Consider the following 56,101-nt stretch of genomic DNA (forward strand, 5'->3'; position numbering starts at 1 on the left):
TGGCCTCGGCGATCAGCTCGCCGCCCGCCGCGGCGTCCGGAACGATGACAACTTCCACGCTGGGCCTGCCGTTCTGAAAAGGGTGGGTCGGGACATCTGCGGGCGGGGTCGGGCGGGGGTGCCGGGCGCCGTCGCCCCGCACCCCGTACGGCTGGCTCCGCCCGCCCCCGAACACGGCCGCGACCTCCGTCCGGGATGCGCTGGATGTACCCGTCCGGCAGCCGGCGGCCGACCGTGACCGAATCGACGAGGGATGGAAGGCGAACCCCTTGAGCGCATCGGCGCGGTCGCCGGTGACGGCCGCGCTGATCGTGAGCCGCTCGACCGCCGTGACCTGCTGCATCAGCCCGGCCTGACGCAGCTCGGGCCGGGTGATGGTGAGCGGGTGCACATCATGGGCATCGACGGTGACCGGGACTTCCACCACGGCGTCCTCGGGGCCTCGCCGTTGTGGAGGACCCGGCGCGTCCAGCCGAGGTGGTTGAGGCCGACGCAGTCGAACTGGGCCCGGGACGGATCGAGGCCGAGCGTCGTGGCGATCCGGCGGCCGAGGCCGGAGGGGGTGTCGCAGATGCCGAGGACACGGTCGCCCAGGACGCTCTGCATCGCTTCCGTGATCATCCCGGCGAGGCCGGTGAAGGTGATGACGTACGCGCCGGGCGCGAGTCTGCGCACGCGGTGCGCGATGTCGAGCATCACGGGGATCGTGCGCAGGCCGCAGGCGAGACCGACCGGCCCGGCCGTCTCCTGGCCGAGGACGTTCCGGTCGAGGGCGACCCGCTCGTCGCAGGTGCGGCCTGCGAGCCCGCCCACCCGGACGGCGCCGAACACGAAGCCGCTGCCCTCCAGGGCGTCGTCGAGGGCCGTGGTGGCGGTCGCCGCCGTGGGGGCGCCGGGGCGGCCGTCCGCGAACCGGGCGAGCACCTCGGCCATCGCCGTGAGGCGGGCGGGATCGGTGTCGTACAGCCGGACGTCGTCGATGCGCGGGGCGCCCTGGTCGCTGAGCAGGGCCTGGTAAACGTACGGGACGCGGGATCCGCCGCGGCCGAGGACGGTCGACTTCATGTGACCATCACCTTTCCCCCCGCTGCTCGGCAGAGCTGGAGTGTGCCGGGATCGGCACCGCTGGTGGTGATCAGGATGTCGATGTCCGACAGCGAGCACACGCGCAGCGAGCCGCTGCCCGGGAACTTGCTCTCGGCCGCGACCAGGACGACCCGTCCCGCCGTTTCGATCATGGCCTGCTTCAGGGGTGCCTCGACCGCCATGTTGTCCACCACGTGACCGCTCGGGCGGACCCCGGTGCAGCTGAGGAAGAGCAGGTCGGCGCTGACCTGACGCAGTGCCTGTTCGGTCAGGGAGCCGACCAGGGACTGGTAGTTGCGGCGCAGTACGCCGCCCAGCATCACCAGCCGTACGGCGTCGTCGTGACGGAGTTCGTCGAGCACGGCCAGGCTGCTGGTGATGACCGTGACGGGGCGCCCGCGCAGCCGCCGGGCGATCGCCCGGGGTGTGGTTCCGATGTCCAGGACGACCACGCTGTTGTCCTCGACGAGCTTCACGGCCTCCTCCGCCATGGCCTCCTTCAACGCCTGGTCGCGCGTCGCGACGACGTCGAAGGGGGCCTCTTCCTCCGGCTCGTGCGCCGTGGCGTCCACGGTGGCGCGCGGGGCCAGCGCGGCACCGCCGTAGGTGCGCACGAGTTCGCCGTTGCGGTCCAGCTCGATCAGGTCCCGGCGGATGGTGGACTCGCTGACCTGGAGCCGCTCGGCGAGTTCTCGCACCGAGGCGACCCCCGTCGTGCGGAGGGATTCCACGATCTGCGCGTGGCGCGTGCGTGAAGTCACGCAGAGAACATAGCACCGGATGACTGACTTCAGTCATCCGGTGCTGGGAACCTGGTCGCTACTGACCGACTCTCGTCATCGCTCTGAGGTGGTGCTCATAGTTGAGCACTTCACCTGACGCCACCAGTCGGAAGCAACGTCCCGGCCCCAGCCCACGGCCCGGGGAGATGATCGAGCCACGCCGCCCGTCCGGACGGGCGGAACGTCCGTGAACCACCCGTGAGCCGGGCGTCACCGCGTCCCGATGTCGTACGTCGTGCCACCGGTGACCGCCTGGAGCTTGTCCGGGTTGGCCACGTTGTGGATGGCGGTGATACGGCCGTCGGCGCCGAAGTCGAAGGTGACGGTGGCGATCACGTGGTCCGGGCCGCGGAAGACCATGCCCGGACCGCCGTTGATCTCCAGGAGGTCGGCCTTCATGTCGGCGGGCTTTACGCCCTGGTAGGTCACGGTGGTGATGGCCGCGAACCAGCCCGCCACCGTGGCCGCGCCCACCACGGGACGCAGGGCCTGGCGGACCTTGCCGCCGCCGTCGGTCCACAGGGTGACGTCGGGGGACAGCAGTTCCATCAGGGCGTTGACGTCCCCGCCGGTCGAGGCGGCGAGGAACCGCTCGGTGGCCGCGCGCTGCTGCGTCCGGTCCGCGGCGAAGCGCGGCCGCCGGGCCCGCACATGCTCCCGTGCGCGATGCGCCGCCTGCCGCACCGCGGCCTCGGAACGCTCCACCGCCTCGGCGATCTCGGCGTGGCTGAAGTCGAAGACCTCCTTCAGCACGAACACCGCGCGCTCCAGCGGACTGAGCGTCTCCAGCACCACCAGCATGGCCGTCGACACCGACTCGGCGTCCGTGACGGCCTCGGACGCGTCCCCGCCGGTCAGGATGGGCTCCGGCAGCCACGGCCCCACATAGGTCTCCCGTTTGTGCCGGGTGGACCGCAGCCGCTCCAGCGCCAGGTTCGAGACGATGCGCGTCAGATACGCCTTGGGGTCGGCCACCTGCGAGCGGTCGGCGGCCGACCACTTGATCCAGGCGTCCTGGACCGCGTCCTCGGCGTCGGCGGCGCTGCCGAGGACCCGGTAGGCCACGGAGAACAGCAGCCGCCGGTGCTCATGGAAGACCTGCTGGCCGGGCCGGGCGGACAGGTCGGTCACTTGGCCCTCCGGACCCGGGTGAAGCGGCCCCCGCGGGGCCAGAACGCGCCCGAGGCAGGCATCTTCTTCATACGGCCGTACGTCGGCCAAGGGGAAGCGGTCACCGTCTCCTTGTACCTGACCGCCATGGCGCCGGTCAGGCAGATCCGGCGGGGGCTGTCGTCGGGGTGTGTGAACTGCACCACGGCGTCGCCGCGTCCCAGGCTCACCGGCGTGTGGTAATAGCCGAAGCGGAACGGCTTGGGCCGCCTGCCCCTGAGCGCCCGGTCGATCGACAGCGCGGCGTGCACCCCGGTCGGCATGCCGCCCTGGCAGGTGCCGTGCATGACGCCGTAGCCCTGGCTGATCGCGGCCGCGTCGCCGACGGCGTACACCTCGGGGTGGGACACCGACCGCAGGCTCGCGTCGGTGACGATGCGCCCGCGCTCGTCGACGGTCAGCCCCGCGGCGGCCGCCAGCGGCGACACGCGCGTGCCGCTCGTCCACAGCACGGCGTCGGCGGCGATGCTCTGCCCGTCCGCCAGTTCGACCGTGTCGGGCAGCACCTTCACCACCTCGGCCCCGGAGCGCACCTGGACGCCCAGCCGGTCGAGCGCGGACCGCAGATACGCCCTGGCCCTGGCGTTCATCGTCGCGCCGGGCTCGGTGCGGCCCAGCAGCACGACGTTCAGCTCCGGGCGCCGCTCGGCGATCTCCGCGGCCGACTCGATGCCGGTCAGCCCGCTGCCGACGATCACCACCGTGCCGCTGTCGAGCCGGGCCAGCCGGCCGGCGAGCAGTTCGGCGTCCGGTGCGCCGCTCAGGGTGAAGGCGTGCTCCTCGGCGCCAGGCACCGCCGGCGTGTCGGCGACCCCGCCCAGTCCGTACACCAGCGTGTCGTAGTGCAGCTCGCGGTCGTCGTCGATCCGCACGGTCCGCGTGTCCGCGTCCACCGCCGTCACCCAGCCGCGCACGAACCGCGCGCCCGTCCCCTCCAGCAACTCCGGAATGCTCAGCTCGGCCAGTCGCTGTCCGGTGGCCGTCATGTGCAGCCGCATCCGCTCGGTGAACCGCGCCTGCGCATTCACCACGGTCACCGCCACGCCCGGCCGCCCCTGCACGCGGGCCGCGAGCTGGACGGCGGCGGCCAGGCCGGCGTATCCCGCCCCCAGGATCACCACGCGGTGCGCGGCCGCCATGCCGGTCTCCTGCTGTGCGTTCATCGTTGCGTCCTCCTCGGCTCGCTTGCTGACGCCCACCAGATGGGAGCAGAGGGGCCGGCTGTGACATGGGATGGATGTGACGCGCGACACAGTCCGGACCGGGGCCCGCCGTACGGCGGTGTCTGTGTACCGACCACGCGTCCATTGACAGGAAACCTGGCTGTAATCAGACTGCGGATCAACAGGAATCCTGTTTGTTGAGACTTTAGCGATCAACGCTGGGGAGTGGGCCAATGACGACCACCTTCGACACCGACCCCGGACAGCTGTTCATCGGCGGCCACTGGCGCGAGGCCGCCGACGGCGCCCGTATGGAGGTCATCGACCCGTCCACCGGCCAGGTGATCACGACCGTCGCGGAGGCGGCCGCCGGTGACGTCGACGCCGCCGTACGCGCGGCCAGGGACGCCTTCGACTCCGGACCCTGGCCCCGGATGAGCGGCCGGGAACGCGGGCGCGTCCTGTACCGCGTCGCGGAACTGATCCGTGAGCACGCAGGGGAACTCGCGGCCCTGGAGAGCCTGGACGTCGGCAAGCCGATCTCCCTGTGCAGCGCGGTCGACGTCACGAACGCGGCCAACGACTACGAGTACTACGCCTTCCTCGCCCAGAGCCAGGACGGCGCCACCCGTGACACCCCGCTCCATGCCTTCGCCTACACCCGCCGCGAGCCGCTCGGTGTCGTCGCGGCCATCACGCCCTTCAACTTCCCGCTGATCCTCGCCGGTTCGAAGCTCGCCCCGGCCCTCGCGGCCGGTAACACCGTCGTGCACAAGCCCGCCGAGGAGACCCCGCTCAGCGCCCTGCGGATGGCCGCCCTGCTGACGGAGGCCGGCGTTCCCGACGGTGTCGTCAACGTCGTCACCGGCACGGGCCCGGTCGCCGGCGAGGCCCTGCTGCGCCACCCCGGGATCGACAAGGTCGCCTTCACCGGCTCCACCGCCGTCGGCCGGCATGTGGCGAGCGTGGCCGGTGAGGGACTCAAGACCGTCATGATGGAACTGGGCGGCAACGCCGCACACATCGTCTTCGAGGACGCCGACCTGGAGAAGGCCGTCGGCGCGATCATCAAGGCGTTCGTCTTCAACACCGGCCAGTTCTGCATGGCCGGCCCCCGGCTGCTGGTCGCCCGCCCGCTGCACGACACCCTCGTCGGCATCCTCGCCGGGGCGGTCGCGCAGGTGCCGGTCGGTGACCCGCGCGATCCGGGTACCGTCGTCGGGCCGATGGCGGGGGCGAAGCACCTGAAGAAGGTCGAGGAGTACGTCGAACTGGCCCGCACGGAGGGGGCCCGGGTGGTCGTCGGCGGCGAGCGGCTCGACCTGAACGGCGGCTACTTCTACCGGCCCACGGTGATCACCGGCCTGGCCGACGACTCCCGGGTCGTCCAGGAGGAGATCTTCGGCCCCGTCCTCACGGTCCAGCCCTTCGACTCCGAGGACGAGGCGGTCGCCCTCGCCAACTCCACGCCGTACGGCCTCGCCTCGGGCATCCAGACCACCGACCTCGCCCGCGCCCACCGCGTCGCCGGGCGGCTGCAGGCCGGCATCGTCTGGATCAACGACTGGGCCATGCTCGACCCCGCGGTCCCTTTCGGCGGTGTCAAGGACTCCGGCTTCGGCCGGGAGTACGGCCCCGAGGCTCTCGCCGCCTACACCAAGGTCAAGTCCGTCGTCGTCTCGCTCGACTGAGCGCCCGCGCAAAGGAGTTCACCGTATGACACGCAGGACCACCCCCACGCGCGCCGCCGTGGTCGAATCCGGCGGAGCGCCCTTCACCCTCTGCGACGTCGAGCTCGACGGCCCGGGGCCGGGCGAGGCTCTCGTCCGCATGGCCGCCACCGGCCTGTGCCACACCGATCTCGGCGTGGCGAGCGGCGGCCTGCCGTTCCCGCTGCCCGGCGTCCTCGGACACGAGGGAGCTGGTGTCGTCGAAGCCGTCGGCCCGGACGTGACGGACGTCGCGCCCGGCGACCACGTCGTGCTGTCCTTCACCTCCTGCGGCGGCTGCCGCAACTGCCGCGAAGGACACCCGGCGTACTGCGCCACCTGGCTGCCGCTGAACCTCATCGGCGGCCGGCGCGCCGACGGCACCAGCACCATCAGCCGCGACGGCACCCCGCTCGGCGGGCACTTCTTCGGCCAGTCCGCCTTCGCCGCACACGCGGTGGTGGACCGGCGCAGCCTGGTGAAGGTCGACCCCGAGGTGCCGCTCACGTCCATGGCCCCGCTCGGCTGCGGTGTGCAGACCGGGGTCGGTGCCGTATGGAACGTCCTCAAGCCCCGGGCGGGCAGCACGCTCGTCGTCCTCGGTGCCGGAGCCGTGGGCCTGTCCGCGGTCATGGCCGCCGCGCTCACCCCGGCCGCCCGGATCATCGCCGTCGACCGCTTCGCCGAACGTCTCGCCCTTGCCGAGGAGTTGGGCGCCACCCACACCGTCGACGCGACCCAGGCCGACCTGGGCGACGCACTCGCCCTGCTGACCGGCGGACAGGGAGCCGACGCGGTCGTCGAGACCACGGGCAACGTCGCCGTGCTGCGCCAGGGTGCCGACGCGCTGGCCGCCCGCGGCACCCTGGTGGTCGTCGGCGCCCCGCCCTTCGGCACCGAAGTCGCCCTGGACGTCAACGGCCTGCTGCCGGGCAAGCGGATCGTGGGTCTCACCCTGGGGGACAGCGAGACCCAGACCCTCATCCCCGCCCTGGTCCAGCTGGTCAAGGAGGGACGGCTGCCGCTGCACCGCCTGATCAGCACCTATCCGTTCGCCGACATCGACCGGGCGGCGCGCGACATGAGCGCGGGCAAGACGATCAAGCCCGTGCTCACCTTCTGAACACACCTTCCGGCGTGACGCCGGGCCACGCGCACATGCCGCACGCCCTGTGTCCCTGGCCGCCGACATCGGCCAGGGACACAGGTGTCTCATGCAGTGCCGAGTGCCCTCGGTGGGGCGGACCTCAGCGTGCGGTCAGCTTCCACAGGTGGTCGGCGGTGCCGTTGTCGGACCACTGCAGGACCTGGGCGCCGGAGGAGGTGCTCATCTGGTCCACGCCCAGCAGGAGGCCGCTGTTGTAGTCGGCGATCTTGTCGTAGCCGTCGCGGGCCGGGATGACCTGCCAGAGGTGGTCGGCGGTGCCGTTGTCACCCCAGATCAGGGCCGGACCCCCGTCGCTCGTGCTCATGTTCTGGATGCCGAGCAGCAGACCGCTCTTCTGGTTGACGATCTTGTACAGGCCCGAACCCGCCGCCACCAGGCTCCAGTTCTGGTCCGTGCCGGTGGTGGACGTGGCCTGGACGACCGAGGTTCCCTGCGCGGTGCCGCCGTTCAGGGCGTCCAGGGCGAGACCGCTGTTCTTGTTGGTGATCTGGTAGCGCCCGGCCAGGGAGGTGGAGGTACCGGTGGGGGTGATCACCAGGTGGTAGCCGTCCGAGGCGTTCATGGTCACCGGTACGGTGATGGAGCCGCCGGACACGGTGTAGTCGGCGTCGGAGATGGTGATCGGCCCCGGGGAGGCGGTCGTACGGCCGGTGCTGGGCGTGTACTCCAGCTTCACATGGACGGTACCGCCGAAGGCCGACAACGAGGACAGGCCGTTGACGGTGACCGCGCAGGAGCCGGTGCAGCCGCCCGCGACGACGCTGATCTGGTTGCGCGAGCCGTTGAGGGAGGCGATGCCGTCGATCCCGGTCTGCGCCGGGGGCGTGGTGACGAGCATGTTCCCCGACATGTCGCCGTACCACTTGTACAGCCAGTACGCGCCGTTGGGTGAGCCGCCGGTGTCGGTGAGGGTGTCGCCGAGGGTGCCGTAGTGGTTCCAGAAGGCGAGCTCGGCGTCGTGCACACCGGCCCGCTCGAACTTGGCGATGTAGCCGACGAGCGGGCCGGGCACGCCGACCTCGCCGGTGGTGCCGTACTCCTCGATGGCGATCGGGCGCGGGCTGATGCCGAGGCTCGACTCCAGCGAACGGTACGCGGCCACGTGCGCGGCGATGCCGGAGCTGCCCTGCAGCTCGTGCCAGCTGATGATGTCGGGGACGGTGCCGTTCGCCTTGGCGTCGGTGAGGAACTGCGACATCCAGGACTGGTTCCAGGACGAGTAACTCGGGCCCTGGATCGGGGTGCCGGCGTCCTTCGACCGCACCTCCTTGTACGTGCGCGTCCAGCCGGCGTCGAAGGAGCCCGCGTGGGTGGTGTCCCACGTCCAGTCGGGCTCGTTCCACAGCTCGTACGCGGCGATGTTGCCGGCGCCCGAGGACCGCACGGAGGCGACCTGCTTGTCGACGGCGGACAGCCAGTCGCTCCAGCTCACCCATTTGTACGGGAAGTTGGGGTACCAGTCCGGCATCCGTACGACGACCTTGGCGCCGGCGCGGGCCGCCTTCGGCGCGACGACCAGCGCGTCACCGGCCGGTTTGGGCTCGCCGTTGGGCAGTTGGGAGCCGCCCGGCGCCATCTGCACGAAGGTGTTCGGCTTGAGCGGGGTGACCAGGCTGTCGGCGGGTGTGGTGTCGTCGGCGAGGCCGTAGAGGCTGCCGGTGGCGACATGGGTGACCGGGCGGAGTGTCTGGCCGGCGTCGACCACCAGGGTGGTGGTGGAGGTGGGCGCCGCCTGGGCCGGGGCACCGGCGGCGAGCGCGGTGCCGACGGCCAGGGCGCAGACACCCAGGAGAGAAGTGAGGGGTCTTGTGCGGCTCATGGAGAGGGTTCTCCTCGACGGAGGGGATGGGGGAGGTGGCTCAGTCCTTGACCGCGCCGGCGGTGACACCCGCGGCCACATAGCGCTGTGCGAGGACCAGCAGGACTGCCGCGGGGATGGAGGCGACGACGGCGGTGGCCATGATCGCGTTCCACTCCTGGTTGTTGTTGCCGATGTACTTGTAGATGCCGAGGGTGATCGGCCTCAGATCGCCGCCGCCGTCCAGGGTGTTGGCGAAGACGAAGTCGGACCAGGCCCACAGGAAGCTGAAGAGCGAGACGGTGACGAGCGCGTTGCGGCTCACCGGCAGGACGATCGACCAGAACGTGCGGAAGGTGCCCGCGCCGTCGATGCGCGAGGCGGCGATCAGCTCGGCCGGGATGCCTGACATGAACGCCGTGAAGATCATGACACCGAAGGGCACGGCGATGGTGGAGTCGGCGATGATCAGCCCCCACCAGGAGTTCAGCAGACCGAGGTCGAGGAAGATGCCGTAGAAGCCCATCGCCATGACGATGCCGGGGACCATCTGGGCGATCAGCAGGGCCAGGCCGAGCGCTCCGCCGCCCCGCGGACGCAGCTTGGCCATGGAGTAGCCGGCTGGTGCGGCCAGTACCAGAGTCAGCGCCACCGTACCGAGGCCGATGAGCAGGCTGGTGCCGAGGTAGGGCAACTGGTCGTCCAGGACCGAGCGGTAGCCCTCGAAGGTCGGGTGCAGCGGGAACAGGTCGGGCGGACTCTTGCGCATGTCCTGCTGCGGGGTGAGGGACACGTTGAGCATCCAGTACACCGGGAACAGCATCAGCGCCGTCAGCACGAGGCCGATCAGGGTGTAGCGCCGTGACGTCACGCCTCCTGCCTCCTCTGGACGCGGATGTACAGCAGGCCGAAGACGAGGGCGATGAGGATGAGGAGGTTGCCGACCGCGGCGCCCGGTCCGAACTTGGGCAGCAGCGTGCCGAAGCCCAGCTGGTACGACCAGGTGGCCAGGGTGGAGGAGGAGTCGCCGGGACCGCCCTTGGTCATGATCCAGATCAGGTCGAACACCTTGAGCGTGTAGACGAGACCGAGCAGCAGGGTGATCGCCGACACCGGCCGCAGCAGCGGGAAGGTGATCCGGCGGAACACCTGCCAGGCGCTCGCCCCGTCCAGGGCGGCGGCCTCGTACAGCTCGGCGGGGATGTTCTGCAGCCCGCTGTACAGGATGACCAGGTTGAACGGGATGCCGATCCAGATGTTGGCGATGATCACCGAGGGCAGCGCCCAGTCCGGCGAGGTGAGCCAGCCCACCGGATCGACCCCGAAGAAGTGCAGGAAGTAGTTCACCACGCCGGACTCGCTGTTGAACATCCATGACCAGGTGGATGCCGACACGATCAGCGGCAGCAGCCACGGGATGAGGAACAGGGCCCGCAGCACCGCCGAGAGCCGGAAGTGCCGGTTGAAGAAGACCGCGAGGGCGAGACCGATGACGTACTGGAAGGCGATGGACACGAAGGTGAAGACCATCGTGTGGCGCAGCGCCGGACCGAAGGCCGGGTCGTCGAGGACCTTCTGAAAGTTGTCCCAGCCCGAGAAGGGCGCGTCACCGGCTACGAAGGAGCGGACGGTGTAGTCGCGCAGGCTCAGATCGAGGTTGCGGTAGAGGGGATAGAGGTAGAAGGCGGCGAGGTAGGCGATCAGCGGGGCGACGAAGGCGAGCGCGGTGAGCCGGCTCCGGCGCCGCAGCCTGCGCTGCGCCGCCGGCCGGCCGGACCCGCTCACCTCCGCCACCGCCGGTGTCCGCCGGCGCGGCCGGTCGACACGGGCGAGGGTCATGGTCCGGCCTCAGTTCTTCCCTGCGCTCGCCTGGGCGGTGTCCAGGGCCGCCTGCGGGCTCTTGCCCCCGGAGAGCGCCGACTGGACCGCGGTCCACATCGGCTGGGAGATGGTCGGGTACTTGGTGCCCAGCCCGCCGCTGGTGCGGCCGCGCGCCGCGGCCACCGCGTCCACCCACGGCTTCAGCTTCGGGTTCTGCTTCACCTGCGTGGCCTGCACCGCGGCCGTCGGCGCCACGTACATCAGCGTGGTGTCCGTCGGCAGCAGACTGGCGTCACTGGTCAGACACTCGACGATCTTCTTGCTGACGTCGTAGCGTGCGGTGTCCTTCTGTACGGGGACGGTGACGAACTCGCCGCCGGTCGGCACGGGCGCCGAACCGCCGTTCTGCGCCGGGACGTTGATGATCCCGTAGTCGAAGCCCGCCTTGTCCGCGTTGCCGAGCTGCCAGGTGCCGTTCTCCCCGAACGCGTAGGTGCCGGTGGCGAACTCCTGCCAGCTGGTCGTCTGCGTGTTCTGCAGGACGTCCTTGGGCGCGTACCCCGCGTCCACCCACTGCTTCCACAGCGACAGCGCGGCCACACCCTGCGAGGAGTTCAGCTTGGTGAGGTCGCCGCCCGCGCCCCAGAACCAGGGCAGGAACTGGAAGCTGCCCTCCTCGGTGTTGATCGCGGAGAAGGTGATGCCCTTCTTCCCGGCCGCCTTGACCTTCTTCAGCGCGGCGGTGAGGGAGGCCCAGTCCTTGATCGAGGCCGGGTCGACGCTCGCGGCGGACAGGACCTTCTTGTTGTAGTAGAGGGCGAGCGTGTTGGCGCCGATGGGCACGCCGTACGCGGAGCCGTCGATGGTGCCGGCGCCGATGATGTTCTTCTGGATCGACTTCGTGTCCAGGCCGAGATCGCTGGTCTTGGTGAGGATCCCCGCCTCCACCAGCGTCGAGACGACCGGGTTGTCGACCAGCATCACGTCCGGCGCGTTGCCCTGCTGGGCGGCCAGCAGGGCCTTGTTGCCGAGGTCGGTGGTGTCGTACGCGGTGCGCTTGACCTTCACCCCGGCCTTCGTCCCGCAGTCGGAGACGAGCTTGCCCCACGGCGAGGAGGCGTCGAACTGCGGATACGGGTCCCAGAAGGTGTACGTCCCCGAGGAGGCGTGGCCGGCGCCCGAGGAGCCGGAGCCGCCACCGCAGGCGGTCAGGGAGGCGAGCGCGCCGACGGCGGTGAGCGCGGCGAGGAGGGTGCGGCGGGTGGGTATCACGGGGCTGACCTCGATGTTCGTCAGGAGGGAGGAGTCAGGAGGTGGGCAGCCAGACGCGCATGCTGCCGTCTTCGCGGTTGGCCCAGGCGTAGTAGGGGATGGCGGTCAACTCGACGGGCTCGCTGTCGGGCGAACCCGGTGTGGGGTCTGCGGGGGACGTGCCCTGCGGGTGGTACAGGGTGTACGGCCACCAGCCCGTGTCCGGGATCCGCTGCCTGCGGCCCGCGGCCACGACCGTGGTGACACCGCCGAGCAGGTCCGGGCGGTGCTTCACGCCGAGGGGTCCCGTGGTGTCCACGACGATGTCGTCCAGGCCGCCACCGGCGTGGTCGGCCTGCTCCAGGCAGTACACGAGCGGGCCGCGTTCGATGGCCACGCAGCCGCGTACGGCGTCCACCCGGGGGTCCGCCGCGGTGAGGCGGGGCTCCAGCCCGAGCTCCAGCACCACCCGGTCACCGGCGGCCCAGGTCCGCTCCAGCCGCAGCCAGCCATCGGTCACCGGGCCGTCGTACGACTCCTCGCCGCACCGCACGCGTACGTCTCGGCACCACTGCGGGATGCGCAGGGACAGCGTCCAGGGGCCCTCGTCCGGGGTCTCCTCGACGGTGAGGGCGATCGTGCCGTTCCAGGGGTACTCGGTCGCGCAGCCGACGGTGATGCCGTCCCCGCGGTAGCGGCCGGTGACGTACTGGTGGATCTGGAGGCCGCCGTCGTCGGTGCTGGCCAGGTAGTGCTCCAGCGAGGCCAGCAGCCGCATCACGTTGGGCGGGCAGCAGGCGCAGCGGAACCAGCGGGTGCGGCGGGCGGACTGGTCGCCGCCGGGGTCGGTGTGGCCGTCGCGGACCTGGAGCGGGTTGACGTACAGCCAGCGCTCGCCGTCCAGCGACACTCCGGCCAGGAAGCCGTTGTACAGGGTGCGTTCGATCAGGTCGCTGTAGCGGGCCTCGCCGGTGAGCAGGGCCATGCGCCAGCTCCACTGGACGGAGGCGATGGCGGCGCAGGTCTCGCAGTAGGCGCGTTCGTTGGGCAGTTCGTACGGGTCGCCGAAGTCCTCCTTGTCGTGGTGGGCGCCGAGCCCGCCGGTGACATGGGTCTTGGTGGTGGTCATGGCCTGCCACAACCGCTCGGCGACGGTGCGCAGTTCATCGTCTCCGGCCTCGGTGGCGAGGTCGGCGGCAGCGGCCAGCAGGTACAACTGGCGTACGGCGTGGCCCTCCACGTTCGTCGCCTCCTTGAGCGGTACGCGGTCCTGGCAGTAGGCGTCGCCGCCGAGCAGGCCGTGGCCGTGGCGGTCCACGAAGTAGGCGGCCAGGTCGAGATAGCGCCGTTCGCCGGTCTCCCGGTACAGCTCGGCGAGCGCGGTCTCGATCTCGGGGTGGCCGTCGATGCCGTCGAGGGGTTTGCCGCTGCCGGCCGGTCCGAAGACGGAGTCGATGTGGTCGGCGAATCGCACGGCCACGTCCAGGAGTTCGGTGCGGCCGGTGGCGCGGTGGTGCGCGACGGCGGCCTGGATGAGGTGCCCCGCGCAGTACAGCTCGTGCCCCCAGCGCAGGTCCTGGTACCGCTCGCCGCCCTTGACCAGTTGGAACCAGGTGTTGAGGTATCCGTCGGGCTGCTGGGCGGCGGCGACGAGCCGGGTGATGCGGTCGACGTGCGCTGCCAGCTCCTCGTCGGCCCCCTGGGCGAGCTGCCAGGCCGCGGCCTCCAGCCACTTGTAGACGTCCGTGTCGACGAAGGGGTACGCCCCCTGGAACTCGCCCTCGGCGGTGCCGGCCGCGAGCCGCAGGTTGTGCAGATTGCCCGCGGACTCCAGCAGGCCGGGGCCCTGCGGGATGGAGGTACGGGCGTTGACCTCGCGCCGGGCGTGCCAGAAGCCCGCGTCGATGCCGGCGGCGGCGGGACGCAGCGCGGCACGGGCGCCCGGACCGAGTCGGACCGGACCCACGGCAGCGGCGGGTGCGGGCGGGACGGAGCGTGTGCGGGGCATGGCTCTCCGAGAGGAAGCGGGGTGTGAGCAACGGGAAAGCAAGTGGGCAATCGTTTTCCTGAGCGAGAAGTAGAGGGCAGCGGCACTCTTCGGTCAAGAGGTGCGGCAAGAGATTTTCCGTGTCGTGCAGGGGTTGGCGTAGACCTCCCCTGCCTGTCACGATGGGCGGCGTCGCCGTCGTCAAGGAAAAGGTTTGCTCGTGACCGCTCCCGCTGGTGTTCCAGGCTCTCCGTCCACCGGCCGGGCCCGGCTCGCCGACGTCGCCGCGCTCGCCGGCGTCAGCGTGGGCACGGCCTCCAAGGCGCTCAGCGGCGCCGGCCGGATGCGCCCGGAGACCCGCCAGCGCGTGCTGGACGCGGTGGAGGCCCTCGGCTTCCGCCCCAACCAGCACGCCCAGAGCCTGCACACCGGCCGCAGCTGGACCGTCGGTCTGATGACCACCGACGGCATCGGCCGCTTCAGCACCCCGGTCCTCCTCGGTGCCGAGGACGCCCTCGGCGCCGGCAAGATCTCGGTCCTGCTGTGCGACACGCGCGGCGACGCCATCCGCGAACAGCACCACCTGCGCAACCTCATGGACCGCCGGGTCGACGGCATCATCGTCACCGGCCGCCGCACCGACCCGCGCCCGCCGCTGACCGGCATCTCCGGCCTGGAGTCGATACCGGTGGTCTACGCGCTCTCGCCCTCCACCGACCCCGGTGACATGTCCGTCGTCACGGACGACAAGGGCGGCGCCGAGCTGGCCGTGGAGCACCTGCTGTCCACCGGACGCACCCGCATCGCCCACGTCACCGGTCCCGAGCACCACGCGGCCGCCCGCGACCGGGCCCGCCACGCCGTGGCGCACCTGGGGGAGGCCGGCCTGGAGCTGTCCACCGGACGTGTCCACTTCGGCGAGTGGAGCGAGGCATGGGGCCGCCGCGCCGCCGACGCGGTGCTGCGCACGACCCCTGGCACGGACGCCTTCTTCTGCGGCAACGACCAGATCGCCCGTGGTGTGACCGACGCGCTGCGGGAGCGGGGCGTCGGCGTCCCCGAGGACATCGCGGTCGTCGGCTACGACAACTGGGACACCATGGCTCTGGCCAGCCGTCCCCCGCTCACCACGATCGACATGAACATCGCGGAGATCGGGCGGATCGCGGCCCTGCGTCTGCTCGAAGCGATCGACGCGGGGGAGGCGTCGCCGGGGGTGCGGACAGTGCCGTGCCGGCTCGTGGTCCGCGAGTCCACCTGATGAGGTCTCCGTACGCCGTCAGGAGGGAAGCGGCTGGTCCCGGGTCTCGGGAGCCAGCCGGACCAGGCCCATCCCGATGACGAAGACGACGGCGGTGAGGGTGAGCGGGACGGTGAGCGAGCCGGTGGCGTGGATGCCGTAGCCGATGAGGAAGGTGCCGGCCGCGGCCACCCAGCGGGAGAAGGTCGTGGTGAGCGCGAAGGCGGTGGTGCGCATCCGGGTCGGGTACTGCTCGGGCAGCCAGATCGTGAAGACCGCGAAGCTCGCCCCGCCGAGGCCCAGTACCGGAAGGAAGACGAAGGTCAGCGCGATCGAGTGCAGGGGATGGGCGACACCGTAGGCGCCGACCGTGCCCGCGATCATCAGCGCGAAGAGGACGGCCAGGGCGCCGCGCCGACTTGCGAACAGGCGGCCTTCGCCTGGTTCGGCTACGCCCATGACGGCCCCGACGGCGGTGCACCGTGCACCGACCAGGACCCCGCCTACCGCAACCCTGGGCCGATCACCGCACCGTGCACGCCGGTCCCAACCCCTACGGCCTCACCAGCGAACTGGCCGTGGCCTGCACGCTCACCGCCGACCGGCTCACCGAGGCCGTACCGCTCGGCAAGCTGCCCGCCACGGCGGACCGCCACGCGGGCGGCTGGGCCGTCGCCCTGCACCCCGACCGAAGCCTGGAGTGGATCGTGGGCGGTGCGCCGAGGGGACCCACACCAGCGTCACCGTCCCGGGCGCCTACACCCCCGGAGTCCCGGTGACCGTCGTCTGCACCCTGTCCGTGGACACCACCGGCATCCGCAGGGCGGACGTGTACCTGAACGGCGTCCGGGCCGGCCACGACCCGCACGTCCCGGCGAGCACGCCCGTCACCGACACGACCACTGACCTCCTGCTGGGCGCCCCGTCCGTGACCCTCACCGACGTCCGCATCTGCAAGCGAGCCCCGACCACCGCCGAGGCCCTGCTGTGAGCGTGCCGAACCGCTCCTGCCGCGGCTGGAATACACCCGTACGGCGGCCGGTTGGACCACGGCATGCGAGATGATCAGGAACCGCCCGGCCTCCATCCCCTGCTGGCGGGACGGTTCAGCCCCTCCCGGTTCGACCCGTCGGCCGTCGTCGACGACCGCTCGCTGGGCCTGCTGCTGGAAGCCGCGCGGTGGGCACCGTCCGCCGGGAACTCCCAGCCATGGGGCTTCTTCACGAGCCGGCCCGGTGAGCCGGAGCACGAGCGGGTCCTGCCCCACCTCGCGCCCAGCTCGGCCCGGTGGGCGACCGACGCGGGCCTGCTCGTCGTCACGCTGACGCGCCGTCACGTCGGCGACACGGAGCTGCTGTACTCCGAGTTCGCGGACTACGACCTCGGCCAGGCCATCGCCCACATGACCGTCCAGGCCCAGGCGATGGGACTGGCCGTCCATCAGTTCCGCGCCTTCGATCTGGAAGGCCTCACCAAAGAGCTGCGTCCGAACCCGGGTTGGGCGATCGTCTCCATGATCGCGGTGGGCGAGGCGGCCGGAGAGCCGCAGGCGGGCCGTGACCGGCGCAGCGTCTCCGATCTGCTGTCCGCTCCCTGGTCGCCGTCGGAGTAGTGCCGTCGCGTCACACCCGTAACGGTTCCGGGATGTTGGGAAAGCGGTTACCGGGGCGTAGCGAATGGACGCCCGTCCCCTCTAGGCTCTGCGCGACCACCGGGCACTGCGCGAGAGGGATTGGCATGCACATGATTCGCCTTCGTCGAAGAGTGCGGGCCGCGTTGCCGGCCGTCTCGGCTCTGCTGCTCGCCCTGACAACGATGCCGTCCGCCCACGCCGACGGCCTCGGCGGAGCGACGCTGGCCGAGATGTCCGGCACCGGCATCCACAACACCTACAACGACAAGCCGGCGTACACCTACCTCGCCAACGCCCTGGACACCGGCACCTCCCTCGTGGAACTGGACACCTGGGCCAACGTGTTCACCGGCAAGTGGAACGTGAGCCACAGCAACCCGCTGGGCAGCGACAACAACTGCGTCCAGGCGAGCACGGCCGCCGACCTCTACACCGGCGACCGCAACCAGAACCTGGACAGCTGCCTCGACGACATCCGGATCTGGCTGCAGGCCCACCCCGCCAGTCACCCGGTCATGGTCAAGATCGAGATGAAGAACGGGTTCGACAACACCCTCGGCATGAACCCGGCCTCCTTCGACGCCTACGTCAAGGCCCATCTCGGCAGCGTCCTCTACACCCCCGCCGACCTGCTCACCAAGAGCGACGGCACCCGCTACCCGGACCTCGACACCGCCGCCCGCGCGAACAACTGGGCCGGATACACCGCCCTGAGCGGCAAGGCGATCGTGGAGATCATCCCCGGCACCTTCGAGCAGGCCGTCGACCCCGCCTCCAGCTGGGTGGACGTCGTTTACGCCCAGCATCTCAAGGACCTGTACGCCGCCGGGACCATCGACCAGGCCGCCGTCTTCCCGAGCGTGCTCGGCGCGCAGGCGGTGGACCCGCGCAGCCGCTACAGCGACGCCGGCCTGCGTCCGTGGTTCGTGGTGTTCGACGCGGACGCGGCCGCCTGGGTCGGCGACGGCGACACCCAGTGGTACGACACCAACCACTATCTGACGGTCGTCACCGACGCCTACGACGTGCCGCCCGCCCTCAGCTCCTCCGCCCCGTCCCTGCCCGACGCGCAGGCCCGTGTCGCCCAACTCGCCGCCGACGGCGCCTCCTACGTCTCCACCGACTGGATCACCGCCCCGGCGAACGGCGTACTTGGCGAGGTGCTCGACCGTGGCTGACACCCGGCGCTCCCGCACCCTGCTGCGGGCACTGGCGGCCGGGGTGACGGCACTCGCCTTCGCCTTGCCCGGCCAACTCGCCCCGTCGGCACGGGCCGCGGCGGCCGTGACCGACCCCGTGCCGCTGGTGAACCCGTACATCGGCACCGGCGCGAACAACGACTTCAGCGCCGGGAACACGTTCCCCGGCGCCGACGTCCCGCACGGCATGCTCCAGTGGTCCCCGGACACCACCTCGCGTCCCAAGGGCGGCGGATACAACTACGCGGACTCGGCCGTCTCCGGCTTCAGCCTCACCCATGTCTCCGGCGTCGGCTGTGACGCGGCCGGGGTCCTGCCCATCCTGCCCGTGGTCGGCTCGATCGGCTCCGACCCCGGCTCCACAACCGAGTCGTTCTCCCACGCGAACGAGACGGTGTCACCCGGCTCCTACTCCGTCGCTCTCGGCAACAGCACCGGCGTCGCGCTCACCACGACCACGCACGCGGGGATCGGCCAGTTCACCTTCCCTTCCACCACGCAGGCCGGCCTGCTGCTGAAACTGAACGGCACCCAGACCCCGTACGCCTCCTCGACGCTGAACGTGACCGGCGGCGACACGGTGACCGGCTCGGTGACCAGCACCGGCTTCTGCGAGGCCACCAACCCCTTCACCGTCTACTTCGCGATCACCTTCGACCACCCCTTCACCGCCGGCGGCTACAGCGGCGGTGAGTACCTCACCTTCGACACCACGAGCAGCCGTACGGTCGAGGCCCGGGTCGGCATCTCGTACACGTCGACGGCCGAGGCGGCTGCCAACCGTGACGCGGAGGTGACCGGCAAGAGCTTCGCCGACGTGAAGTCCGCCGCGACGACGGCATGGCGCGACGAGCTGTCGAAGATCACGGTCAGCGGCGGCACCAGCGACCAGCAGCGCGTCTTCTACACCGCCCTCTACCACGCCTCGCTCTTCCCCAGCGTGGTCAGCGACGCCGACGGCTCCTACCGCGGCTACGACGGCGCCGTGCACACCGTGACCGCCGGCCACGGCGCCCAGTACACCGACTTCTCCAACTGGGACACCTACCGTTCCCAGGCGCAGCTCACGGCGCTCCTCGACCCGTCGGCCGCCTCCGACATGGCGCAGTCGATCGTCAACGACTACGAGCAGGGCGGCACGCTCACCAAGTGGGGCATGGCCACCGGCGAGACACACATCATGGTCGGCGACCCGGCCGTGCCCGTGCTGGCCGACTACTACGCCTTCGGCGCACGGAACTTCGACACCGCCACGGCCCTCGCCGCCATGATCAAGGAGCAGGCGACCGACACCGACGTCACCCCCGGTGTGACGTACCTGGACTCCTTCGGCTACCTGCCCACCAACTCGCTGTACGGCTGCTGCCACGAGTACGCCACCACCTCCACCCAACTGGAGTACGACACCGACGACTTCGCCCTGTCGGTCTTCGCCGGCGAACTCGGCGACAGCGCGAACCAGAAGAAGTTCCGGGACCGGGCGCAGGACTGGCAGAACATCTTCAACACCTCCTCCGGCTACATCCAGCCACTGCACTCCAACGGCCGCTGGATGGACGGCTTCAACGCCAAGCTGATCACCGGCACCTCGTCCAACGACTTCGCCGAGGGCGACGCCTTCACCTACACCCCGCTGATCCCGTTCAACCTCGCCAAGCTGGCGTCCCTGGAGGGCGGCACCTCGTCCCTGGCGTCGTACCTGGACAGCGTCCTCAGCGGCTACCAGGGCCTGGGCAGTGTCATCGGCACCCAGTCCAACATGGGCAACGAGCCCAGCATCGGACTGCCGTGGGAGTACGACTGGGCCGGCGAGCCGTACAAGACGCAGTCCACCGTGCGTGCCGTCCAGGACCAGCTGTGGAGCAACACCGCCGGCGGCGAGCCCGGTAACGACGACCTCGGCGAGATGAGCGCCTGGTACGTCTGGTCTGCGCTCGGCCTCTACCCGGAGATCCCGGGCACCGCCGACCTGGCCCTCGGCAGCCCCCTGTTCACGTCGGCCGTCGTCACCTCGGGCGGGCACACACTGACCGTCAACGCCCCGGCGGCGTCCGACGGTTCACCGTACGTCCAGGCCCTGACCCTCAACGGCGCCGCCTGGAACAGGGCCTACGTGCCTGCCTCGTATCTCGGCTCGTCCGCCGAACTGGACTTCACCCTCTCCTCGACGGCCGACACCCAGTGGGCGGCGGACGCCTCGGCGGCACCGCCGTCCTACGACGGCACGCCGGGCACGGGGGTGGCCCAGCCCAGCGGCCCGCTCACCGAGACCGCCACCGGCAAGTGCGCCGACGACGCCGGCGCCGCCACCTCGAACGGTACGGCCATCCAGACCCACGCCTGCAACGGCACCAACGCACAGACCTGGAAGGTCGTCCCCGACGGCACCCTGCAGGTGCTGAACGACTGCATGGATGTCACCGGCGGCGCGACCTCCTCCGGCACGAAGATCCAACTCCACACCTGCAACGGCACCCAGGCCCAGCAGTGGCGGCCCGACAGCACCGGCGAACTGGTCAACCCGGTCTCCGGCCTCTGCCTCACCGACACCAGTAACGGCGCGACCGACAAGACCCAGCTGACCCTCGGCTCCTGCACGGGCAGCGTCGGCCAGCGCTGGACCCTGCCGTCGTAGCGGGCCGGCTCAGGTCTGCCGGGAGTGCACGGGGTTGTTGGCGACCTCGTCGGGGCACTTCCGGCATGGTCTGCGCAGGTGCCGGTCGCGCCGCCAGTCGAACGACGCGAGGGCCAGGGACGCAGCCATGGCGACGAGGGCGGCGCTCAGCGCGGTGACGAGCGCGCCTCGGTAGTCGCTGGTCCTGCCGAGCGTGACGTAGAAGAGTCCGGGCAGCGTGGCGGTGCCCAGCGCGGCGCCCAGCCGCTGCCCGGTCTGCAGGGCGCCGCCGGCGGCCCCGGCCATACGGACCGGGACGTCGCGCAGGGTCATGGTGATGTTGGGGGAGACCACGAAGCCGCTGCCGGTGCCGCCGAGGAACAGCAGGGGAGCGGCGGCCCAGGGCGCCGTGTCGAGGGGCGCGTAGCGCAGCAGCAGCGCGGTGCCGCCCAGGCCGGCGATCACGCTGACCAGACCGCAGACGGTGAGTGTGCGGCCGAAGCGCTCCACGAGCCGGCCGGCGATCACGGCGGCACTCGCCGAGCCCAGGGCGAAGGGCGTGACGGCCAGCCCGGAGCGGAGCGGGGAGTAGCCCAGGCCGTGCTGGTAGAAGAGCGCGAAGACCAGCCAGACACCGCTGAACCCGATGAAGTACAGGGTGCCGACTCCGGCGCCGACGGCGTAGCCGCGCACGGTGGTGAACAGCCGCGGGTCGAGCAGCGGCTGGCCGCCCCGGGCGACGAGTCGGTGCTGCCGGCGGGCGAAGACGGCGAGGAGCACGGCGCCGGCGGGAAACAGCCACCACAGCCGGCCGATGCCCCCGGATTCCGCTTGGACCAGTGGGAACATGAGCGCCAGGACCCCGAGGCCGAGAAGCAGAATGCCGGGCGCATCCACCCGGCCGTGCCGGTGGCCGGAGCGGGTGACGCGGGGCAGCAGGCGGCGGCCCAGGAGGACGGCGACGATGCCGATGGGGACGTTGACGTAGAAGATCCAGCGCCAGCCCTGGGCGCCGGCGGCGAGGGCGAGGATGGCGCCGCCGGTGAGGGGGCCGACGGCGGAGGAGAAGCCGACGGTGGCGCCGAAGAAGCCGAAGGCGCGACCGCGTTCGGCACCGCGGAACAGCTGCTGGATGAGCGCGGAGTTCTGCGGGGCCATGAATCCGGCCGCCAGTCCCTGGGCGAGCCGGGCCACGACCAGCAGCGTGATGTCGGGGGCCGCTCCGCAGGCCGCGCTGAAGACCACGAAGCCGCTGAGGGCGAGCAGAAAGATACGGCGCCGGTCCAGCGCGTCACCGAGTCGGCCGGCGGTGACGAGGGCGAGGGCGAAGGCGAGGGCGTAGCCGGAGACCACCCACTGCACCTCGGCAGCGGAGGCGTGCAGGTCACGCTGGATGGTGGGTAGGGCGACCGCCACGATCGTCACGTCCAGCAGGCTCATGAAGCCGGCCACCAGGGTCACCCACAGGGCCCGCCATCGCTGCGGGTCCGGCTCGTATCCGGCCTCCTGGGGGCCCTGGTCACGGCCGCCCGCCGCCGGCGTCGACGCAGTCACGTGGGCTCCTCTCACCCGGTGCGCACCCGGATGGACCGCGTTCCCCACCAGCCCACAGGCACACCCCACAGCCTGCAACCGGAAACCCTCCGCGGAGAAGGCCCCGACCATGGGACAAGCGTTCCGTCACACTCTGTGGCTCCCGCCGCGCGCGGTGTGAAAGGTTTGTCCGAGTCGAGTCCCGCCGCGGCCGCTCCACCGAGCATGGCGCGGGCCGCCGTGCGGCATGATCGAGCGCAAGCTGTGCGGGTACGAGGAGAGGGGCGCGAAGCCGTGCGGGAACAGGCGGAGATCTCGACGCCGCAGGAGGCTGCGAACAACGCGCTGGTGCTGGCGTTCGGGCGGTTGCAGGGTGCCGCGAACCGGTTGGGGTACATCCTGGGCCGGTCCCTGGAGCAGGAGTGCGGTATCAGCCACCTCATGTACGAGGTACTGCTGATCCTGGGGCGCGCCGGTGAGCCGGGGCTGTCGATGCGGGCCGTCGCGCAGGAGCAGGTGCTGACCACGGGTGGCGCGACGCGTCTGGTGGACCGGATGGAGGCGGTGGGACTTGTCGAGCGGGCCGAGGATCCCGGCGACCGGCGCGGCCGGCTGGTACGGCTGACCCGGAAGGGCGCGCAGACCACCGTGGCCGCTTCCCGTGTGCACATGGAGAACATCCACCGTTACTTCCTGGAGCCGCTTCCGCCGGAGGACCGCGACCGGTTCGCCGAGGACTTGCGGATCCTCAGTCACGCGGCCCGGGACGAGCTGCCCCGTCTGCCCTGACGGCCTGCTCGGCGGCATACAGGGCGCGCCCCTCCCGGTGCGACGGTGGGAGGGACACGCCCACGATGTGTGCCGCCGGGGCGCGCTGGCGTCAGTTACCTGTGGCGGACGTGGTCGTGTACGGGGACGTGGCGTGCTGGGCGGCGTACAGGAGGGCGGGTTCGATCTTCGGCCAGAAGTAGCTGTCCTGGCAGGAGTACGCCGGAGTGAAGCCGTCGCAGCCGACGCCGTCGCTGTCGCCGATCTCGATGGTGAAGCTGGCCAGACCGAGCTTGTCGTAGGTCCAGTCGTCGGTCCCGCCGGAGGCGTTGTAGAGGATCTCGCCCGCCTGGCCGTACTGATAGCCGGTCAGTGAGGCCATGTGGGCGGCGAGCGCGCGCAGTGCGGTGTCGTTGCCGGTGTGCACGGTGGCCTTGTACTCCCAGGGGAAGAGCACCATGCTGGCGTCGCTGTGCATGGTGATCATCATGCCCTTGGCGTTCGTCGGCGCCGGGGCGGTGTCGCTGGTGCCGGTGCGCACCGCGGGGAACAGCTCGCGGAAGAGGTTCTCCAGCGCGGTGTTCTCCACCTCGGAGTCGCTCGCGGGACCGCCGTAGGTCTGGTCGCAGGCCGCGCTGGAGGTGCCGGCGGTGTCCCAGTGAGTGCCGGCGTTGCGGTTGAGGTCGACGCCGATCTGGCTGTAGGCGCTCACCCCGCACTGGGAGCCGTGCGCGTCGTCGGCGTTCTTGCGTTGCAGGACGGGGTCGTCGCCGCCGGCCGCGACCATGTCGACACCGTCGGGGTTGGCGTCCGGTACGACCCACATCTCGGTGGTGTTCATCAGCTGGGTGATCGCCGAGTCCTTGCCGTAGCCGTTGGTCAGCGCGTCGATCCAGCGGTACGACATCTCACCGGTCGTCAGTTCGCGGGCGTGGATCTGACTCATCAGGAAGAACCGGGGCTTGGCCGAGTTCGGGCTGAGCGCGCAGTCGCCGGCCTGGATCTTGGTGATGCATATCGCCTTGAGGTCGCGGCCGCCCCGGCCCTGCTTCTTGAGCCACGACTGCCCGTACGTCACCACCTTGGCGAGATCGGGGTGTTGGGACGCGGTGGTGTCCATGTGGGAGTACTGGGCGGTGACCGTGTGGTAGCCGCCGTCGTAGGTGTCGCCGACGGCGTGCGGCGTCACGATGGCGGAGGGGATCGCCTCGGTCAGGGTGGTGGCGATCGCCGGGGTGAAGCCGAGCCGTCGCAGTCCGGCGGCGGTCGACGCGTTACCGGCGACGAACAGGTTGTCGCCCTGCCGTTTCTCCAGCAGGTCGTATCCGGAGTCGACGAGGCGTTCGGCGTCGGCGCGCGGATTGCGTGTGGGCACGCGGTAGATGACGACCGTACGCTGCCCGCCGTGGGCGTGGCCGGTGGTGGTGGCGCGGCCCGCTGTGGCGTCCTTGCCGGTGCCGGCCTGCGCGACCTGCGGCAGCAGGGCAGCGGCGGCGATGAGGGCACCGGCGGTCAGGCCCGCCAGGCGTTTGTATGCCATGGAGGTGACCTTTCGTGGGGGATGGACCCTCCTCAATATGGCATGTCCATGGTGAGAATGGCATGGGGTGTACGGCATGGACCGTGCGACGAGGCCCTGCCGAGCCGGGCGTTCGCCCGTGCCGGCACCCCCGTCGGCGGGCGTGTCCGCCTGCCGTGCGCCGCACCGCGCAGGGAAGACTTCACAGATGCACGCCGTACTGCACGCTCTGTCGATCACGGGGTCCATGACCTGGGAGATCACCTGGGCCCTGATCCTGGGATTCGCCCTGTCCGCCGTCGTCCAGGCCGTGGTCCGCACATCGACCGTCGTGTCCCTGCTCGGCGACGACCGGCCCCGCACCCTGGCCCTCTCCGCCGGTCTGGGCGTGGCGTCCTCGTCCTGCTCCTACGCCGCCGTGGCGCTGGCGCGGTCGCTGTTCCGCAAGGGTGCGAACTTCACGGCCGCGATGGCCTTCGAGATCGCCTCGACCAACCTCGTCATCGAACTCGGTGTCATCCTGGCGCTGCTGATGGGCTGGCAGTTCACCGTCGCCGAGTTCGTCGGCGGCCCGATCATGATCATCGCGCTGGCTGTCCTGTTCCGGCTGTTCCTGCGCTCGGGGCTCCTGCGCCAGGCCCGTGAACAGGCGGAGCGGGGCCGTGCCGGGTCGATGGAGGGCCACGCCGCGATGGACATGTCCGTGCGACGCGACGGCGCCTTCGCCCGGCGGCTGTTCTCCCGCGAGGGCTTCACCGCCACCAGTCACGTGTTCGTCATGGAGTGGGCGGCGATCCTGCGCGACCTGGTCGGCGGTCTGCTCATCGCCGGCGCCATCGCCGCCTGGGTCCCGGACTCGTTCTGGCGGACCTTCTTCTTCGACGGGCACCCGCTCGCCGCCAGGCTGTGGGGACCCCTCGTCGGCCCGCTGGTGGCGATCGCCTCGTTCGTGTGCTCCATCGGCAACGTGCCGCTGGCGGTGGTGCTGTGGAAGGGAGGGATCAGCTTCGGCGGGGTGGTGGCGTTCATCTTCGCCGACCTGCTGATCCTGCCGATCCTGAACATCTACCGGAAGTACTACGGAGCGAGGATGGCCGCCTTCCTCCTCGGCACCTTCTACCTCGCGATGGCCGTCGCCGGATACATCGTGGAGTTCGCCTTCGGCGGACTCGGCCTGATCCCCGACCAGGCCGACGCGAAGGTCCCCATGGAAGGCATCCGCTGGAACTACACCACCTGGCTCAACATCGCCTTCCTCGGCTTCGCCGCCGTGCTCCTGGTGCGGTTCCTGCGGACCGGCGGGCTGTCCATGCTGCGCATGATGGGCGGTTCACCCGACACCGGCCGGCACCACGGTGCCTAGTCCGGAGGCGGGGGCGTGTCGTGGGTCCGGTATATCGCCTGTACGTCTTGAAGGCGATCGCCTCGCGCAGCCGGGCGCGCTGCTTCTCGGCGGCCTCCGTGGCCTCCTTGCGGGCCTCGATGGTGGCCCACAGCTGTTCGGGGGTCAGCGGAGCGAGCCCGTCGAGCGCCTCGAAGACCGGGGCGGCGTTGACCGTCCACGCCGACGACGACGTGACGGTCACGGGGACGTCGTCGTCGACGAGCTTGCGGACGACGGACTCCGCGCAGCCGGTGGTCAGATCGGGGGCGCCCGCGGTGACGTCGTACCTCCATACGATCAGCCACTCGTGCCACGGCCGGACGCAGCGGACCAGCCCGGCGCCGATGCCGCCGACCGTCGCGCCCGGAGCGAGCACCCAGCAGAGGGTGGACGGACGGTGCGCGGTGTACCGGGCCAGGTCCGCCTCGAAGGGCCCGACGGCGAGCGCCGATGCTCCGTCAGTGTCGTGGCAGAAGGCGTGAGTTCGGCAACATTTCCGGGCCACGTGTACCGCTCCAGCATGCGCAGCGCGTCGAGCGTCCAGGTCGGCGCCGCCCGTCCCGGCACAGGGCGTGGAGCAGCCCCGGGAGCAAGTTCCGTATCCCTCGGGGCGTTCGGGGCGTTCGGGCAGTGCAGACAGGGCGATCGAGCGACAGCGGTCCGGCCGCCCGCTGACGACGGGGCGTCGGCGCGTGGCGCAGCCACGGCTCGCCGGGCCGCGGCAACACCTCGTCCAGCCCGTGGGCACGGACGTGGGGCTGCCGCGCCGTTACCGGGAACTGGCCAAAGTCGCCCTCACCGCCATGGCCACGTGCGTCGGGCGCTAGGGCGCGTATCGAGTCGTGATCAAGAGGTGACCTGGCTGAGGGCTTTGATCCAGATCACTGCGGCGCGGAGGTGGAGGCCGGCGAGGTAGCTCTCTGGGGTCTTGTCGTATCGGGTGGCGATGCCTCGACAGGCCTTGAGCTTGCTGATCAGGCGCTCGACGGTGTTCCTCTCCTTGTAAAGGTCGGCGTCGTGGCTGACGCGCCGACCGCCCCTGCTGCCCTTCTTCTTCCGGTTGGCGGCCTGGTCTCTCTTCTCCGGGATCACTGCCTTGATGCCACGTTGGCGCAGGTGAGCCCGGTTTCCGCGAGAGGAGTAGGTCTTGTCCCCGGCGACCGCGTCCGGCCGGATGCGGGGGCGGCCGACGGGGCCGCGGACCCGGAACTTCCCCAGCACGGGGATGAACTGCGGGCTGTCCGCGGCCTGGCCTGCGGTCAGGATGAACCCCAGCGGTCGGCACGTGCGGTCGGCGGCGAGGTGGACCTTGCTGGTCTGCCCGCCCCTGGATCGTCCGAGGAGAGCGGCCTTCAGCCGGAGTTTTTGCCGACGCCGGACGCGCCGTCGCACTTCCCGCTCGGGGTAGGTCTCGGCGTCCTGCCCGTTTCGTTCTTCAAGGCTGCCCCTTTTGACCTGGCCTTCTCCTCCCCCACGGCGAGGCGGCCTTCTCCAACGCGGTGAGGACGTCCCGGTCCAGGTGCATCCCGGCAGCGTCGTGGTGAGCGCGCGCGGTGGTGGAATCGATGCTGACCAGGGACAGGTCCACCTCACCCCGCTTCGCCGCTTCTGCGATCAGGCCCTCCAGCAGGGCCTCGAAGACGCCGCCGTCACGCCACTGCCGGAAGCGGTGGTGAACGGTCGACCAGGCACCGAACTCCCGCGGCATCTCCCGCCACTGCCCGCCGGTCTTGAACCGCCAGATCACGGCCTCGAACTGCTCCGCAGTCGCTCGGGGTACGGGCCGTACCTGCCGATCGGCAGGTACGGCCCGATGGACTCCCACTCCTCGTCCGTAAGTTGCGCTCGCGTCACGCAAGATGATCTACCGATCCAGGACCCGCCGCGAGCGCGAATCCCGCAGATCGATCGCCACTCGATGTCCGACCTAGCGGAAACTGTCCGCGTGCTCTTCCGCCCATGAGCGGAACGTGCGCGCCGGCGCTCCGATGATCTCTTCCACCGTGGATGTGATCAGGTTCGATTCGGGTCGAGTATCAGCGCTGGCCAACAGGGCCTCGACGAGAGCGGGTGGCCTGCCGTCGGCGAGCATCCGCTGACGTGCGACCTCTACCGGGACCTTCTCGAAGCGCGCAGGGTGGCCGATCGCTTCCCCGATCGTGTGTACCTGCTCGGCTCTGCTGAGTACCTGCGGGCCGGTCAGGACGTGTTTCATACCCGCATGCCCGTCATCGGTCAGCGCATGTACCGCCACGGCCGCGACGTCGCGTTCGTGGATCACCGCCGTGGCGGCGATGTCGGGACCACGAACGACGTGCGTGGTGCGGATCTGCTCGGCCCACCCTCGCGCGTTGGAGGCGATGGTGTTCGACCGTAGGAAAGTCCACTCCACGCCGGACCTTTCGATCAGCCGTTCCATGTCGGCGTGGAGCTGGTTGATCGGGTCGGTCTGGCGTTCGGCGTCTTCGTTCACACCCGACGATGAGAGATAGACGATGCGGCGGGCATGCCCCGCAATCGCCTCCAGTACGGCAGGGGCGCCCTCAGTCGTAAGGAACGGCCAGATCAAGAACACCGTGTCGCTCCCGGCCAGTGCTCCCTCCAGCGTGTCCGGCCGGGTCAGGTCCCCGCCCACGACCTTGACCCCCTCAGGTAGCTCGGCCAACTCGGGCTCACGCGCCAATGCACGCACGGCGGTATCTGTGGCCAGGAGTTGGACAACAACGTGTCGGCCGACATTGCCGGTCGCGCCCATCACAAGAATCTCACCCATGATCAGCTCAGCCTCGGCCATACCTAAGGTATTCCGAGACGGCCCCGAGATGCTCCATGACGCGGTCGAACTGCTGCCGCGGCCACGCCGGGCACAGGCCGTACTCGCCGATCGGCGAGTACGGCCCGATGAACACCCACTCCTCGTCCGTCAGTTGCGCTCGCGTCGTGCAAGATGACCCACCGGTCCAGGACCCGTCGCGAGGGCGACTCCCGCAGATTGATCACGACTCGATACGCGCCCTAGTAGCCGCCCAAGAGGGTCCGTACCGTGCGCAGGGTCTCCGGGCCGGCGGCACTGTGCCAGCGTGTCGGGTCGGCGGGGCGGCGGCCCCAGAGCAGCAGGACGCGTACGGCGGCGTCGCTCTCGATGGTGGCGGGGCCCTCGGGGGTGGCGAGGCGGATGGTGCCGCCGTCCGTGTCGGCGCTCACCACGACATCGTCCGTGCCCGGTGTGCGCAGTCGGCACTCGATCCGCCCGTCGGGTCCGAGATCCAGGCCGGCGCGGCCACGCTCCAGCAGGGGGCGGCCGACCGAGACCACGCTGTGCTCCGTCATCCACGGCTCGTTGAGCGCCTGCACCGCGGTCCGGTCGTCGCCGGTCAGGTCCCAGCGATGCAGGATCAGTTCCTCGCGCATGTGCTCGGCGAAGAAGGGGGCCGTCACGGACCGCCCGGTCCACATGATCTTCGTGTCCGGGGACAGATGACGTGCGGCGGCCGCGGCGACCTCGGTGAGTTTTTCGCAGTTGTTCAGGAACGCCGGCCAGAGGTCCGAGTCGGGCATCCGCCGATAGGGCTGCTCACGTTCGAACCCCCTGGTCGGCACCGGTGTGCCTGCAAGAAACGCCTGAAGAACGCGGGCCAACTCCTCGGCGTTGCCCGTCTGGTGGATCAGGACGTCCCGGACCGTCCAGGCTTCGCACCATGTGCCGTCGTCGGGCCGCCGGGCCTGTGCCGCACGCATGAAGGGGACCAGCTCCGGCAGGGTTTCCTCGACCCGGGATGGAATCATGCGCCATGGGTAGCCCGCCCGGTCGCCGGTGAAACCATCCGGATCGTAGGCTCATCAGCCCGGTGGCCCACGGCTCCGTACCGTGTAGTGAATTCACACCTGGCTATTGATCTCTTCTTCGCTTGGCGGGGTTATCTTCATCGGTAGATCATGGTCGTAGTCTCAGCTGAGGTCGGTACGGTGAAGCGGAACATGCATCGGGGCAAGTGGTACCGGTCGGTGGCGGGGACGGTCCTGGCAGCCCTGGCAGTCGGCGGGTGCAGCACCGGCGGCGGCAGCGGAAGCGGTCATGCCGGCCTCGCCTCGAAGCCCCCCGCGCCCAGCGACACCGCCGGCACCAGGGCCGGCGCTCCTGACGTCGGGGCCGCGGCCTGGCACAAGTGGGGCCTGGCGCCGCTGCCGGCGGCCCCGCAGCCGCCGGCCGACAAGCCGGTGAAACTCTCCGCCACCGGAACCGTCCCGGTCTTCACCCACATAGTGACCACGCAGAAGGTCGTCTTCATCACCGTGGACGACGGTCAGGAGAAGGACCCCAAGTTCATCGACATGATGCGGGACCTGCGGATTCCGATCACGATGTTCCTGATGAACGACGTCATCAAATCCGACTACGGGTACTTCAAGTCATTGCAGGCGCTGGGCAACCACATCCAGAACCACACCCTGCATCACCCCGTCATGAGCACCATCCCGCTGGCCCGCCAGAAGGAAGAGGTGTGCGGCGACCAGAAGATCCTCACCAAGGAGTACGGCACCGCGCCGCTGCTGTTCCGTCCCCCCTACGGCGCGTACAACGCCAACACCAAGATCGCGGTCGGTGAGTGCGGCCCCCGCGCGATCGTGTGGTGGCGGGAGTCCATGCAGATCCGCAACATGCAGTACCAGGCACCGGACAAGAAGCTGCGTCCCGGCGACATCATCCTGGCGCATTTCCGCGGGCCCAGTGAACTCAAGGGCGCCACGATGACCCAGATGTTCGCCAACCTGCTCCGGTCCATCCAGGCGCAGGGCTTCGCCGTAGCCCGCCTTGAGGACTACATCCAGCCACCGGCCGGCTGAACCCCGCCCCCGAGGAGGCCAGAAAAAAACTTCGGCGGCGATGTCGAGAACCTGTGGCCGGCTCCGTCCCCGAGGTGAATGCGACCACAATGGGTCGCCCCAGCACCGAGGAGAGACACGATGGCCAAGTACCTGCTGCTCAAGCTCTACCGCGGCGCTCCGGCTCCGGTGAACAACGTGCCGATGGACCAGTGGACGCCGGAGGAGGTCTCGGCCCACGTCCAGTACATGAACGACTTCGCGGCCCGACTGGAGAAGACCGGTGAATTCGTCGACGGTCAGGCGCTCGCCCCCGAGGGGGCGTGGGTCCGGTACGACGGTGAGGGGCGCCCGCCGGTCACCGACGGCCCGTTCGCCGAGACCAAGGACCTCATCGCCGGCTGGATGGTGATCGACGTCGACAACTACGAGCGCGCCGTCGAGCTGGCCGGAGAACTGTCGGCCGCCCCCGGGGCGGGCGGGAAGCCGATCCACGAGTGGCTGGAGGTGCGCCCGTTCCTGGCCGCGCAGCCCACCGTCACGGAGTGCCATTTCAAGTGACGCAGATGGACGAGGCCCTGCTCAGGAGCCTCACGCCGGGCGTGCTCGCCATCCTCGTCCGCCGCGGAGCCGACTTCGCGGCGGCCGAGGACGCCGTACAGGACGCGCTGGTCGAGGCGGTCCGCGTCTGGCCGGCCGACCCACCACGGGACCCGAAGGGCTGGCTGGTCACCGTGGCCTGGCGCCGGTTCCTCGACGCGAGGCGGGCGGACGCCGCCCGCCGCCGGCGTGAGGACCTCGTGGACGAGGAGCCGGCGCCCGGGCCCGCGGCCGACGTGGACGACACGCTCCAGCTCTACTTCCTGTGCGCCCACCCGTCACTGACGCCGTCGTCCGCGGTCGCGCTCACCCTGCGCGCCGTGGGCGGGCTCACCACCCGCCAGATCGCCCAGGCCTACCTGGTGCCCGAGGCGACCATGGCCCAGCGCATCAGCCGGGCCAAGCGCACCGTCTCCGGCGTCCGGTTCGATCAGCCGGGCGACGTGGCCACCGTGCTGCGCGTCCTCTACCTGGTCTTCAACGAGGGCTACTCCGGCGATGTCGACCTCGCCGCCGAGGCCATCCGGCTCACCCGGCAGCTGGCGGCCGCGATCGAGCACCCCGAGGTGGCGGGGCTGCTCGCGCTCATGCTGCTCCACCACGCCCGACGTGCCGCCCGGACCGCGCCCGACGGCAGCCTGGTGCCGCTCGCCGAGCAGGACCGGAGCCGATGGGACACCGCGTCGATCGCCGAGGGCGTCGAGATCCTGCAGGCGGCCCTCGCCCGCGACCGGCTGGGCGAGTTCCAGGCCCAGGCCGCCATCGCCGCACTCCACGCCGACGCGCCCACCGCGGAGGAGACCGACTGGGTGCAGATCGTCGAGTGGTACGACGAGCTCGCGCGCCTGACCGACAGCCCGGTCGTCCGGCTCAACCGCGCGGTCGCCGTCGGCGAGGCCGACGGAGCGCGCGCCGGCCTGGCGGCGCTCGCGGAGCTGGACTCGGCCCTGCCGCGCCACACCGCGGTGGCGGCGTACCTCCACGAGCGCGACGGCGACCTCGCGACGGCGGCACGGCTGTACGCCGAGGCGGCCCAAAAGGCACCCAACCTCGCCGAGCGCGTCCACCTGACACGCCAGGCCGCCCGCCTCAATTCCCGCCGGCGTCGCTGACCGAGGGGTCTATGGCGTGGAAGCCTCCCGGCGACCGCGGGCGCGCCGACGGTACCCGGTCCAGCGGTCGGCTCCCCGCCGGGCCTCGGGATGCCGGGCCGGCGCCCGGCGGGTGGCGGCGAGGTCCTTCGGTGGCACCGTCAGCCACAGCTGGGTGCGTGGAGGCAGCCCGAGCTGCCCTCGGCCGGAGCCGGGTGCAGGCTCAGCCGCGCGGCCTGCTCGGGGGCGAGGCGTCCTGTTCGGTGAGGACACCCCGATCCGGACCTCCACCGCGGCCCTGGCCGAGGCCACGCGACGGGCTCGACCCTCCGGCACGCCGATCGGATCTGCCGAGATGCTGAGACGCCCGCACGGTGATTCCTTGGTACGGGCGTATTCCGACCGCAGCTCTCGGCCGAAGGTCCGGTGTGCGTGCCCCTTCCTGCCTGTGATCGAGGAGGCTGTCATGGTCGATGCCCCGGACAAGACGCTCGGCGGCAAGGTCGCCTTCGTCGGCGGTGCGTCCCGCAATCTCGGCGGACTGATCAGCACCACCCTGGGCGCCGAGGGCGCGAAGGTGGCCGTCCACTACAACAGCGACGCGTCCCGGGCCAAGGCCGAGAACGTGGTCGCGCAGATCAACAGCGGCCCCGGCGAGGCGTTCGCGCTCCAGGCCGACCTGACGAAGCCGGACGAGGTCGAGCGGGTCTTCGAGGAGGTCGTGGGCAGGTTCGGCAGGCTCGACTACAGCGTCAACACCGCCGGGATGGTGCTGAAGAAGCCCCTCACCGAGATCACGGAGGAGGAGTACGACCGGATGTTCGCGGTCAACTCCAAGGCCGCCTTCTTCGTGATGCGCGAGGCGGCCCGCCGTATCGAGGACGGCGGGAAGATCATCACGATCGTCACCTCGCTGCTCGCCGCCTACACCGGCCTGTACTCCGCCTACGCGGGCAGCAAGGCCCCGGTCGAGCACTTCACCCGCGCCCTGCCCAAGGAACTGTTCGGCCGGAACATCTCGGTCAACACCATCGCCCCCGGCCCGATGGACACCTCGTTCTTCTACCCGGCCGAGGACGACGACTCCATCGCCTATCACAAGTCCTCCGCCATGAACGGCGACCTCACCAAGATCCAGGACATCGTGCCGTGGGTGCGGCACCTGCTGACGAACGGCTGGTGGGCCAACGGCCAGACCCTGTTCGTCAACGGCGGCTACACCACCCGCTGACCCGCGCTGTCCGGCTGCTGTGGACCCTTGCCGGGCCCGGCAGGGCGACCGGCCTCCAGATGGTGCAGGAGATGGCCGGTCCGGTCGGCCAACTGGGTCACCTGTCGTGAGGAGAGTGCGTCGAAGACGAGGGTGCGGACCGCTTCGACATGCCCGGGGGCGGCCTGTTCGATGGTGGTTCGGCCGGTGGACGTGAGGCGGAAGGTGGCGCCGCGCCGGTCGGTCTGGCATTCCTCCCGTTCGACCAGGCCCCGGCGCTGCATCCGGGTGAGCTGATGCCTTCCACGCCGCTAGAGGCCTCGTCAACATGGCCAGCAGGATGGACCAGGGCCGTGCCTGCTGGCGCAGTGCACGCGGATCCCGACAGGTCTGCTGTCAGGGGAGTGTGTCAGAGTCTGTGCATGCTCGAGATCGTGGTGAAGACGGAGAACTGGGAGCGGCACGTCCGTGTGTCCGCCGAGGAGCTGGCCGGGCTGGTGCGGCGAATCGGTGGTGAGGGTGACCGGTTCCTGGTGGTCCAGCGGATCCCCGACCTTCCTGACGTCTTCGCCCAGGTCTGGCACAAGGCCGGTGGTGACTACACCCTGGAGCACCGCGACGGTGCCTCCGACCGGCACTTCCAGGCGATGGCCGACGGTCCGGAAATCGTGATCGCGTCGATTACCGGCTGGGCTCGCCAGGAGGCTGGCTGGGATGGCGCTCTGGGTTGGTCGCTGCTGGATATGGGGCCCACCCGCGAGGTGCCGCCGCTCGATATTGACGAGGATGAGCGAGGGGAGTTGGAGAAGCGCGTTCGCGAGGTACTGGCCGGCGGCTATGCCTCCCGGGCTGAACTGGCTGAGCTCGCCGAGGAGTACCTGGTCACCAAGGACCGCCGACCCGTCTCACGCGAACAGGCCCAGGCGCTGGCCGACCGGTTGTGGCTGGAGCGGGTCGCGGAGCAGGCCGAATGGCAGGGCGAGACAGACCCCGAGCGGCTCACCCGAGCCTTCGCTGCCCTTCAGGAGACCGGCATCACCGCCCGGGAGAACTTCACCTGCTGCCGCAGCTGCGGCCAGTCCGAGATCGGCGGCGAAGGTGGGCCCGACGCCCGCGGCTTCGTCTACTTTCACAGCCAGTGCACGGACTCCGCCGCAGCCGGCCGCGGACTGATGCTCCTCTATGGCGGCTTCGACGGCTCGTCCGAGACCACCGCAGCCATCGGCCATGAGGTCGTGGCCGCCCTCGAAGCGGCTGGGCTGCACGCCGAGTGGGACTATGACCCTGGCCGGGCCATCACCGTCACCCCCCTGAACTGGCGCCGCCGCCTCGTCGGCTAGCACAGGACGTCGGAAGACTCGAAGAGGCGGATGAGAAGGTCACAGAGCTGACGGCAAGCCTAGAAGAGTCACACTCCTGAAGATCAGTTAGATGAGACACGGCCTCGCGCGGCCCTCTCGGGACATCGGCGAGCCGTCATAGGAATCAGCCGGCATCGCCTGACCGGACACGTCTCATGCTCGGCTATCGGGCGTAGCCGATGCGGATGTCCGCGCTCGGCAGGTCCGGGTCGTTCGGTGTCGGTGGAGGGGTGCCGGGCCGCCACGGCCGGCCCGGGCCGCGGTCGGCGGGGGTCGGGACCCGCAGAGCCTCTGCCCACGTGCTCCTGTCTGACCCACGGTGTGCTCACTCTCCCCGGCGTTGCCGTCCGGACAACGCTCTGATGACGAAGCCGGACGGCGGTCTTCATGCTCATTCCGGCCTTGGCTCACCTTCTACGTCAACTGCCTGGATGAGCGGCTCGCGTGTCAGGGGGTTGCGGCGGGAGGTTCGCGGGTCGGTTCGAGGAAGCCCCGGACGACGGCATGGAACGCGTGCGGTGCTGTCATGGGCATCGAGTGGCCGGTGTGCGGGATCAGCGCCAGATGGGCTCCTGGGATGGCCGCGGCGGCCTGTCGGGCGTGGGACAGAGTGGTGCGGTCGCGTTGGCCGCACAGGACGAGCGTGGGTGCGGTGATCCGTGGCAGCAGCGCGGAGAGGTCGCTGATCTGCAGGGCGTCCAACAGGTCGTGCCATCCGCTGCGGTCGGGCAGGTCGGAGAGTATGCGGACCAGCCAGCCGGGACGGTGCCGTTCGATGCGCAGGCGCCGTGCTGAGGTGGCGCCCGGTGCGATCTCGGGGCCACCGGACAGGATGAGCCGGCCGACGAGGTCGGGGTGCTCGGCTGCGATCTGTGCCGCCACGATCGCGCCGAGGGAGTGCCCGCACAGGTGGGCCGGCCGCAACTGCCGGACGGTCTCGGTGACGGATTCGACTGCCGCGGTGATGCTGAACGGCCCTGGTGCGGCGCCGAATCCCGGCAGATCCGGGGCGATGACGTGAAAGGTGTCGGACAGTGCCGTGAGCTGCCGGTGCCACATCCGCGCGCCCCAGCCGGCGCCGTGCACCAAGACCAACGCCGGGTGGTTCGGGTCACCGGTCTGCAGCGCGTGCCGTGTCATGATCACACGATGACAGGCCGTCAGGCGTGAGAGCCAGTCTTTCCGCTCAAGGACCGCTTTCCGCTCAAGGAGCGGCGGATGCGTCCGGCCCGAGCACCGGACGGTGGGGTTCAGGTCCATCGCATGCCGATGTCGCTGAGCTGCTGGATGCGTTCGGGGGTGAGGGTTGCGGCTCGGGAGCGCTGGTTGCTGATCCCTGCGCCGAGCTTGATCTGGTGTTCTTCCCGGTCTTCGCCGTCGCGGGCACCGACGGCCTCGGTCTGCGCGAGCAGGTCCAGCGAAGGGGCGAGGAAAGCACCAGCCCCGCTCGCAGCTTCTCGGCACTGCGCACGGCGACCAGGGTCTTGCCGGATCCGGTCGCCATGACCACCTGGGTCCGCAGCCCCCGCTCCGGCACCGTCGCCCCGGCCGGCACCTCCAGGGCACGCAGTACCGCGTCCACCGCCTCACGCTGATGCGGACGAAGCTCCCGTACGGCCATATCCGGCAGCTTGATCCGGCGTGCTGCGTCACTGTTTCGGCACGCTCGGATGGTGATGGTGTGTGAGATACCGGTGATGCGAGCGATCCACGCGGTGCGATCGCTTCCGCGCTGACACCAGCACAGGGAGCTACGGCCCGATACAGCGCGTCAGGAGTGGGCTTGGAGGAATTCGATGAGGACGGCGTTGACCTCGTTCGGGCGTTCCTGCTGTGTCCAGTGTCCGCAGCCCGCCAGCTTGACCGGCTCGCGCCACAGACTGGGCATCAAGTGGGGGAGTTTCTCGATGAGTTCGGGTGTGCCGGGGAAGACGGGGACGAGGTCGCGGTCGCCGTAGACGTACAGCGCGGGCCGGGTGACGACGGCATTGTGCCAGGCGGCGGTGAGTTCCCAGTTGCGGTCGAGGTTGCGGTACCAGTTGAGCGGCCCGGTGAAACCCTGGGAGAAGCTCTCGGTGAGGGCGTCGAGGTCGGCCTCGGTGAACCACTCGGGCAGTACGTCCGGGTCGGGCATGGTGTCCAGCCAGCCCTGGCCGGGGTTGACCAGCGGCTGCATGATCTCGCCGTCGGTCGCGGCGTCACCGGAGGCGGCGTAGAAGAACTTGCGCAAGGTGGTGCGCACGTCCTTCGCGAACTCGGCGTCGGCGACACCGGGGCGGTTGAAGTAGTTCCAGTAGAAGCGGCCGTCGAACCGCTTGTCCATGGTGGTCAGCGGCGGCTGCGTGCCCCGGAAGGGCGGCGGCACGCTCAGGCCGGCCACGCCGAGGACCATGTCCGGCCGCAGCAGCGCGGTGTGCCAGGCGACGGGTGCGCCCCAGTCGTGTCCGACGACGAACGCCTTGTCCTCGCCCAGGGCCCGGATGAGCGCGACGACGTCGCCGACCAGGTGGAGGATGGTGTAGGCGCCGACGTCGTCGGGGTGGTCGCTCCGTCCGTAGCCGCGCTGGTCGGGGGCGACCACGCGGAAGCCGGCCTCCGCCAGCGGACCGAACTGCTGGTGCCAGGAGTGCCAGGACTCGGGGAAGCCGTGCAGCAGGACCACCAGGGGGCCGCTGCCCTGCTCGGCGATGTGCAGCTGGATGCCGTTCACGTCGATCATGCGATGCTCAACCATGAGCACGAGCCTACGCGCCGTGATCATCGGGTGGCGCCACCCGTCCCGATGGCGACCCCCATGCCTTGCACAGAGCCGCAGCCCTTGCGTCGTGATCATCCGTACGGAGGATGTAAGGCCCGTACCTGACTCGTGAGGATGTTCGAGTCACGTTCGATCATCTTGGAAGGGACATCCCTTGCGCATCCCCCGGTTAATCGGAACAGCCTTGAGCACCGCGCTGCTGCTGACGGTCGCGGCACCGGTCGCCTCCGCCGGCACGAGACCCACCACCGCGCCGACCGCGCCGACCGGGCTGGACGGGGCGGCGCTCGGCCGCTCGCTCGCCGCCGTGCACGACGCGGGCATGTACGGCATCTACTCCTCCGTACGCGACGGTTCCGACCGATGGACCGGCGCGTCCGGGGTCGCCGACAAGGACACGGGGCGCCCGGTGCGGCCGGGCATGCGGCAGCGGGTCGGCAGCATCAGCAAGACCTTCACCGCCGTAGCCGTGCTCCAGCAGGTCGAGCGCGGCCGGATCAGCCTCGACGCACCCATCAGCGACTACCTGCCGGACCTGATCCCCGGTGAGCGCGGGCACGAGATCACCGTCCGCATGCTCCTGAACCACACCAGCGGCATCGGCGACTACGTCCTGAGTGCCTTTCCCTCGCTCGCGCAGGGGTCGACCGCCAGCCTGGACGAGGACCGCTTCCGCTCCATCGCGCCCGGGGAACTGGCCCGGCTCGGCCTGGCCGCACCCGCCACCGGCAAGCCCGGCGAGAAGTGGTCGTACTCCAACACCAACTACGTGATCGCCGGACTGCTGCTCGCCAAGGTCACCGGCCAGGACCCGGAGGCGTACATCACCCGCCACGTCATCGCACGGGCCGGGCTGCAGCACACCTCCTACCCGCGCAGCCCGTACCTCCAGGGCCCGCACGCCCGCATGTACGAGAACTTCTACGGCCTGATCGACCCGCCGCGTGACTACAGCGTCTACGACATGTCCTGGGCCTATACGGCCGGTGCGGTCGTCTCCACCACCGACGACCTCAACCGGTTCTACCGCGCCCTGCTGGGCGGGAAGCTCGTCGGACCGGCCGCCCTCAAGCAGATGCTGACCACGGTCCCCGCGGGCGGCATGGACTACGGCCTGGGCATCTACGCCCTCGACGTGCCCGGCTGCGGCCGCTTCTGGGGCCACGACGGTGCGGTCTTCGGCGCCGGCACCATCGCCCTGTCCAGCCCCGACGGCAGACGACAGGTCACCGCGGGCTGGAACCTCATGAAGTACGAGCGCCTCAACTCCGACGGCACCGGCTTCGAACCGAGCCCGATCGACGAGGCCCTCGACCACTACGTCGTCACGGCCCTGTGCCCCTCGTCGACACCGGCCTCGACCCGCACGGCGGCCGTATCGCTCCGGCGGGCGCTGACCGGAACGGATCGCTCCCTCACGCCCTGGACGGCAGTTCTGCACTGACGGCACCTCAGGTGCCGTCGGCAATGCTCAGCCCGGCCAGCGGCGGAGGCAGAGGCCCCCGGCTCCTGATCGGTCCGGGGGCCTCTGCGTGTCACGGCATCCGCGTCCAGGTGGCGCCGCCCTCCGTGCCGCAGCGCCAGGTCGACGTACTCGCCGACCGTCTCGCAGCCGTCGGCCGGGTTGACCAGCTGGTCGCCGCTGCCGTCGGTCATCTTCCCCTCGCCCGCAGAGTCGTACTGGAGGGTGCGCAGGGTGCCGGACTCGTTGAGGTTGCGCCGGCCCGGCCGTCGTCCGGATGGTGGGCCGGGCGTAAGCGCCGACGTCGCACGTGTTCTGGTCGGGCTCGTAGCCGAAGCACGGCATCCCGAAGTTCCAGTGGCGGCCGATCGCCTTCCACGTGGTGCGACGCCGACGGCGTAGAAGCCCGAGCCCGAGTCCGAGAACTTGGCGAGGAGCGTAGGGGACTCCGTCGAGACGTACAGTTTGCCGCCGTCGGCCGCCCACGCGAACGCGGGGTTGTCGATTTCGGCCCGGATCGATCGCGCCGGTCGGGTTGGCCCGCCTTCAGCTGGTGCCCGCGTCCTCGGAGTCGTAGAAGCCGTTGTACGGCGGCGCCGCCGCGCCAGGCGACGTTGGCCAGGAGCTTGGTGCCGTCGCTGCCCGGCGGCACCGCGATGTCGTTGGCGATGTCCGCGAAGTATCTCCTGGCGCCGCAGCTCACGCCGCTGATGCCGACGCCCGCGCAGGGGACGAGGACCTTGGCCCGGGCGGCGGACCGGGGGCCGGTGAGCGGGCGGCGGAAGACGCCGTGCGAGGTGGCGGCGAAGACGTATCCGGCGGCCACGTCGAACGTCAGCGTTTGGATGGAGGACCTGTCGAGTTCCGTGTGCCCGGCGTCGGTGTAGGCGCCGGGTTCGACCTGGCCGCTGGGCGACAGCCTCGGGTCGTTGAGCGACGCGAAGGACTCCATCAGTTCGTGGGACTCCACACCGGCCACGTCGTGGCGGCCGCTGCCGGTATCCGCTCCATGAGCGGGGGAGGGTCCCGTTCCCGGCTTGGACTGTCTCCGGTTCTTCGGCCGGGAGCCGCGGCCACCCCTACGACCGCAGTGGATGTCCTGTGTCGAGCGCCGGATTCGTACTCCCGTTCAGGCCTTGCACTGTTACTGGCCGGGTCACCACACGTCCTGAAGCGCGCCGATCAGTACGGAGACCGCCGCCAGATCCGGCAGGCCACGCAGGGAAGCGACGACCTGGTCGCCGGCGAACTCGCGCTGCGCGGCGGTCACGGCCGGGTCGACGGCGCATTCGGCCTGTACGTGAATGTAGTTCAGGTCCGTTGCGAAAAGCATCGAGAAGGACTGCGGACCCGTGACGGTCGCCGTGCCTCCGGCGCGACGATAGGCACGCGCCAATCGCCGGGCGGCATCGGTGTTCACCTGGTTGCGGCCCGACCATATGTACAGGGCGCGGGCGAGTTCCCGCTCCGCCGAGACGGGCCCGGCGTTGTCCCAGTCGAGGAGGACCGGGCCGTCCGGGCCGACCAGGACGTTCTGCGGCTGAAGATCGAGATGTGACGTGACGAGATCGCCGGGGTCGGAGGCGGTCACCCAGTGCGCCAGCTCCGCCGCGGCCCTGTCGATGAACCGGCCCAGCGCGTCCGCCCACGGCAGGCCGGCCTGCCGAACCTTCTGGTGCAGGTCTTTCCAGTCGGCCTCCTGAGGGCAGCGCTCGTACCAGGGGTCCGGCATCTCGCTCGCGCCCTCTCCCGCAGTGTGGAGGAGCGCCATGGATCTGCCGAACCAGTCCAGGATGTCCGGATCAGTCGCATCCGCCTTGGTACCGTCGATCCAGTCGTAGAGCTTGACGTAGGACTCGCCCGACGAGGAGGTGAGGCGCGAGATATGTCCGCCGTGGCGATTGGGGATGAGCCGCGGTGATGCGATGCCCAGGTTCTCCGTGGCCTGCCGTAACGCGGCCTCCCGGCGAACCTGTTCCTCGTCGCAGCCGAAGAGGAGTTCTTTCATCGCCCATGAGGAGCCGTGGCCCGAGAGCTTCCAGATCTGCCCCAACGCGCCACGTGCGACGGGACTGATCGTCCAGGGCCCCGCACCGAGTGCGTAGGTCTCCGCTATGAAGTCGGCTGTGTCGCGCATTCAGGCACCTCTCCGGACGCTGCTGGCCGACGTCAACTATCGCATCCGTCGCGATGCGCCAACTCATCGCGGGAATCGGCGAATCCGCACCGCGCATCATGCCCCTGCGGTCAGCAGCGGCTCGTCAGCCGTGGGCCCGCATGCACCATGACATCTCCGCTCCGGATGCCGATCACTGCGGCGGATCAGCGATCCGGTAGCCGACGGTCGGCGTCGTCGTGATCACCGGTGGGCTGCCGAGCTTGCGGCGGAGTCTGCCGATGGCCACGGCGACGGTGTTGGTGTACGGGTCGGCGTTCTCGTCCCACACCCGTTCCAGCAGCGCCTCCGCGCTGAGAGAAGCCGGGCTAGCCCGCAGCAGGGCAGCCAGGACCTCGAACTCCTTGACCGAGAGGCCGAGGCGACGCCCGTCGCGGACGGCCGTGCGGTGCACAGGGTCGAGTTCGATGCCCGCGGCGCGGAGTGTGCGGGCGCGGGCGTATGGGCGCCGGCGGACCAGTGACCGCAGGCGGAGCACGAGTTCGGGGGAGTGGAACGGCTTGACCAGGTAGTCGTCGGCGCCCAGACTCAGTCCGCCGACGCGATCGGCCGGCGCGTCCGCAGCGGTCAGCATCGGCACCATGGGGTGGTCGTCCCGGTCGGTGACCATCCGGCACAGCGTGTTGCCGTGCACCCCTGGCAGCCACGACGAGGCGCTTCGCGCAGGCCGTGGCGGCGTGGTCGGTGAGGGCATCAGCGGCGAGCACATCCAGGGCGACCGTCTCGCTGTCAGCCGGCGGCACTCCATGCTGGGCGCGGGCCAGCATCAGGAATCCGTCCAGCAGCCGGTCCACCTGATCCAGCTCGGTCCCGACGCGGCGCGCCAGGGTGCGCGTCTGCTCCGGCACCGGGCCCGGTTTGGCGAGCGCGACGTCCACCGAGGCCCGCATGGTCGCCAACGGCGTGCGCAGTTCGTGCGAGGCATCGGCCGGCGACCACCGAGGTCGGCAAGTCCTGGGCAGGCACGCCCAGCCGGGGAAGGTCGTGAGCCGGTAGTCGGTGGAACCCGACGAGGTCACGTCCGAGAGAAACCGGGCCGGCAGCCCCTCGAACCCCGGGCCCGCCCGCAACGGTCTCGCCAGTGATCGTTCCATCCCATCGGCGGGTAACCCCAGCAGCGCCCGGCGTATGTGCGCGCACCAGCCTGGTCGACCCGCCCTCCGCGGTGAACCGTATGCGGAACGGCGGTGAACTGTCGTACAGCGCAAGTTCATGAGCGCCCAGCGCCATGTCACGCCCAGCCTGGCTCACCACGAGCGTGCCGTCCAAAGGCACGATGACCGAGCACAGCTTTGGGTCGGCCTGCCGGATCAGCTCCGGCGTTCGCACGACTTCGCACGGCGAGAGCGCCAGCGCCACCACGTTCACCGCCCCGGGGTCCAGCATCCGCACCGTCGCCCGGAAACGCTCGGAAGCGTCACCGACCACCCGCAGGGCGTGCGCGCTGTTGACCCAGACCTCGCCAGGGCGCACCGGCGGCGAAGGTGACGCACCCGGCCGGAAGCCGCCCATGGGCAGAGGCAGGCGGTCGGACACCCTGACGGGTGGCGTGGAAGGCGGCGATCCTGACCCGGGCGTCGGGATCGTCCGCCGTGGCGACGAGTTCGCCCCATCGACTCGGTGCCGACCAGGTGATCGAGAAGGCGGCAACAGCCCTCGCGGGCGGCCGGAATCCCGTCACGCAGGCCGGTGCGGATGGCGCTCACCGCGCTCTCCCCGCGACGTAGCAGCTCGCGGTATGCCGCAACAGTGAGCTGAGGATCGCCCAAGCATGCGACGAGGGCGTCGTTGTCGGTCCTGACGAAACCGAGCATGACCTCGGTCTCGACTCACGCGGGGGCTCCCGGCAAAGGGATTTCCACGTGGAGGATCATCTTGGTCACGGTCAGTGCGGGAAGGCCCGAGGGGGCCGCTGTCGGGGCAGTTCCTCGCGGAAGCTGGAGATGGCGGTGCTGATCTGGCGCATCAAGACGGTGTGCTCCAGCCGGTCGAGGTAGAGGTTCGCGCGTGCCAGGACGGGCAGGTCGACGCAGAGGTACAGTCCCATGAGCGGGTTGACGAACAGTTCGCCGCCGCGGGTGCGTTCGGTGAACCGTACGTCGCCGAACTCTCCCCGTACGGCGGCGGCGACAGATCCCTGCACGATGCTGGGATGGCTGGCATGGCAGCGCTGGGCGTGGGCGACCGCTTCGAGGTAGGCGGCGCCCTCGGGGCTCTCGCGGGGCAGCGAGAACGCGCCGAGGTAGCCGCCGGCGCGGTCCAGGCCCGCCAGATTCTCCAGCACCAGAGAGTGGTTGACACCGTGGTAGGCGTCCACCCCGAAGCCCACGCAGGCCACGAGCCGGTGCGGGATCTCCTCCAGCCCGGCGACGGCTGCCAGGCTGGCCATGTCCTCCTCCGGAGTGCCGAGTCCGTGTTCGTCCCCATGCATCAGGATGTCGGTGCCGCCGTCCACCAGCACGACTGCATCCACCCCGCCGACGTGCTCCAACAGTGCCCGGTAGGCGGCCCGCAGCGGCTGGACGCCCGTACGGGGAAAGGCGTAGACGGTGTGGGGGAGTTCCTGCGAGCTCAGCCAGCGGGCGAGAGAGCGCTCGGGGAAGTAGTCCCCGCGCAACGGGGTGTCCGGGCGGATGGCGGCCACGTCTTCTGCGACCCAGGAGTCGAGGTCCAGGCCGTACAGGTCGGAGAAGGACAGGCTGGCCAGGTGGACCTCGGCTCCGGCCGACCGCAGCGCGAGGGCCAGGGGCAGCCCGGAGTAGACGTCGAAGCCCCCGCCGGCACCGGCGACGAGGATCCGGCGTGCCTCGCGAAGGCGGGTGAAGAAGGCGGGCTCACGGAGGGAGAACATCATCAGAACCTAACAAGGCCACTCCGCCACCGAAACAGCAGTCCGAAGAACAGGCAGCGGTCGCCGTGCAGTTCGGCGGGTTCGATCACCACGTGCTTCGGGCGGCGGCGCTCCGGTGAAGTCCACGTCATGGATGACGTCATCCTCGACGAGCAGCACGCCCGAGTGCCCTGACATCCACGCCGTCGAAGACGTGGCCGGCTCGGATCGCCAGCAGCGGGCTGCGCATGACAGGCCATCTGTGCCAGGTGCGTGACGTGTGCGCGCTACCGCAGAAGCGCAGCGTCCACGACCTGTGGAACAACGGGGCTGACTAGAACATGGTGTTGTCGTTGGCCGATGTCGCCGGGACCGGCTGGACGACGTCCCAGTGCTCGACGACCTTGCGGTCCTGGATCCGGAAGATGTCGACGACGGCTGCCCCGCGGTCGTCCGCGGAGAACTGGAAGTGGTGGTGGAACGCGACGTACTCGCCGTCGGCGATGACGCGCTTGACGCTGACGCTGAGGTCCGGGTGCGCGGCGAAGGCCGAGGTGAACTGTTCCTTGGCAGCCGCGATGCCGTTGGGTGACTGCGGGTTGTGCTGGTGGAGCGGGTCAGCGGCGTACCGGTCGTAAGCGGTGACGTCCCGGCCTACGGTCACCTCGTGGAACAGGGCCGACGCGATCTGCTTGTTCTCGGCGGTGGAGGCGTCCAGATCCGGTGAATGTCCGGCCCGCACGCTCACCGTGGAGAACATGTCGTTGCCGTTGACCGAGCTCTCCGGCACCTGCTGCATCACGTCCCAGTGCTCGACGATCTTGCCGTCCCGGACGCGGAAGATGTCGACGACGGCCTGACTGCTGCCCGGCTCCAGCATGGTGTGGGTGTGGAGCAGGACCAGGTCGTCCTCGGCGATGACCCGCACGACGTCGTGCCGAAGGTCCGGGTAGCGGTCCTTGAAGCCGGTCACGAAGCCGCGAAGTGCCTCGGGGCCGTTGGGAGCGTGAGGGTTGTGGTTGATGTATTCGGTTCCGACGAACTTGTCGATGACGGCCAGGTTGCCGTGGCTGAACAGCTCGTCGTAGAAGTGGACGACCATCTCTTTGTTCTCAGCGGTCATGGCTGTGTCTCTCTTCCTGTCTCAGAGGGAAAAACGGGGTTGGAATGTCGACGGTCGCCGGGCCCTCGGTGTCCGGATCCGGCACTGAGCCGGATTGCGGCAGGGCCAGGTCGCCTTCGGCGATGGCCCGCTCGACGATGGTGTGCAGGTGCGGGTCGGCGGCCCGCAGGCCGGTCACGAGGTGACGCCACGCCTCGGGCCGGTCGGGGCGAGCCCGCCGCGATGGCGGCACGCATACGTGGCGTACGCGGCGGCGCGGCGGCTCGGGACGCGACCGGCTGAGCCCACCGGTGCTTGTTCACCCGGTTCGACGATGTCCTCCCACATCAGCTCTGGTTACCTCTTGTGCGTAACCACATCATCAGTCACTGTCGGCAACGGCGTAAGGAGGCACTTTCATGTCAGTCACGCACAGCGGTGTGCCCGTGGACGACGCTCTCGCCCAGGACTGTCCGATCCGCGAGGTGCTCGACCGGGTCGGCGACAAGTGGAGCACTCTGATCGTCCTGCGGCTCGGGCAGCGCACCCACCGGTTCAACGAACTGCACCGCGAGATCGACGGAATCAGCCAGCGGATGCTGACCCTGACCCTGCGCGCGCTCGTCCGCGACGGCTTGGTCAGCCGCACCGCCTACCCGACCGTGCCACCACGCGTCGACTACGAACTCACCGAACTGGGCCGCTCACTGCTCACCCCGATCACCGCGCTCCACGAATGGGCCGTGGCACATAGGGACGACATCCGCCACGCCCGCGCCGGCCACGACCAGGCGGCCCATGCCCCCCATGCGGGGCCGGGCCCCGACCCGCTGGCGGCACACCCTTGATCAAGGCCCGGAACTGGTGATTCTCGCTGGTTCGGAGCCTTGTCTGTCGTACATGGGCGGTTGCGCGGCTCTGTCCCCGGGAGACTGCGTGCCGGTCACCGTCGGGGCTGCGCAGCCGGCGCCCGAACCGCCGCCGCGTCCGGATCGGCCGAGCCCTGGACCGCCTGGAGGCCGGCGAGACCGGCCTCGGCACCCTCGCCGCCGACCTCGGTTACACCGACCGGGCCCACCGCACCCGGACCATACGCCAGCACCTCGGCCACACACCGGCCGGCCTGCGACGGCATCTGACTCCCGCGCCGTGACCGCGACCTCACCCGTCTCTGGCGCGCGGTCACACGTCCCAGGTGACCGGGAGGCTCTTCACCCCGTAGATGTCCGCGCTCTCCGGGCGCAGGGGGACTTCTTCGGCGGGTACGGCGAGACGCAGCGTGGGGAAGCGGTTGACCAGCGCGGGGAACGCGACCCGCATCTCGACGCGGGCCAACTGTTGACCCAGACACTGGTGGATGCCATGGCCGAAGGCCAGGTGCCCGCCGTCCTGCCTGCGCAGGTCGAGCACATGGGGATCGGCGAAGCGCTCGGGGTCGCGGTTGGCGGTGTTGTACGACAGGACGACCGTCGTACCCGCCTTGATGGTCTGGCCGCCCAACTCGACGTCCACCAGCGCCGTCCTCATGAACGTCTTGGCGACGCTCAGGTACCGCAGCAGTTCCTCCACGGCCCGGTCGGCGAGAGCGGGATCAGCGCGCAGCGCGGCCAGCTGCGCCGGGTTCTGCAGCAGCGCGAAGGTGCCCAGCGCCAGCATGTTCGCCGTGGTGTCGAACCCGGCCGCCAGCAGGATCAGGCCCATCCCCCTGAGCTCCTCATCCGTCAGATCGCTGTCGGTGAGGTCGCTGAGCACGTCGTCGGTGGGGTTCGCGCGCTTGGCGGCCACCAGCTCCGCGAGGTATTGCCGGGTCGCGGTGTAGGCCGCTATCAGCTCCTCTTCGCTCGTCTCCCCGCCGAGGAACGCGTCGATCTGCTCCTGGAAGGAACCCCGGTCCTCATACGGCACTCCCAGCAGCTCACAGATGATGATGGCGGGGATGGGCTTGGCGAACGCGGTCACCAGGTCGGCCGGCGGCCCGGCCTTCTCCATGGCGTCCAGACATTCGGTGGTGATCTGCTCGATGCGCTCGGTCAGCTGACGCATCCGCCGTACGGTGAACTTGCCCATCAGCGGTTTCCGATAGCGCATGTGCTGTGGCTCGTCCATCAGGAGGAACTCGCCGGGCGGCGCCGGAGGCACCTCGAAGTCGCCCACGTTCAGGAGTTCCTTGCGCGAGCTGAACCGAGAGTCGGCCAGGACCGACCTGACCAGGTCGTATCCGGTGATCAGCCAGCCGGGTCTTCCGCCGGGATGGGTGTAGCGGCTGATCGGGCCGTGCCGGCGGGCGTCGATGAGCTCTGTCGGCGGGTCGAAAGGGCAGCCGGACTGACGCGCCGTCGGCAGCGTCGTGACGGTGTGGAGAGAATCGCCCATGACCTTCCTCGTCTCGCGATGGCAACGTGTTCAGCGCAGCTCGAAAGCTACGTTGCATTCAAAATGACTGTCAATCGACCGAAATGCATTTTCCCAGGTAGGTGGCGGTAAATTGATGCAATGACGCTGAGTCCGAATGCAACGCGGCGTTGCAATGAATGGCGGCGAAGGCAATCCTGACGGCAGGTCCGAAGGGCGGTTGACCCGCACCGACGATCTCCGGCCTCGTCATGCCGGACGGGTCCCGGCGAAGCCCCTGTTGCGCCTGAGCATGAGCGCACGAGGCCGGCGGTTCACCGGAGTTAGCCGCCGGCCCGGGGATGGCCGGCGCGGCTCCCCGGTCACGCCGAGGAGGCTGACCATGGCGGTCTCGTATCAGCCCGCCGCGTTCTTCACGAACTCCGTCGTGTACGTCTTGCTCAGGTCCACGTGGGCGTTCGCGATGCCGGGGTCGAACGCCCGGAGAACCTTCTCGACGGTTTCGGGGCCGTCCCCGGGCATCACGCCGTCGCTCGTGAACATGGGCAACGCGTGCTGTATCGCTGCGGCATAGACGATCCCATTGCCCTGGGCGAAGTCGGCGGGCATCTTGTCGGCGATCTCGGACGGCGAGTGCGACCGCATCCACTTGAGGGTTTTCACGAAGGCGTCGGCCAGCTTCTGGACGATCTCCTTGTGGCTGTTCACCCACTCCGTTTGCATGTAGAGGCTGGACGAGGGGTACGAGCCGCCGAGCGCTTCCTCGGTCCCCTCGACCGTACGCATGTCGAGGAGTATCTGCCCCTCGCCCTTGTCGATGATCGACGCGACGGTCGGATCGGTCGTCATGCCGGCGTCGATGGTGCCCTTCCGCAGCGCTGAGGTGAACGTCGGGCCGGCGCCGACGGCGACACGCTTGAACTCGCTCAGCTTCACTCCGTTCTTGACCGCGAGGTACCGGGTGAGGAAGTCGGTCGATGAACCGATGCCGGTGACACCGAGCTTCTTGCCCTTGAAGTCCCTGGGCGAGGTGATGGCATCCGCTTCCCTGTCGGAGACCACCTCCACCTCACCGGGCGCCTCTGCGAACTGCACCACGGACTCCACGGCCTTGCCCTTCGCCTGGAGGTCGAGGGTGTGGTCGTAGAAGCCGACGACTCCCTGGACCTGGCCGGAGAGGAGCTGGTCATGGGCCTCGACACCGGCGGGCTCTTCCATGAGCTGGACGTCCAGACCTTCGTCCTTGAAGTAGCCGAGCTGCTGAGTGAGCAATGCGGGCAGGTAGATGATTTTGTTCAGGCCGCCGACCATGATCTTGACAGGCTCTCCCGTGCCCGCGCTGCCGCCGGTGTCGGGTGTGGAACCGGCCGGCTCGTTGCCACAGGCGGTGAGTGATGACAGAGCGAGCAGGCCGGTGGCGAAGAGTGCCGAACATCTGGCGGTCTTCGGTCTGGCGGTCTTGCGCATGGTGGTTCACGTCCTTGCGAGAAATTGCAGTACGGGAGAGCGCGTCGGTCCGGGCGCGGCAGGAGACAAGAGCGGTGCCTCAAAGGCCGTTCGGCGTGCTGAGCCCATGGCGTCCAGCGAAGACTGCGGCGCCCGTGGAGAGGGGGCAGTGAAGATCAATGGCGGCACAGGCGGAGGCAGGCATTCCCTCCACCTTCGATATGCCGCGCCGGCGCGGGGGCGGGGGTCTGCCCGCCTTGGCCACGCACGGTAGTTCGAAGGTGACGCGTTTCTGTGCTCACGGCGGGACCCTAAACGCGGAACGGACAGAACAGCAGCCCCCTTGACGAATGACACCACTTGTGCTCGTAAGAACGCCTTCTGCTCATTGTGCTCACGTGATGTCAGGGCGGATGCGCCGTGTCCGCCGTGTCCGCCGGGGCTTCGGGGATCGACTGCTCGGCCTGGTTGACCTTGCCCGTGGGCAGGTGACGGGTGCCCCAGCGGTCGGCCGGCTGGGCGACGAGGAACAGGCCCCGGCCGCCCTCATCGGTCGTGGCCGCGTAGCGCAGGTGCGGCGAGGTGCTGCTGGTGCCGGAGATCTCGCAGATGAGGACGCGGTCACGCAGCAACCGCACGCGGACCGGTCCCATGGCATGGCGGATGGCATGGGTGACCAGTTCGCTGAGGATGCGTTCCGTGGTGAAGGCGGCGCCGTCCAAGCTCCATCGGGCCAGGTACTGATCCACCCGGGCCCGTGCGTCGGCCACGGCGGTGCCTTTCATAACGATCTTGGCTTAGGCCTTGCGTGGATCCTCATCCCCCTTAGCCTCCCGACATGGCTTTTCTTTCAAGTCGTCGCAGAAGATCCCGCCTTGCCCCGGAACTCGACGACCAGGAGCTGGGCAAGCTGATGAAGAACCTGCTGGCGACCACGAGGGCAAGCACGGTCGGTATGACGGACATGTGCGTGGCGCAGATCTCCCGTCTGCTGGAGCGGGAACCGGACGACTGGGACCGTCGGGCGCACCGCATGGGCGTCCTGGCGGAGTTTCTGGCCGGATGGCGTCTGCCTCGCTCCTGGGCCACGCGCGAGCCACGCAACGCGAACGCGCTCGTACTCTACGCATGGAGCGAGATTGTCCGAGCTCGCTCGCAGGGGAGCCTGGAGGACGCGGCCGGGGTGATCGACAGCTGTCTGCGGGCCGCCGAGCTCACTCCGGAGGACCCCACCCCATGGGTCGTCGTTCTGAGGGCGGCGCGCCTGGAACGCTGGGAGCGGTCGCAGGTGTTCGGCGTATGGAACGAGGTGCTGGCGCGCGACCGCTGGAACCGTGAGGCCTACCTCAACATGCTGAGCTATCTCACCCCGGAGGAAGCGGGGTCGCGCATCCAGGTGCTGGAGTTCGTGGACGCTCTGTGCGCTCGCATGCCCGCGAACGCGCCGTGCGCCGCGACGGAACTCACCGCCCAGGTCTTGCAGTACCACTCCGTCCTCGGCCGGGGCGGCTTCGAAGCGCTGGTGGCCCGCAATCACTGGTCCCAGGCCACGACTGCCCAAGCCCTCGACCGTGTGGCCCACAACTGGGTTCAGCCGGGATTCCTCCGTCACGCGCGGGCACTCGCCGACCTCAACATCCTCGCCTACGCTCTGATGGCTGCCGACCGGCGTCAGGAAGCTCGCGCGGCCTTCGAGGCGCTCGGCGGCATCGTCACCCATTGGCCCTGGCAGACCGGCGGTGACCCGCTGACCGAGTTCGAGCAGATGCAGCGAAAAGTGGCCCGCAGCGGGTGATGTGCTCTCTCAGCCGGAGTGGAGGATCCGAGAGCGACCGGGTTCCGCCGGATTCCGATCAACGACTTGGACTGGCGTCCAAGCCCATTGCCAGACGCTGATTTCCGGTGTGCGGGAGAATTGGATCTGCCCGCGGGTGCCGTCGACCGCGACGCGCGGCCAGGATGTGGCAGTGCGCGCCCGGTCCGCGCCGTGAGAACGCGGCACCTTGGCGAGGACGGCGACCGTGTCGTAGCCCTCGACGGCGACGAAGGAGGGCGCTGCGGGCTGGGCGATCGTTCATGTCATCCGTTCCCCATTGGCGTCCGAGCAACTGCTCACCCACGGTGCGGCGTCGCTCGTAGCGGGGCGAAGCGAGGATGGGTGCACTGCTGGGTGCGAGCGTGGTCGGCACGGCGGCGTTGGACCTTGACGAATCTGAGAGCGGCCGGGCAAGCGAATACCGAGTCCGACCGCCGAATCGAATGGCACATGCAGCAGTGCCACATCGGCTTGCCCGTTCTGCAGCAATTTCTGTTGCTGATGCGCCTTGCAGAGGCACAGATCGATGGTGGCTGCGCCGGGCTCCGCGCGGTCGGCATTCAGCAGTGAGGGTCGCGCGTCCCTCGGACGAGGGCGCGACCACCGCAGCGCAGTTGATCGAGGAGCGGACGTGGCAGCCGCTCGCACAGCCCGCAACAGGATCCGCGAGGCACAACCAACGGTTGTGCCCATAGGGTGTCGGTATGGACCTCGACACCGTCCGGACCTTCGTCGCCGTTGCCGAATCGGGACAGTTCCAGGAGGCCGCCACGGAGCTGGCGGTCACCCAGCAGGCCGTTTCCAAGCGCATTGCCACGCTGGAACGCAACCTAGGCGTTCGGCTGTTCACCCGCTCGGCGCGCGGCGCCCAGCTGACCATCGACGGGCAGGCGTTCCTGCCCCACGCACGCGAACTGCTGCGCGTCGCCGAGCGCGCGGTCGCCTCCGTGCGCACCGGTCACCGTCCACTGCGCGTCGACGTGATCGCCTCACGCGTCGCGCCATCGGGCCTGATGCGCGGCTTCCACGACGCGCACCCCGAGATCGACCTCGACGTGGTGATGCTGTTCGACGTCGAGACGGCCGTGGCCGCCCTCCGGTCCGGCGCGATCGACGCCTCCTTCCGCGCCGTCGCGATGCCTGGTCGGCCTCTACCCGAGGACATCGAGTCCCACCGGGTGCTCGACGAGCCGCACCAGCTCCTCACCGGCCCCGCCCACGCGCTGGCCCGCGCCCGGTCGGTGACCCTCGCCCAGCTCGCCGGGCACCGGATCTGGATGCCCGGCATCGTCCCCGGTACCGAGTGGGCCGCCTACTACGACGCCCTCGTCGCCGAATTCGGCCTCACCATCGAGGCGACCGGCCCCAACTTCGGTTCCGACGCACTCCTCGACACCGTCGCCGACACCCCGGCCCTGGCCACCTTCACGACCGAGCAAACCCGCCTCGTCTGGCCTGCCGGCCACGGTCTGCGCCGTATTCCGGTGACCGACCCGACGCCCGTCTACCCGCACTCGCTTCTCTGGCACCGGGACAACCCCCACCCGGCGCTGGCCACCCTCCGCGCGTATCTCGCCGCCACAGCGACCGGCCACGGCGCCGCCGGGACCTGGGTGCCGGACTGGGTGATTCCGCACTGAACCGTCCGCAGACACCGCACCGGCCTGCTTTCAGCCACCCCTCACCACTCATCAGTCCCAGGCGTTGAAGAGCACGCCACCCAACGTGGTGATGCCGTAGGAGCGAACTGCGCGCCACTCCGCCTTGGTGATGACGTAGGTGTCGACGTCCGGGAGAGGCAGCGTGAGCTGTGCGCGATCGAGCACGTCAAAACCCAGGTCGGCAAAGGTGCGGGCCCACGGCGGAGGTGCGAGGAACTCCTCGGAGTCCCATTCCCGGCGTTCCTGGGCGAATGCGATTCACGGGTGGTGGGCGTGACACAGGACGACGGACTGCCCTGTACCGACGATGACCGTTGCGGTGTGGAACGTCCGAGGGTACGAGCGTGAAGCCTGCGTCCTCGTCGTTGACCATGTGCTCATCCTGTCAGTGCTCTGACGGCGCTCTGAGGCCCAGGTGCGGGGTCGTCGCCCACAGCAGCAGGGCGGCGCAGCTGAAGGCCGTGTCCAGGGCGAACGCCCCTGTCCACCCAGCGGTGGCGCACGCCAGTGCCCGTGGTCCGCTGCGCGAGTCCGCGGTCGCTCCATCGGCCGGCGGCGCCAGCGGCTGCGGCTCCGGCCGCTCCGGCGAGCCCGAACGCGCCGATCGCGGTGTGCGTCAGCGACCAGGGCGGACTGCTGAGCGGCTGGACGACGCTGCTCCACCACGTGCTGAAGGCCGCGAAGACCGGAGATGCCGGCCCGCCGGGGACCCGGAGGAGGGGATGCGGGCGAACAGGACGACGGTCGATGTCGGCAGACGCCGGTACGGCATGGCGACCGTCGTCGGCCGGTCGGCCGGTCGGCCGGCGGGCACGGCGCAGGAGCACGGCGAGCGTCGTGCGCGGTTCGACGCCGATCCGTGTCCCGTTGACCGGTCGATCGACGCCACCGGCGACTGATTCGCCGATCGTGCGCGCGGCCCTGCACGTTCCTGCTGTGCCGCCGACACTTGACTCAGAGCCTGGTCAGCAGGGCGATGGCCGTGCCGACCAGGCCGATGGCCATGAAGCCGAGCACCGCCCCGGCGGCGAGGATCACCAGCACCAATGAGCGCAGCGTGGCCACGGCGGCCTTCACTGTCTGTGCCTTCACCGCCTTCGGGTCGTCGAGATAGGCGCGCCAGGCGGCTTGGCGGGTACGGCGGGTCAGCCACTGCGCCCACCAGGGGAGCCGCAGCAGGGCGAGCGCGGCGTCCAGGACTCCCTGCAGCGAGCGTGCGCCCGCCTCGGTGGCCGCGACCTCCTTGAGGAGCAGATTGTCCTGCGGCTGCTTGAGCTCTTCGAGGTTGCCGCGCATCCACTCCCGTGGCCGGGGACCGTCCTCGGGCGCTTCGGCCCGCAAGATGGCGTCGTGCAGCTCCGTTTCCCGGGAGCGTCTCTGCGCAGCGCTCAGGGGGAAGAGGCTCAGCAGGTGATGGGCCGCGTCCAGGCGCCCCCACGCGAAGTCGGACCTGCGCCACGCGGCGCTGAAGAAGGCGCCGAAGTGCTGGAAGCGCACGCCGTAGAGCTTGCGGTCGCCGATGCCGGCGAACCGGTCCTCGTTGAACAGGGGGCTGATGGCGTCGGGCCCCAGGCGCAGCAGGCGGAAGTCGGGCATCAGGCGCTCGACGAACTTCGACAGCGGAGCGTAAGCCCGGGTGACCACTTCCACCGTCAGATAGGCGGCGACGACGTCCTCGGACCGTTGCCACCCGCGTAGATCGGCTTCTACCAGGGCCGTGACGTAGATCTGTCCGGCAGCGCTGACGATGCGGGCGAGCTGTTGCGGGACACGCAGATCCGTGAACACGTCCTGCACGAGGCGGGCCGCTGTCTCGTCAGAGGTGTCGGTGCCCGGCGGATGGCGCAGTTGCAGTTGGGCGTCGACCGCCTCGAACATGGCGAGCACATGGCGCGTGAGATCGCTGATGGTCTCGGCGCCGCTGATCAGCGCCTGCTGCCGCTGGGGCGACGAGGCTTCGGCCAGGCGGTGGTGGAGGTGGTCGCTCATGCATCGCAGGGCACGTTCACAGGTGAGCAGCCCCCAGCGCCAGACGCCTCCGCTGTACGGATCGGTGATTTCCGTCCCGGCTGTCGTGGGCACCCAGTTGGCCCCCTGCTGCAACCCGGCCAGGATCGCTTCGACGCGGTTGGCGTCCGCTTCCGGCGTCGCGGCCAGGGAGATCACCGTCTCGGCGTCGGCGAGCTGCTTGCGGACGTCGTAGAGCACGGCCCGGGCGCGATTGCGGCGGAATTCCGGCAGCAGTTCCTCCGCTCTTGATCGTAGCTGTTGCGCCAGGGCGGGGTCTTGGCCGGTGCGGGCGAACAGGTCGAGCTGGGTGTCGCGGATGCTGTTGCCCAGCTGGGTGCACAGCTCCTCGGCGCTCGACCGGAAGTCAGCCTCCTGCGGGTACCGGACGGCGTTCCACAGCACCTTCGACCAGGAGATCTCATCGCATCTGAGTCCGGCAGTGCTCTCCGGGCCGAGGCGGCCGGCGGACGGGACGATGAAGACGACCACGCGATCGACGGGGGCGTTGAGCCTGCGCTTGGTGATCGCCTCCAGGACGGGCTGGAACGGTGCGTTGTTGAGGACGCCGCCGTCGACGACACAGCTGGCGGGGTCGTCGTACCCGGACTTCGGAATCCGGCGGTATTTGACCAAGGGCGCCTCGTTCACCGGCGAGAACGCCGCGGGGAAGCCGGCGGTCGCCCGTGCCGCCAGCACCAGCGCCGGGGTGTCGTCCTTCCCGAACTCGTCCAGCGGCTCGGTCCTGAACCCCCAGTCCTCGCCCTGCTTCGTGTAGGACACGGACTCCGGCTGATACTGGAAGCGGTAGAGGCGGCGATGGTCGCGTACGTCGAACGGGTTGCGGAAGCCGTCGGTGTACGAGCGCGAGCGCCCGTCCAGCGCGGTGGCCGTCATGAACAACGTCAGCTCCTGGCGCTGTTGCGCCCCGGACGTGCGTTCGCCGATGTGCTGCAGGACGTTGTCGATCTTCTCTTTGAAGGAGTCCCCGCTCAGCAGGCTGGTCGGAGATTTCGGCTCCAGCAGCGCCTCCAGAGCCGCGGACTTCTCCCATACGCTGCGCAGATCGGGCAGCTCTGCTCCACGGGCGAGGGCAGTGCCCAGGATCAGGCCGTTGAGCCCGCCTGCCGAGGTTCCCGCCACGATGTCGACCAGTACCTTCCGGCCGGCGGAACGGGTGATCGACCGCCAGATCCGGAACGCCGGCCGGTCGGCGTCGGGCACGGACTCCTCAGGGACGCCGCTGGACGCCCGGCACAGGAGGTCGAGTTCATGGGTGACCCCGCCCATCCACACCGCGAGGCTCACTCCGCCGTTCATCACCAGGGCCAGGCGGGTCTCCGGCTGTGGTGTGGGAGCGACATCGTTCTGGGCAGCCATGCGGGCAACATAAGACGTCGGAGAGCCGGTCACACTCCGGCGCGCGTCCGGATGCGCCCGTCGGACCCAGAGCTTCGCTCGGACGCGTGCACATCCCAGGAGGCCGAGGCCGGCGACGCCGGGTCGGCTGGACGCCTCGGTCGGTGTCCGAGAGAGGCCGGGGGCCCGGATGAGAAGTGAGATCCCCGGCCCGATTCCGG

Annotated in this window: 48 protein-coding genes and 9 pseudogenes; 23 read left to right on the top strand and 34 right to left on the bottom strand. The window is 69.9% G+C overall.

Going from position 1 to position 56,101, the window contains the following annotated elements:
• From LE548_RS46695 to LE548_RS35135, 5 genes and pseudogenes are all read right to left on the bottom strand, one after another.
• Positions 1–427 (bottom strand): annotated as a pseudogene (locus LE548_RS46695) (hypothetical protein); the annotation flags it as partial.
• A 5-nt stretch (positions 428–432) separates the two neighbouring features.
• A pseudogene (locus LE548_RS35120) lies at positions 433–1,065 on the bottom strand (6-phospho-beta-glucosidase); the annotation flags it as partial.
• Positions 1,062–1,847 (bottom strand): DeoR/GlpR family DNA-binding transcription regulator, encoded by a 786-nt coding sequence (locus LE548_RS35125; protein WP_225101083.1) that lies wholly within the window; start codon positions 1,845–1,847, stop codon positions 1,062–1,064. The pseudogene LE548_RS35120 and the gene LE548_RS35125, both read right to left, overlap by 4 nt.
• A gap of 231 nt (positions 1,848–2,078) precedes the next feature.
• Positions 2,079–2,999 (bottom strand): RNA polymerase sigma-70 factor, encoded by a 921-nt coding sequence (locus LE548_RS35130; RefSeq protein WP_225101084.1) that lies wholly within the window; start codon positions 2,997–2,999, stop codon positions 2,079–2,081.
• The gene (locus LE548_RS35135) at positions 2,996–4,201 is read right to left on the bottom strand and encodes an NAD(P)/FAD-dependent oxidoreductase (RefSeq protein WP_225101085.1); all 1,206 of its coding nucleotides are present in this window, start codon (positions 4,199–4,201) and stop codon (positions 2,996–2,998) included. The genes LE548_RS35130 and LE548_RS35135 overlap by 4 nt, the downstream gene beginning before the upstream one ends.
• Positions 4,202–4,434: 233 nt before the next feature.
• Here LE548_RS35135 and LE548_RS35140 point away from each other — a divergent pair, with 233 nt between their 5' ends.
• Both LE548_RS35140 and LE548_RS35145 read left to right on the top strand, forming a co-directional pair.
• Positions 4,435–5,892: an aldehyde dehydrogenase gene (locus tag LE548_RS35140; protein WP_225101086.1), complete on the top strand. Its 1,458-nt coding sequence runs from the start codon at positions 4,435–4,437 to the stop codon at positions 5,890–5,892.
• A 25-nt stretch (positions 5,893–5,917) separates the two neighbouring features.
• A complete protein-coding gene (locus LE548_RS35145; RefSeq protein ID WP_225101087.1) occupies positions 5,918–7,033 on the top strand; it encodes an NAD(P)-dependent alcohol dehydrogenase in 1,116 nt (371 codons plus the stop codon).
• A gap of 124 nt (positions 7,034–7,157) precedes the next feature.
• On the opposite strand, the gene LE548_RS35150 is transcribed toward LE548_RS35145, so the two are convergent.
• The 5 genes from LE548_RS35150 to LE548_RS35170 are packed head-to-tail and all read right to left on the bottom strand — an operon-like array spanning position 7,158 to position 13,956.
• The gene (locus LE548_RS35150) at positions 7,158–8,897 is read right to left on the bottom strand and encodes an RICIN domain-containing protein (protein ID WP_225101088.1); all 1,740 of its coding nucleotides are present in this window, start codon (positions 8,895–8,897) and stop codon (positions 7,158–7,160) included.
• A 40-nt stretch (positions 8,898–8,937) separates the two neighbouring features.
• Complete coding sequence (locus LE548_RS35155) at positions 8,938–9,699, bottom strand: carbohydrate ABC transporter permease (protein ID WP_225101178.1); 762 nt, start codon at positions 9,697–9,699, stop codon at positions 8,938–8,940.
• Positions 9,700–9,743: 44 nt separating this feature from the next.
• A complete protein-coding gene (locus LE548_RS35160; RefSeq protein WP_225101089.1) occupies positions 9,744–10,715 on the bottom strand; it encodes a carbohydrate ABC transporter permease in 972 nt (323 codons plus the stop codon).
• 9 nt (positions 10,716–10,724) lie between these two features.
• A complete protein-coding gene (locus LE548_RS35165) occupies positions 10,725–11,969 on the bottom strand; it encodes an extracellular solute-binding protein (protein WP_225101090.1) in 1,245 nt (414 codons plus the stop codon).
• A gap of 34 nt (positions 11,970–12,003) precedes the next feature.
• Positions 12,004–13,956 carry a glycoside hydrolase family 127 protein gene (locus LE548_RS35170; RefSeq protein WP_225101091.1) on the bottom strand — a complete coding sequence of 651 codons (1,953 nt, stop codon included), beginning with the start codon at positions 13,954–13,956 and terminating at the stop codon, positions 12,004–12,006.
• Positions 13,957–14,155: 199 nt separating this feature from the next.
• Between LE548_RS35170 and LE548_RS35175 the strand changes: the two genes are divergently transcribed.
• Positions 14,156–15,196, top strand: a complete 1,041-nt coding sequence (locus LE548_RS35175) for a LacI family DNA-binding transcriptional regulator (protein ID WP_225101092.1) — start codon at positions 14,156–14,158, stop codon at positions 15,194–15,196.
• Between the two features lie 18 nt (positions 15,197–15,214).
• On the opposite strand, the gene LE548_RS35180 is transcribed toward LE548_RS35175, so the two are convergent.
• Positions 15,215–15,634, bottom strand: coding sequence for a hypothetical protein (locus LE548_RS35180; RefSeq protein WP_225101093.1), 420 nt, complete (start codon positions 15,632–15,634; stop codon positions 15,215–15,217).
• A gap of 74 nt (positions 15,635–15,708) precedes the next feature.
• Here LE548_RS35180 and LE548_RS35185 point away from each other — a divergent pair, with 74 nt between their 5' ends.
• The 5 genes from LE548_RS35185 to LE548_RS35205 all read left to right on the top strand — a co-directional run bounded on the left by LE548_RS35185 (position 15,709) and on the right by LE548_RS35205 (position 20,642).
• Positions 15,709–15,954: a hypothetical protein gene (locus LE548_RS35185; RefSeq protein ID WP_225101094.1), complete on the top strand. Its 246-nt coding sequence runs from the start codon at positions 15,709–15,711 to the stop codon at positions 15,952–15,954.
• A complete protein-coding gene (locus LE548_RS35190; protein WP_225101095.1) occupies positions 15,951–16,166 on the top strand; it encodes a hypothetical protein in 216 nt (71 codons plus the stop codon). Before LE548_RS35185 ends, LE548_RS35190 begins: the two co-directional genes overlap by 4 nt.
• 63 nt (positions 16,167–16,229) lie before the next feature.
• Positions 16,230–16,787, top strand: coding sequence for a nitroreductase family protein (locus LE548_RS35195; RefSeq protein ID WP_225101096.1), 558 nt, complete (start codon positions 16,230–16,232; stop codon positions 16,785–16,787).
• A gap of 131 nt (positions 16,788–16,918) precedes the next feature.
• Positions 16,919–17,986, top strand: coding sequence for a hypothetical protein (locus LE548_RS35200; protein ID WP_225101097.1), 1,068 nt, complete (start codon positions 16,919–16,921; stop codon positions 17,984–17,986).
• Positions 17,979–20,642 carry a lectin gene (locus LE548_RS35205; protein ID WP_225101098.1) on the top strand — a complete coding sequence of 888 codons (2,664 nt, stop codon included), beginning with the start codon at positions 17,979–17,981 and terminating at the stop codon, positions 20,640–20,642. Before LE548_RS35200 ends, LE548_RS35205 begins: the two co-directional genes overlap by 8 nt.
• Positions 20,643–20,651: 9 nt before the next feature.
• Here LE548_RS35205 and LE548_RS35210 read toward each other — a convergent pair whose 3' ends face one another.
• Positions 20,652–22,175: an MFS transporter gene (locus tag LE548_RS35210; protein WP_225101099.1), complete on the bottom strand. Its 1,524-nt coding sequence runs from the start codon at positions 22,173–22,175 to the stop codon at positions 20,652–20,654.
• Between the two features lie 273 nt (positions 22,176–22,448).
• Between LE548_RS35210 and LE548_RS35215 the strand changes: the two genes are divergently transcribed.
• Positions 22,449–22,943: a MarR family winged helix-turn-helix transcriptional regulator gene (locus LE548_RS35215; protein WP_225101100.1), complete on the top strand. Its 495-nt coding sequence runs from the start codon at positions 22,449–22,451 to the stop codon at positions 22,941–22,943.
• Positions 22,944–23,034: 91 nt separating this feature from the next.
• Here LE548_RS35215 and LE548_RS35220 read toward each other — a convergent pair whose 3' ends face one another.
• On the bottom strand, positions 23,035–24,462 hold the full coding sequence (locus LE548_RS35220; RefSeq protein WP_225101101.1) for a M14 family zinc carboxypeptidase: 1,428 nt from the start codon (positions 24,460–24,462) through the stop codon (positions 23,035–23,037).
• A 187-nt stretch (positions 24,463–24,649) separates the two neighbouring features.
• Between LE548_RS35220 and LE548_RS35225 the strand changes: the two genes are divergently transcribed.
• Positions 24,650–25,804 (top strand): permease, encoded by a 1,155-nt coding sequence (locus LE548_RS35225; RefSeq protein WP_225101102.1) that lies wholly within the window; start codon positions 24,650–24,652, stop codon positions 25,802–25,804.
• A 40-nt stretch (positions 25,805–25,844) separates the two neighbouring features.
• Here LE548_RS35225 and LE548_RS35230 read toward each other — a convergent pair.
• Positions 25,845–26,255: pseudogene (locus LE548_RS35230) on the bottom strand (hypothetical protein); the annotation flags it as partial.
• Positions 26,256–26,517: 262 nt separating this feature from the next.
• Here LE548_RS35230 and LE548_RS45650 point away from each other — a divergent pair.
• Positions 26,518–26,652, top strand: a complete 135-nt coding sequence (locus tag LE548_RS45650) for a hypothetical protein (RefSeq protein WP_263636946.1) — start codon at positions 26,518–26,520, stop codon at positions 26,650–26,652.
• A gap of 19 nt (positions 26,653–26,671) precedes the next feature.
• Here LE548_RS45650 and LE548_RS35235 read toward each other — a convergent pair.
• From LE548_RS35235 to LE548_RS35245, 3 genes and pseudogenes are all read right to left on the bottom strand, one after another.
• A pseudogene (locus LE548_RS35235) lies at positions 26,672–27,679 on the bottom strand (IS5 family transposase).
• Positions 27,680–27,752: 73 nt separating this feature from the next.
• A complete protein-coding gene (locus LE548_RS35240; RefSeq protein ID WP_225101103.1) occupies positions 27,753–28,619 on the bottom strand; it encodes an NAD(P)H-binding protein in 867 nt (288 codons plus the stop codon).
• Positions 28,620–28,840: 221 nt separating this feature from the next.
• On the bottom strand, positions 28,841–29,611 hold the full coding sequence (locus LE548_RS35245) for a maleylpyruvate isomerase N-terminal domain-containing protein (protein WP_225101104.1): 771 nt from the start codon (positions 29,609–29,611) through the stop codon (positions 28,841–28,843).
• 192 nt (positions 29,612–29,803) lie between these two features.
• On the opposite strand from LE548_RS35245, the gene LE548_RS35250 reads away from it, so the two are divergent.
• The 4 genes from LE548_RS35250 to LE548_RS35265 all read left to right on the top strand — a co-directional run bounded on the left by LE548_RS35250 (position 29,804) and on the right by LE548_RS35265 (position 33,571).
• On the top strand, positions 29,804–30,670 hold the full coding sequence (locus tag LE548_RS35250; RefSeq protein ID WP_263636947.1) for a polysaccharide deacetylase family protein: 867 nt from the start codon (positions 29,804–29,806) through the stop codon (positions 30,668–30,670).
• A 120-nt stretch (positions 30,671–30,790) separates the two neighbouring features.
• Complete coding sequence (locus tag LE548_RS35255; protein ID WP_225101106.1) at positions 30,791–31,210, top strand: YciI family protein; 420 nt, start codon at positions 30,791–30,793, stop codon at positions 31,208–31,210.
• A gap of 5 nt (positions 31,211–31,215) precedes the next feature.
• The gene (locus LE548_RS35260; protein WP_225101179.1) at positions 31,216–32,361 is read left to right on the top strand and encodes an RNA polymerase sigma factor; all 1,146 of its coding nucleotides are present in this window, start codon (positions 31,216–31,218) and stop codon (positions 32,359–32,361) included.
• Positions 32,362–32,806: 445 nt separating this feature from the next.
• On the top strand, positions 32,807–33,571 hold the full coding sequence (locus LE548_RS35265) for an SDR family oxidoreductase (RefSeq protein ID WP_225101107.1): 765 nt from the start codon (positions 32,807–32,809) through the stop codon (positions 33,569–33,571).
• On the opposite strand, the gene LE548_RS35270 is transcribed toward LE548_RS35265, so the two are convergent.
• Positions 33,556–33,834 (bottom strand): hypothetical protein, encoded by a 279-nt coding sequence (locus tag LE548_RS35270; RefSeq protein ID WP_225101108.1) that lies wholly within the window; start codon positions 33,832–33,834, stop codon positions 33,556–33,558. The genes LE548_RS35265 and LE548_RS35270 overlap by 16 nt on opposite strands.
• A gap of 138 nt (positions 33,835–33,972) precedes the next feature.
• On the opposite strand from LE548_RS35270, the gene LE548_RS35275 reads away from it, so the two are divergent.
• A complete protein-coding gene (locus tag LE548_RS35275; protein ID WP_225101109.1) occupies positions 33,973–34,890 on the top strand; it encodes a hypothetical protein in 918 nt (305 codons plus the stop codon).
• A gap of 468 nt (positions 34,891–35,358) precedes the next feature.
• Here the strand turns inward: LE548_RS35275 and LE548_RS35280 are convergent, their stop codons facing one another.
• The 3 genes and pseudogenes from LE548_RS35280 to LE548_RS35290 all read right to left on the bottom strand — a co-directional run bounded on the left by LE548_RS35280 (position 35,359) and on the right by LE548_RS35290 (position 37,630).
• Complete coding sequence (locus LE548_RS35280; RefSeq protein ID WP_225101110.1) at positions 35,359–36,051, bottom strand: alpha/beta fold hydrolase; 693 nt, start codon at positions 36,049–36,051, stop codon at positions 35,359–35,361.
• Positions 36,052–36,161: 110 nt separating this feature from the next.
• Positions 36,162–36,532 (bottom strand): annotated as a pseudogene (locus tag LE548_RS46700) (DEAD/DEAH box helicase family protein).
• A gap of 150 nt (positions 36,533–36,682) precedes the next feature.
• Entirely contained in the window at positions 36,683–37,630 is a 948-nt protein-coding gene (locus LE548_RS35290; protein ID WP_225101180.1) for an alpha/beta fold hydrolase, read from the bottom strand.
• Positions 37,631–37,823: 193 nt separating this feature from the next.
• On the opposite strand from LE548_RS35290, the gene LE548_RS35295 reads away from it, so the two are divergent.
• Both LE548_RS35295 and LE548_RS35300 read left to right on the top strand, forming a co-directional pair.
• On the top strand, positions 37,824–39,113 hold the full coding sequence (locus LE548_RS35295) for a serine hydrolase (protein ID WP_225101111.1): 1,290 nt from the start codon (positions 37,824–37,826) through the stop codon (positions 39,111–39,113).
• A 647-nt stretch (positions 39,114–39,760) separates the two neighbouring features.
• Positions 39,761–40,018: a hypothetical protein gene (locus LE548_RS35300; RefSeq protein ID WP_225101112.1), complete on the top strand. Its 258-nt coding sequence runs from the start codon at positions 39,761–39,763 to the stop codon at positions 40,016–40,018.
• Between the two features lie 269 nt (positions 40,019–40,287).
• Here LE548_RS35300 and LE548_RS35305 read toward each other — a convergent pair whose 3' ends face one another.
• From LE548_RS35305 to LE548_RS35335, 7 genes and pseudogenes are all read right to left on the bottom strand, one after another.
• A complete protein-coding gene (locus LE548_RS35305) occupies positions 40,288–41,268 on the bottom strand; it encodes a phosphotransferase enzyme family protein (RefSeq protein ID WP_225101113.1) in 981 nt (326 codons plus the stop codon).
• A gap of 172 nt (positions 41,269–41,440) precedes the next feature.
• The gene (locus tag LE548_RS35310) at positions 41,441–42,055 is read right to left on the bottom strand and encodes a response regulator transcription factor (RefSeq protein WP_374116214.1); all 615 of its coding nucleotides are present in this window, start codon (positions 42,053–42,055) and stop codon (positions 41,441–41,443) included.
• A gap of 7 nt (positions 42,056–42,062) precedes the next feature.
• Positions 42,063–42,521 (bottom strand): annotated as a pseudogene (locus LE548_RS35315) (histidine kinase dimerization/phospho-acceptor domain-containing protein); the annotation flags it as partial.
• A pseudogene (locus tag LE548_RS46705) lies at positions 42,478–42,819 on the bottom strand (hypothetical protein); the annotation flags it as partial. The pseudogenes LE548_RS35315 and LE548_RS46705, both read right to left, overlap by 44 nt.
• Positions 42,820–43,192: 373 nt before the next feature.
• A complete protein-coding gene (locus tag LE548_RS35325; RefSeq protein WP_225101115.1) occupies positions 43,193–44,158 on the bottom strand; it encodes a DUF1152 domain-containing protein in 966 nt (321 codons plus the stop codon).
• A 313-nt stretch (positions 44,159–44,471) separates the two neighbouring features.
• Entirely contained in the window at positions 44,472–45,260 is a 789-nt protein-coding gene (locus tag LE548_RS35330; RefSeq protein WP_225101116.1) for an ester cyclase, read from the bottom strand.
• Positions 45,250–45,438, bottom strand: coding sequence for a hypothetical protein (locus LE548_RS35335; RefSeq protein ID WP_225101117.1), 189 nt, complete (start codon positions 45,436–45,438; stop codon positions 45,250–45,252). Before LE548_RS35335 ends, LE548_RS35330 begins: the two co-directional genes overlap by 11 nt.
• A 220-nt stretch (positions 45,439–45,658) precedes the next feature.
• Here LE548_RS35335 and LE548_RS35340 point away from each other — a divergent pair, with 220 nt between their 5' ends.
• The gene (locus tag LE548_RS35340) at positions 45,659–46,087 is read left to right on the top strand and encodes a helix-turn-helix domain-containing protein (protein ID WP_225101118.1); all 429 of its coding nucleotides are present in this window, start codon (positions 45,659–45,661) and stop codon (positions 46,085–46,087) included.
• Between the two features lie 334 nt (positions 46,088–46,421).
• Here the strand turns inward: LE548_RS35340 and LE548_RS35345 are convergent, their stop codons facing one another.
• The 3 genes and pseudogenes from LE548_RS35345 to LE548_RS35355 all read right to left on the bottom strand — a co-directional run.
• A complete protein-coding gene (locus tag LE548_RS35345) occupies positions 46,422–47,612 on the bottom strand; it encodes a cytochrome P450 (protein WP_225101119.1) in 1,191 nt (396 codons plus the stop codon).
• Positions 47,613–47,987: 375 nt separating this feature from the next.
• A complete protein-coding gene (locus LE548_RS35350; RefSeq protein ID WP_225101120.1) occupies positions 47,988–49,058 on the bottom strand; it encodes an ABC transporter substrate-binding protein in 1,071 nt (356 codons plus the stop codon).
• Positions 49,059–49,441: 383 nt separating this feature from the next.
• A pseudogene (locus LE548_RS35355) lies at positions 49,442–49,810 on the bottom strand (ATP-binding protein); the annotation flags it as partial.
• A 65-nt stretch (positions 49,811–49,875) separates the two neighbouring features.
• Here LE548_RS35355 and LE548_RS35360 point away from each other — a divergent pair.
• A complete protein-coding gene (locus LE548_RS35360) occupies positions 49,876–50,832 on the top strand; it encodes a hypothetical protein (protein ID WP_225101121.1) in 957 nt (318 codons plus the stop codon).
• Positions 50,833–50,841: 9 nt separating this feature from the next.
• Here LE548_RS35360 and LE548_RS35365 read toward each other — a convergent pair.
• Positions 50,842–51,093, bottom strand: a pseudogene (locus LE548_RS35365) (amino acid ABC transporter substrate-binding protein); the annotation flags it as partial.
• Between the two features lie 147 nt (positions 51,094–51,240).
• On the opposite strand from LE548_RS35365, the gene LE548_RS35370 reads away from it, so the two are divergent.
• Both LE548_RS35370 and LE548_RS35375 read left to right on the top strand, forming a co-directional pair.
• Positions 51,241–51,423, top strand: coding sequence for a hypothetical protein (locus LE548_RS35370; protein WP_225101122.1), 183 nt, complete (start codon positions 51,241–51,243; stop codon positions 51,421–51,423).
• A 134-nt stretch (positions 51,424–51,557) separates the two neighbouring features.
• A complete protein-coding gene (locus LE548_RS35375; RefSeq protein ID WP_225101123.1) occupies positions 51,558–52,493 on the top strand; it encodes a LysR family transcriptional regulator in 936 nt (311 codons plus the stop codon).
• A gap of 51 nt (positions 52,494–52,544) precedes the next feature.
• Here the strand turns inward: LE548_RS35375 and LE548_RS45655 are convergent, their stop codons facing one another.
• On the bottom strand, positions 52,545–52,679 hold the full coding sequence (locus LE548_RS45655) for a hypothetical protein (RefSeq protein ID WP_263636949.1): 135 nt from the start codon (positions 52,677–52,679) through the stop codon (positions 52,545–52,547).
• A gap of 557 nt (positions 52,680–53,236) precedes the next feature.
• Between LE548_RS45655 and LE548_RS35380 the strand changes: the two genes are divergently transcribed.
• Positions 53,237–53,413, top strand: coding sequence for a hypothetical protein (locus LE548_RS35380; RefSeq protein ID WP_225101124.1), 177 nt, complete (start codon positions 53,237–53,239; stop codon positions 53,411–53,413).
• A gap of 55 nt (positions 53,414–53,468) precedes the next feature.
• Here the strand turns inward: LE548_RS35380 and LE548_RS35385 are convergent, their stop codons facing one another.
• A complete protein-coding gene (locus tag LE548_RS35385; RefSeq protein WP_225101125.1) occupies positions 53,469–55,901 on the bottom strand; it encodes a DUF3376 domain-containing protein in 2,433 nt (810 codons plus the stop codon).
• Positions 55,902–56,101: the final 200 nt, after the last annotated feature.

This window comes from Streptomyces sp. CoH27 (genome assembly GCF_020181035.1).
GTDB classification, from domain to species: Bacteria; Actinomycetota; Actinomycetes; order Streptomycetales; family Streptomycetaceae; genus Streptomyces; species Streptomyces camelliae.

Bases quoted from the DNA above. Each gene is read 5' to 3' on its own strand.
- LE548_RS35135 (WP_225101085.1), bottom strand. From the start codon at position 4,201: ATGAACGCACAGCAGGAGACCGGCATGGCGGCCGCGCACCGCGTGGTG.
- LE548_RS35140 (WP_225101086.1), top strand. From the start codon at position 4,435: ATGACGACCACCTTCGACACCGACCCCGGACAGCTGTTCATCGGCGGC.
- LE548_RS35145 (WP_225101087.1), top strand. From the start codon at position 5,918: ATGACACGCAGGACCACCCCCACGCGCGCCGCCGTGGTCGAATCCGGC.
- LE548_RS35150 (WP_225101088.1), bottom strand. From the start codon at position 8,897: ATGAGCCGCACAAGACCCCTCACTTCTCTCCTGGGTGTCTGCGCCCTG.
- LE548_RS35155 (WP_225101178.1), bottom strand. From the start codon at position 9,699: ATGCTGTTCCCGGTGTACTGGATGCTCAACGTGTCCCTCACCCCGCAG.
- LE548_RS35160 (WP_225101089.1), bottom strand. From the start codon at position 10,715: ATGACCCTCGCCCGTGTCGACCGGCCGCGCCGGCGGACACCGGCGGTG.
- LE548_RS35170 (WP_225101091.1), bottom strand. From the start codon at position 13,956: ATGCCCCGCACACGCTCCGTCCCGCCCGCACCCGCCGCTGCCGTGGGT.
- LE548_RS35180 (WP_225101093.1), bottom strand. From the start codon at position 15,634: ATGGGCGTAGCCGAACCAGGCGAAGGCCGCCTGTTCGCAAGTCGGCGC.
- LE548_RS35195 (WP_225101096.1), top strand. From the start codon at position 16,230: ATGCGAGATGATCAGGAACCGCCCGGCCTCCATCCCCTGCTGGCGGGA.
- LE548_RS35200 (WP_225101097.1), top strand. From the start codon at position 16,919: ATGATTCGCCTTCGTCGAAGAGTGCGGGCCGCGTTGCCGGCCGTCTCG.
- LE548_RS35220 (WP_225101101.1), bottom strand. From the start codon at position 24,462: ATGGCATACAAACGCCTGGCGGGCCTGACCGCCGGTGCCCTCATCGCC.
- LE548_RS35225 (WP_225101102.1), top strand. From the start codon at position 24,650: ATGCACGCCGTACTGCACGCTCTGTCGATCACGGGGTCCATGACCTGG.
- LE548_RS35240 (WP_225101103.1), bottom strand. From the start codon at position 28,619: ATGGCCGAGGCTGAGCTGATCATGGGTGAGATTCTTGTGATGGGCGCG.
- LE548_RS35245 (WP_225101104.1), bottom strand. From the start codon at position 29,611: ATGATTCCATCCCGGGTCGAGGAAACCCTGCCGGAGCTGGTCCCCTTC.
- LE548_RS35250 (WP_263636947.1), top strand. From the start codon at position 29,804: ATGCATCGGGGCAAGTGGTACCGGTCGGTGGCGGGGACGGTCCTGGCA.
- LE548_RS35255 (WP_225101106.1), top strand. From the start codon at position 30,791: ATGGCCAAGTACCTGCTGCTCAAGCTCTACCGCGGCGCTCCGGCTCCG.
- LE548_RS35260 (WP_225101179.1), top strand. From the start codon at position 31,216: ATGGACGAGGCCCTGCTCAGGAGCCTCACGCCGGGCGTGCTCGCCATC.
- LE548_RS35265 (WP_225101107.1), top strand. From the start codon at position 32,807: ATGGTCGATGCCCCGGACAAGACGCTCGGCGGCAAGGTCGCCTTCGTC.
- LE548_RS35270 (WP_225101108.1), bottom strand. From the start codon at position 33,834: ATGCAGCGCCGGGGCCTGGTCGAACGGGAGGAATGCCAGACCGACCGG.
- LE548_RS35275 (WP_225101109.1), top strand. From the start codon at position 33,973: ATGCTCGAGATCGTGGTGAAGACGGAGAACTGGGAGCGGCACGTCCGT.
- LE548_RS35280 (WP_225101110.1), bottom strand. From the start codon at position 36,051: ATGACACGGCACGCGCTGCAGACCGGTGACCCGAACCACCCGGCGTTG.
- LE548_RS35290 (WP_225101180.1), bottom strand. From the start codon at position 37,630: ATGATCGACGTGAACGGCATCCAGCTGCACATCGCCGAGCAGGGCAGC.
- LE548_RS35305 (WP_225101113.1), bottom strand. From the start codon at position 41,268: ATGCGCGACACAGCCGACTTCATAGCGGAGACCTACGCACTCGGTGCG.
- LE548_RS35310 (WP_374116214.1), bottom strand. From the start codon at position 42,055: ATGGAGTGCCGCCGGCTGACAGCGAGACGGTCGCCCTGGATGTGCTCG.
- LE548_RS35325 (WP_225101115.1), bottom strand. From the start codon at position 44,158: ATGTTCTCCCTCCGTGAGCCCGCCTTCTTCACCCGCCTTCGCGAGGCA.
- LE548_RS35330 (WP_225101116.1), bottom strand. From the start codon at position 45,260: ATGACCGCTGAGAACAAAGAGATGGTCGTCCACTTCTACGACGAGCTG.
- LE548_RS35340 (WP_225101118.1), top strand. From the start codon at position 45,659: ATGTCAGTCACGCACAGCGGTGTGCCCGTGGACGACGCTCTCGCCCAG.
- LE548_RS35345 (WP_225101119.1), bottom strand. From the start codon at position 47,612: ATGGGCGATTCTCTCCACACCGTCACGACGCTGCCGACGGCGCGTCAG.
- LE548_RS35350 (WP_225101120.1), bottom strand. From the start codon at position 49,058: ATGCGCAAGACCGCCAGACCGAAGACCGCCAGATGTTCGGCACTCTTC.
- LE548_RS35360 (WP_225101121.1), top strand. From the start codon at position 49,876: ATGGCTTTTCTTTCAAGTCGTCGCAGAAGATCCCGCCTTGCCCCGGAA.
- LE548_RS35375 (WP_225101123.1), top strand. From the start codon at position 51,558: ATGGACCTCGACACCGTCCGGACCTTCGTCGCCGTTGCCGAATCGGGA.
- LE548_RS35380 (WP_225101124.1), top strand. From the start codon at position 53,237: ATGCGGGCGAACAGGACGACGGTCGATGTCGGCAGACGCCGGTACGGC.
- LE548_RS35385 (WP_225101125.1), bottom strand. From the start codon at position 55,901: ATGGCTGCCCAGAACGATGTCGCTCCCACACCACAGCCGGAGACCCGC.